This is a genomic window from Streptomyces cinerochromogenes (assembly GCF_014648635.1).
GTDB classification, from domain to species: Bacteria; Actinomycetota; Actinomycetes; order Streptomycetales; family Streptomycetaceae; genus Streptomyces; species Streptomyces cinerochromogenes.
This window is the reverse complement of record NZ_BMRM01000011.1, coordinates 111319-167537: the sequence shown is the minus strand read 5'-3', so window position 1 is coordinate 167537 and position 56219 is coordinate 111319. Positions and strand designations below refer to the sequence as shown.

The window sequence follows — 56219 nt, the reverse complement described above, 5'->3', positions numbered from 1 at the left end:
TCATCACATCACCTGCCGCAGGGGGTTCGCGTGGGGCATGAAGGGGAACGTTGCCCGTTCACCCCCCGTCCATCACGCCGCATGGCAAACATCACACTGCTGCCGAACGACGGGCCGCCGTGGATGCCACGGACGGCGGGACGGGGTGCACCCGCACGAGTGAGCGAGGCTCGCCGCGGTGACGGCCCCTTCGGGATCCGCTCCGGCATGAACACCGAGGGCTGCCGGGCCCGCTCCGCCCGGGTGAACACACAGGCCGTGCCTTCCAGCGCCTGGAGGGCCCGGCACCGGACCGCCGGCAAGCGGAGTTGGACGTCAGGCCGGCGGTCCGGGGCACCACGGGGCCGCCGTCGGCGCGAGCGGGAGGGGCGGCCTGAGCGGACGGCCGGCTTGGGTGGTCGGACGGCCTGGGGGACGGACGGCCTGGGCGGATGGGCGGATGGGCGGCCTGGGCGGTTGGGCGGCCTGGGCGGCCTGGCCGGATGGGCGGTCTGGGGGGACCGCCGGTCCGAGCAGGCCGACAGCCCGAGTAGATCGCCGGCCCGAGCAGGTCCAGGACTCGCGCGGACCGGCCGCCTGAGCAGCCGTCAGGCCGCGGTGCCCTGTCGGCCCAGCGCCTCGGCCAACTGCTCCCGGGTCATCTTCGAGCGGCCCGGCACGCCGGCGGCGCTCGCCCGCTCGTACAGCTCCGCCTTCGACAGGGCGGCCAGGTCCTCGGCCGGCTGCCTCCGCTCCGGGCGAGCGGTGCGCTCGCGGTCGGGGGTCTGTTTCCGGGCGGAGGACTGTTTCCGGCTGGTGGTCTGTTTCCGAGGGGCGGGCCGTTTCCGGTCGGTGGCCTGGCTGCTCCGTTTCGTGGGCTGTTTCCGGTCGGTGGCCTGGCTGCTCCGTTTCGTGGGCTGTTCCCGGTCGGCGGCCCGGCTGCTCCCCTCCGCGGCCCGGTGCGTGCCGCCGCCCTCGCGGTTCCGGGAGCGGCTCTGCTCGACGCTGCGGCTGAGCGCCTCCATCAGGTCGATGACGTTGGTCGCCTCCGGCGGCTCCGCCTCGCCGACGACCTCCTCGCCCTTGGCCTTCGCCGCGACGAGTTCCTTGACCCGTTCCTCGTAGGTGTCGCGGTAGTCCGCGGGGTCCCAGTCGATGGTGAGGGCGTCGATCAGCTGCTCGGCCGTCCGCAGCTCCTTGCTGTCGCCGCTGGTGCGCCGGTCCGGGAGTCCGGGCACCACGTCGGCGGGGTCGCGCACCTCGTCGGCCCAGTGCAGGGTGTGCAGCACCAGGACGTCCGGCTGGGCGCGCAGCGCGGTCAGGTACTCCTTGCCGCGCATGGTGAGCGTGGCGATGCCGGCCTTGTCCGAACGGTCCAGCGCCGCCCGCATCAGCTCGTAGACCTGCACGTACTCCTTGCCGCGCGGGCCGACGTAGTACGTGCGGTCGAAGTAGACCGGCTCCACCCGGCGGAGGTCCACGAACCCGGCCAGGTCGATCACCTTCGACCGCCCCGGCGCGATCTCCTCCAGCTCCTCCGGCTCCACGACGACGTACTCGCCCTCGTCGACCTCGTAGCCCTTGACGATCCGGTCGGTGTCCACCTCCTTGCCGGTGCGCTCGTTGACCCGCTTGTTGCGGATCCGGTCGGAGGTACCGCGCTGGAGCTGGTGGAAGTGCACGGTGTGGTCCTGGGTGGCGGTGTACAGCCCCACGGGCAGGGTGACCAGCCCGAAGGTCAGCACACCGGTCCAGATCGGTCTCGCCATGGCCGCGCCTCCTGTCCGGGACTCTCGCCGATCGGCCGCCGGCTCCGAACGCTTCGCTGTGTCCGCTCACCGTAGAGCGCCCGGCCCGCGGGCGCGCGCCCGGTCGTGTGGCGGCCGGAGCCGGCGCGGAGCACACCGCGTTCCTCCAGCAGATCCCGGAAGCCTTCGCCATCACCACCGGCCGGATCACCGAACCCGAAGAAGTGGCGGCCCTGGTCGCGTTCCTCCTCTCCGACGTCGCCGGCAACATCACCGGTGCCGACTACGTCATCGACGGTGGCACGGTCAAAACGCTCTGAGGTCGCGCAGCCCCCGGTGAGGTGAGCCCGAGCCTCATGGCGGCGGGTACCGAACCCGGACGCCGACCAGGCCGGGGGCCCGGCTGCCGCTTTCGCGGTCCGTCGCCCGTCGAGTAGTTTCTTGACCCTCACACCGTGTCAGGCGGTCCACTCGGAGACATCATGTTCACCATCGGAGACTTCGCCCGGCACGGCCGCGTCTCGGTCCGGATGCTGCGTCACTACGACGCCACCGGACTGCTGCGCCCGGCCCACGTCGACCCCGTCAGCGGCTATCGCCACTACACCGCCGCCCAACTCGCCCGCCTCAACCGGATCATCGCGCTGAAGGACCTCGGATTCACCCTCCAGCAGGTGGGCGACATCGTGGACGAGAAGGTCGGCGCCGAGGAGCTGCGCGGCATGCTGCGGCTGCGGCGCGCCGAGCTGGAGACGGCCGTGGCCGCCGCGGAAGCACGGCTGGTCCAGGTCGAGGCGAGGCTCCGAGCGATCGAGAGCGAGGGGCGCATGCCCACGAACGACGTCGTCATCAAGAACGTCGGCACCCTCCGGGTGGCCGAGCTGACCGCGACCGCCGCCGGCTTCGACCCCGAGGAGATCGGCCCGGTCATCACGCCGCTCTACGACCAGCTCTTCCGCCACCTGGACGCGGCGGGCATCACGCCCACCGGTCCCGGCGTCGCCTACTACGAGGACGCCCCGGAGGGCGGCGGCAGGATCAGCGTCCACGCCGCCGTCCAGGTCTCCGCCCCGCTCCAGGACGGCGCCTTCCGCGTCCACGACCTGCCGGCCCTCGACCAGGCGGCGACCATCGTCCACCGCGGCTCGATGGACGCCGTCGTGCCCACCGCCCAGGCTCTGGCCCACTGGATCGACGCCAACGGCTACCGGTCGACCGGGTACCCCCGCGAGATCAACCTGGAGTGCCCCGAGAACCGTGACGACTGGGTGACGGAACTCCAGGCACCGGTGATCCGGGCCTGACCGGACCGGGGGCCCGGCGGCGGTTCGCGCCTACGGCACCGGGGCCGCGTGCTCGTGGCGGGGCGCGCGGCCGCACCGCCGGGGACGCGCGTACGTCACCGGACTTCCGGGCCCGGAGGCCACGTCACCGGGGAGCGGGGTTCCGGGGCGATCCCGTGCCCGGAAGCCGCGCCACCGGGACCGGGGTTCTGGGGCGATCCCGTGCCTGCGATCCGCGTCATCGGTATCGCGGGTCCGGCACCCGCGTCAGCGGGTTCCCGGGTCGGGGTGCCGTGTCACCGGGGATCCCCCGTACTACGTCGGTGGGAGCGGGTCCCCGCGTCGGCGCCCAGCCGTTCCGCCTCGGCGGTGGCCGCTGCGGCCCGGCGGCGGGCCCCTCCGACGGCGCGGGCGGCCTCGCGCGCCCGTTCCCGCGCATTCCGCTCCTCCTCGCGGGCCCGCCGCTGTTCCTCCTCGGCGCGCCCCAGCCGTTCCCGCAGCTCCCGGATCCGCCCCTCGGCGTCGGTCAACCGGGCGCGGGCCTCCTCCACCGCCCGTTCGGCGGCCTCGGCCTCCGTCTCGCGGGCGTGGAGGTCGCGTTCGGCGTCGCGGACGGCCTTGCGGGCCTCGTTGAGGCGGCGGCGCCGTGCGAGTTCGTCCTCGCCACCCTCGCGGTCCCTGCCGCCCTTGCCGTCCTCGGTCTTGCCGCGCGGTCGCTTCGCCTCTCGCGTGTCGCTCTTCCCGTCGCGCGCGCTGCTCTTCCCGCCCTCGCCGCGCCGTGCGGTTCCGGTCGTCGCCGGGGGAGCGGGGCGGTGCGCGAGGACGCTCTCGTCGGCCTGGGGGAAACCGAACGTGGCGCTGAGCGGCTTGACCAACCGCCCTTCGGCCCAGGTACGACCGGCCTCCGGGTCGGCGAGTACGGCGTGCAGCGTCTCCTCGACCTCCCGCTGGACCCCGTCGCCCACCGGACGCCCGGCCTCCGCGGCCAGCAGCCGTGCCTGCCGCCCGAGGGAGCCGATCACCTCGCTCTGCCGGCGGGCCAGCCCGCGCAGCCGGCCGCCATCCAGCTCGCGGTGCGCCCGGCGCAGCTCCTCGCCGAGTTCCAGGAGCGGCTCGACCTCCTGCCGTTGCCGGCGTACCAGCAGGTTGCTGACCCAGGCGGCGAGGCTCGGCCGCCGCAACGCGCCGATCTCCTTGGCGAGGGCCTCGTCACCGGCCTTGCGGGCGTCCAGGGCACGGCGGTCACGGGCGGCCACGAACTCCTCCGGCCGTAGTCCGTACAGCTCGTCGGCGACGGCGTCCAGATCCACCGGCGTCCCTCTCGACGGCCTCTTGACGACAGAGTCCGAGTTTCTCATCCCCGACCCGGTCCGTGCCCTTTCTCCTCATGTGCGCGGTCCACAAGACCGGACCACAAGACCGGACCACAAGACCGGCCCTCAGGCGCACCGCGACTTTCGGGACCGGATCACCGCCCTTCGCCCCCGACCCCTGGCGCGTCGCCCCGGATCCCGCGGGCCGTCGTCCCGGATCCCGTGGGCCGTCGTCCCGGAACCTCTGGACCGTCGGCCCCGAACCCCTGGACCGTCGTTCCGCAACCTCTAGACCGTCGACCCCGCCCCCTAGACCGTCGGCCCCCATCCGTAGACCGTCGGCGGACGGCGCCGGGAGGGCCGGGCCCGGCAGGGTGGCCGTATGCAGAAGAGCAGGGGAGACAAAGCACCCAAGGGGATCAGGCGCGCCCAGTTCCTGGCCGGTATGGCGTCCGCGGGGCTCGCCGCGGCCGTGCTGCCGTCGGGACCGGCCCGGGCCGCGCGGCGCGGACTGCGCCACCACGGGGTCGTGTACACCGTGGGTCAGGGGGAGACGCCGGGCACCGCCTTCAGCGTGACCCGGATGCGGGAGGACATCCGGGTCATCCGCGACGAGCTGTACGCCGACACCGTGGACGTGACGGGGGACGGGGTGGCACGTCTCACGGCCACCGCCGCCGAGGCGGCCGAGCGGGGGCTGCGCGTCTGGCTCCAGCCGACCCTCGGTGACGTCCCTGAGCGGGACATCCTGGAACACCTCGCCGAGACCGGCCGGTTCGCGGAGCGGCTGCGCCGGCAGGGAGCGGCCGTGGACCTCAGCGTCGGCTGTGAGTTCTGGCTGTTCGTGCCGGGGATCGTGCCCGGCGCCACCGCCCTCGAACGCATCCGGAACCTGCTCGACGGCCGGGTGGACCCCGTCGCGATGCAGCGCCGGCTGGACAGCTTCACGGCGAAGGCCGCCGCGGTCGGCAGGTCCGTCTTCCACGGTCGGCTCAGTTACGCCGCCGCCCAGGACGACCGGGTCGACTGGCGGCTGTTCGACATCGTGGGCATCGACTACTACGCGTACTACCCCCGCAGGGCCGACCACGTACGGGAGTTGGGCCGCCATCTGCGCTGGGGGAAGCCGCTGGCCGTCACCGAGTTCGGCACCTGCGCCTACGTCGGGGCGCCCGAGGCCGGCGGCATGGGCTGGGACGTCGTGGACCACGACAAGAAGCCCGAGGAGATCAAGGGCGACCTGGTCCGCAGCGAGCGCACCCAGGCGGCGTACCTCACGCAGCTGCTCGACGTGTTCTCCTCGATGGACCTGTACGCGGCGATGGCCTTCGAGTTCGTGACCCCCGACGCCCCGCACCGCCCCGACGACCCCCGCCACGACCTCGACATGGCGAGCTACGCCATCACCAGGACCGTCAAGGACCGCCCCGACGACCCGCACTCCGACTGGCACTGGGAGCCGAAGCAGGCGTTCCACGCCCTGGCCCACCGGTACCGGGCGGCCCGCGGGGAGGGCGGCCGCGGGTAGGCAGGCGCCGAAAGGGGGCCATCGAGGGGAGGTTGGGGGAGCGGGGGCGGGCGAGGCCGGTTCGCCGCGCGCCCGGCCCCGGTCCGGGGCACCATGGTGCGGGCAGGGGCAGGACTCGGTCTCCGACCGCCCGCCGGACCACCAGCGGCCACCGGGCCGGGCGGGCCGGGCGGGTTCGGCCGGAAACGTGCGGCTGCAAAAGCGGGGGCATTTTCGGGCGGATGCCGTAACGGCCCGGAGGTGGACGCCGGGTGACACGACACGGCCAAAATTGCATGGTTAGTTTTCTTGAACCCCTCGTGTTTATGAGGGTAGGTTCGGCCGCATGACCGCCTCCCCGACCCCGACCACCGCCGAGGAGCTGCGCGGTGCCGGCCTGCGCGTGACGGCCGCCCGCGTCGCGCTGCTGGAGACCGTCCGGGACGGCGACCACCTCGGCGTCGAGGCGATCGCCTCCGGAGTCCGCGATCGCGTAGGCCATATCTCCCTGCAAGCCGTCTACGAGGCCCTTCACGCGCTGACCGCGGCGGGCCTCGTACGCCGTATCGAACCGGCCGGCCACCCGGCCCGGTACGAGGGGCGCGTGGGGGACAACCACCACCACATCGTGTGCCGGTCCTGCGGTGCCGTCGCCGACGTCGACTGTGCCGTCGGCGACGCGCCCTGCCTGACCGCCGCCGACGACCACGGTTTCGCCATCGACGAGGCCGAGGTCGTGTACTGGGGCCTGTGCCCCGAGTGTTCCACCGGCCGCAGTTCCTGAGCACCGAGTTCCGCACAGTTCGGAAGGATTGCCATGACTGAGAACCACGACGCGATCGTCACAGACGCGAAGTCGGAGGAGGGGAGCGGCGGCTGCCCCGTCGCGCACGACCGGGCCCTGCACCCGACCCAGGGTGGCGGCAACCGCCAGTGGTGGCCGGAGCGGCTCAACCTGAAGATCCTCGCCAAGAACCCGGCCGTGGCCAACCCCCTCGATGAGGACTTCGACTACGCGGAGGCCTTCAAGGCCCTCGACCTCGCGGCCGTGAAGCGGGACATCGCCGAGGTGCTGACCACGTCGCAGGACTGGTGGCCCGCCGACTTCGGCAACTACGGCCCCCTGATGATCCGTATGGCCTGGCACAGCGCGGGCACCTACCGCATCAGTGACGGCCGCGGCGGCGCCGGCGCCGGCCAGCAGCGCTTCGCCCCGCTCAACAGCTGGCCGGACAACGGCAACCTCGACAAGGCCCGCCGTCTGCTGTGGCCGGTCAAGAAGAAGTACGGCCAGAGCATCTCCTGGGCCGACCTGCTGGTTCTCACCGGCAACGTCGCCCTGGAGACGATGGGCTTCAAGACCTTCGGTTTCGGCGGCGGCCGCGCGGACGTCTGGGAGGCCGAGGAGGACGTCTACTGGGGCCCCGAGACCACCTGGCTGGACGACCGGCGCTACACCGGCGACCGCGAGCTGGAGAACCCGCTCGGCGCGGTCCAGATGGGTCTGATCTACGTCAACCCGGAGGGCCCCAACGGCAACCCGGACCCGATCGCCGCGGCCCGCGACATCCGTGAGACGTTCCGCCGCATGGCGATGAACGACGAGGAGACCGTCGCCCTGATCGCCGGCGGCCACACCTTCGGCAAGACCCACGGCGCGGGCCCGGCCGACCACGTCGGCCCCGACCCCGAGGCCGCCTCGCTGGAGGAGCAGGGCCTGGGCTGGAAGAGCACCTACGGCACCGGCAAGGGCGGGGACGCCATCACCTCCGGCCTGGAGGTCACCTGGACCGCCACGCCGACCCAGTGGAGCAACGGGTTCTTCAAGAACCTCTTCGAGTACGAGTACGAGCTGGAGCGGAGCCCGGCCGGCGCCCACCAGTGGGTCGCGAAGAACGCCCCGGAGATCATCCCGGACGCGCACGACCCGTCGAAGAAGCACCGTCCGCGCATGCTGACCACCGACCTCTCGCTGCGCTTCGACCCGATCTACGAGCCGATCTCCCGCCGGTTCTACGAGAACCCGGAGGAGTTCGCGGACGCCTTCGCCCGCGCCTGGTACAAGCTCACCCACCGTGACATGGGCCCGAAGTCGCTGTACCTCGGCCCGGAGGTCCCGGCGGAGACCCTGCTGTGGCAGGACCCGCTGCCGGAGCGCGAGGGCGAGCTGATCGACGACGCCGACATCGCCACCCTGAAGACCAAGCTGCTCGAATCGGGCCTGTCCGTCTCCCAGCTGGTCACCACCGCGTGGGCGTCCGCCTCCACCTTCCGCGCCAGCGACAAGCGCGGCGGCGCCAACGGCGCCCGTATCCGCCTCGCCCCGCAGCGCGGCTGGGAGGTCAACGACCCCGACCAGCTGGCCCAGGTGCTGCGCACCCTGGAGAACGTCCAGCAGGAGTTCAACGCCTCCTCCGGCGCGAAGAAGGTCTCCCTGGCCGACCTGATCGTCCTCGGCGGTGCCGCCGCCGTGGAGAAGGCCGCCAAGGAAGCCGGCTTCGAGATCCGGGTGCCCTTCACCCCGGGCCGTGTGGACGCGACCGAGGAGCACACCGACGTCGAGTCCTTCGAGGCGCTGGAGCCGACCGCGGACGGCTTCCGCAACTACCTCGGCAAGGGCAACCGCCTGCCGGCCGAGTACCTGCTGCTCGACAAGGCGAACCTGCTGGACCTGAGCGCCCCCGAGATGACGGTGCTCGTCGGCGGTCTGCGCGTCCTCGGCGCCAACCACCAGCAGTCGCAGCTCGGCGTCCTCACCACGACGCCCGGCGTCCTGACCAACGACTTCTTCGTCAACCTGCTCGACATGGGGACGACGTGGAAGGCGGTCTCCGAGGACCAGACCACGTTCGAGGGCCGCGACGCCGTGACCGGCGAGGTGAAGTGGGCCGGCAGCCGTGCCGACCTGGTCTTCGGCTCCAACTCCGAGCTGCGCGCGCTCGCCGAGGTCTACGCCAGCGACGACGCGAAGGAGAAGTTCGTCAAGGACTTCGTCGCCGCGTGGAACAAGGTCATGGACGCGGACCGCTTCGACCTCGCCTGACCGACCGGCACCGGGCGGACCGGCCGGCCGGACCTCTTCCGGCCGGCCGGTACGAAGCCGACCGGCGGCTTCCACCCCGCCGACCGGCCGGTACGGCCTCGCCTGACCGGTTGAAGCCGAACAGGACGTCCGGGTGCGCCCAGCCGGGAGCACCCGGACGTCCTGCTGTCCCGGCGGGACCGGATGCCGGTCCGTCAGCGACCCAGCACCGCCGCGCCCGCCTGCGCGTACCGCTCGTCCAGGTCGCCGGACGGTGCGCCGGCGACGCCGATGCCCGCGACCGGGGCGCCCTTGGCGGTCACCGGCGTGCCGCCCGCGAGGAACAGCGTGCCCGGGATGTCCTTCAGGGCCGGCGCCTGCGCCAGCCGCCCGGCCAGCTCGGAGGTCGGCGCGTTCCAGGACACCGCGGTGTACGCCTTGCGCTCCGCGGACGCGTACGACTGCGGGCCGGCGCCGTCGCCGCGCAGGGTGACCAGGGTGTTGCCGTTGCGGTCGACGACGGCCACCGACACGTGCCGGCCGTCCTTCTCGGCCGCCTCCACCGCGGCGCGCGCCGCCTTCGTGGCGGCCTCCAGGGTGAGGTGCGTGCTCTGGGTCAGCTCGCCGCCGCGGGCTGCGGCGGGGGCGGCGGGAGCTGCGTCCGTGGAGTCGGCGGCGTTGGCGGCGACCGTGCCGGCGGCACCGGCACCGAGGACGGCCAGGGCGGCGCCGCCCACGAGGACGCGGGTACGGCGGGACGGGTTCTTGCGGCTGGGCATGCTGGGGAACCTTCCAGGAGAACCGGGGGGAGCGTCACTGGCTCCCGGAACCGATCCTCGGCCCGGAACCGGCCGCGTCCCGTCGACGGACCGGATGCCCGGGGGGTCATCCGATCGGATGACCCCCCGCGTTGCGGGCCTGGGCACAATGGAGGGTGTTTGCCCAGTTCAGCGCGGAGCCGAGGGAGGTGCCGACGGTGGCCGTACCCGAGCGCGACGCCACCCGCGCCCTCACCGTCGTCATGCACACGGCGTTCTACGTGCTGCTGGCCGCGTCCGTCGCCCGCTATCTGGCCCGGCACGCCGACGGCCCCCACACGCCCGGGGTGATCGCCCTCTCCCTGCTGCTGGCCGTGCTCTACGCCCTCGGACCCGCCCTCGGCACCCGGCCCGCCCCGCGCCGCCTGACCTGGCTCGGCCTGGTCGTGGCGGCCTGGGCACTGCTCGTCGTCCTGGCCCCGAGCTTTGCCTGGTGCGCGGTCCCGCTCTTCTACACCGGCCTGCGCACGCTCCCGGCCCGCGCCGCGATCCCGCTCGTCGCCCTGCTGACGGCGCTCGCGGTCGCCGCCCAGCTCCGCCTGGCCGGCTGGGCGGACCCGAACGTGCTGCTGGCCCCGCCCGCGGTGGCCGCCGTGGCCACCACCGTCTTCGTCGTCATGCAACGCCAGGCGGCCCGCCGGGACGCCCTGATCGACGACCTGGTCCGCACCCGGCGCGAGCTGGCCGCCACCGAGCGCCGCGAGGGCACCCTCGCCGAACGCGAACGGCTCGCCCGGGAGATCCACGACACCCTCGCCCAGGGCCTGTCCAGCCAGCGCATGCTGCTCCAGGCGGCCGACCGGCTGTGGGACACCGCGCCCGGCACCGCCCGGGACCACGTCCGTACGGCGGCGGCGATCGCCGAGCGCAGCCTCGCCGAGGCCCGTCGCTTCGTCCACGACCTCACCCCCGCCGACCTGGCCGAGGGCGGCGGCCTGCTCCAGGCACTGCGCGCCGTCGCCGAACGAGAGACGACACCCGCGCTCGCCGTCCGCGTCCACACCGAGGGCAGCCCGCCCGACCCCCTGCCCGCCCCGGTGGAGTCGGCCCTGCTCCGCATCGCCCAGGGCGCCCTCGCCAACGTCCGGGAACACGCGGAGGCCACGACCGCCACCCTCACCCTGACCTGCCTGGACGACCAGATCGTCCTGGACGTCACGGACGACGGCCACGGCTTCGACCCGCAGACCCCGTTCGCTCTCGCGGCGGACTCCCGCGGCCACGGCCTGCCCGCCATCCGCGCCCGCCTGCGCCAGCTGGGCGGCACCCTCACCATCGAGTCGGCACCGGGCGAGGGCACGGCCCTGTCGGCCGCGATCCCGCTGGAGCCAAGATGACCCGCGCCCCCGACACGGCCGCACGCCCACCGGTACGCATCCTCGTCTGCGACGACCACGCCGTCGTACGCGCCGGCCTGCTGGCCCTCCTGCACAGCGCACCGGACATCGAGGTCGTCGGCGAGGCCGGCAGCGGCGAGGAGGCCCTCGCCCTCGCCCGCAAGACCGACCCGGACGTCGTCCTGATGGACCTGCAGCTCGGCGAAGGCATCGACGGCGTGGAGACCACCCGGCGTCTGCGCGCCGCGCCGTCCGCCCCGCACGTCCTGGTCCTGACGACGTACGACACCGACGCCGATGTCACCCGCGCCGTCGAGGCGGGCGCCACCGGCTATCTCCTGAAGGCCGAGCGCGCCGAGGACCTCTTCACGGCGATCCACGCCGCCGCCCAGGGCCGCCCGGCCCTCTCACCCCCGGTCGCCGACCGCGTCATGTCCCGTCTGCGCAACCCACGCCCCTCCCTCACTCCCCGCGAACGCGACATCCTCTCCCACCTCTCCCAGGGCCTCCCCAACCACGCCATCGCCCGCGCCCTCTACATCAGCGAGGCCACCGTCAAGACCCACCTCCGCCGTATCTACGACAAACTCGGTGTGGACACGAGGGCGGGCGCGGTAGCGGTGGCGAAGGAACAGCGGCTGCTTCCGTAGCGCAGGGGAACAGACGCCGATGAGACGGCTGCCGGCACGTCCCGCTCGACGCGAAGCCGGGCTACGGGCGCTCGGTCACCGTCCGCAGGCCGGCGACGTCCACGTCAGAGGAGCGTCTCCGCCGCCGGGGCGGGCATTTCCGCCCAGATGATCTTTCCGTTCGCGGTGTGGCGGGTGCCCCAGCGCGCGGCGAACTGTGCCACCAGGAAGAGGCCGCGGCCTCCTTCCTCGCCGAGTCTCGCCCGTCGCATGTGGGGGGAGGTGCTGCTGCTGTCCGAGACCGCGCAGATGAGGCGGTTCTCGGTGCGGATCAGGTCCAGGGAGATGGGGCCGCGGGCATGGCGGATCGCGTTGGTGACCAGTTCGCTGACGATCAGTTCCGCGGAGAAGGACAGATCCTCGAGCCGCCACTGGGCGAGGCGCTCGCCGACCAGTGACCGGGCGTACCCGGCCGCTTCCGGTTCGAAGGCCAGTTCCCAGGAGGCGACGCGGTCGGCAGGCAGGGGGCAGGGCCGGGCGACCAGGAAGGCGACGTCGTCGGCGGGATGATCGGGCAGCAGGATGCGCTCCATGGTGCCGGTGATCTCCTCCAGGGGGCGCTCCGGATGAGCGAGGGCGAAGCACAGCCGCGCCAGACCGATGTCCGCATCGCGCTCGGAGGCCATGATCAGACCGTCGGTGTACAGGGCCAGGACGCAGTCGTCCGGGATGTCCACCTCCACCGACTCGAAGGGCATGCCCCCCACACCGAGCGGCGGGCCGGGCGGGACGTCGCAGAACTCCACCGGCTTGTTCCGGTGGGCGAGGGCGGGTGGCGGGTGCCCGGCGCTGGCGAACGTCGCACGGCGCGTGACCGAGTCGTAGACACCGTACAGACAGGTGGCGCCGACCACCCCCTCCGCGGCGAAGGGGTGCGCGGTCTCGGCCTCCTCGGCCAGACGCTGGACCAGGTCGTCGAGGTGGGCCAGCAGTTCGTCGGGCGGCAGATCCAGGTCGGCCAGCGTGTGCACGGCGGTGCGAAGCCGGCCCATGGTGGCCGCGGCACGCAGGCCGTGGCCGATGACGTCGCCGACCACCAGCCCCACCCGGGCGCACGCGAGAGGCAGCACGTCGCACCAGTCGCCGCCCACCCCGGCCTCCGTGTCGGCGGGCAGATAGCGGTAGGCGGCTTCCACGGCCGTGTGCGCGGGCATGTCGTGCGGCAGCAGGCTGCGCTGCAGCATGAGCGCGGAGTGGTGCTCTCTGGTGAACCGGCGTGCGTTGTCGATGCAGACGGCGGCGCGGGCAGCGAGCTCTTCGACGAGCAGCAGGTCATCGGGGAGGAAGGACTCGGGATTGCGCCACCGCATCAGCGTCGCCGCCCCCATGGTCACGCCGCGCGCGCGGAGCGGAACCACCATGTGGGAATGGATGCCCAGCTCCCGCATGCGCGAGCTGCGCTCGGCGTCCCTCACCAGCCAGGGGCTGGACAGAGCCAGCACGGCGTTCAGTACGGGATACCCACTGGACAGACACTGCCACTGCGGGGATCCCTCCGGATATCCGACGGTGCAGCCCGCCGGGACGACGACTTCGGGCAGGTCCTCGCGGACGGACCGGTGGGCGGCCCGGCGCACGTCGCCCGTCCGGCCGACGGAGCGGACATCGGGTTCCCGCCCGTCGAGAACGGCACCGAGCAGGTCGACGGCGACGAAGTCGGCGACCTCGGGCACCAGGACCTCGGCGAATTCCTCCACCGTGCGGTCGAGGTCCAGGGTGCTGCCGATCAGGGCAGCGGCCTCGTTCAGCAGCGCCAGTCTGTTCTGGGCCCGGTACAGGTCCGTGACGTCGACCGATTCCTCGCACACCCCCAGCGTCTGTCCCGCCGCGTCCTGCAGCCGGTAGTAGGACAGCGACCACACGTGTTCACGGTCCGGATCCGCGAGGGTCCGTCCCTGGTACCGAAGATCCACGACCGTCCGCCCGGTGACGAGCACCTCTCTCATCAGCTGCGTCACCGAGGACGGGTGGCCGGGGGACAGCACCCGGCTGCCGGGGTACAGCTCACTCTCGCTGCGTCCCAGATACTGCGTGAACTCCCCCGGCAGCTCGCTCCGCGCCGCGGCATTGGCCCATGCCACCCGCAGGTCGGGGCCGTAGATCGTCAGCGCCACCGGGGATTCGGCGGCAAGGCCCTGCAGCATGGCCTGCCCCAGCTGCCACTCCGCGTGTTCCCGGGCGTCCGCCAGCAGCAGGAGAAAGGCGGTGCCCGCCACTCCGGCCGGAAGCTGGTACAGCGACGTCACCGCGCGCAGGAAGCGGCCCGACCGGTGACGGAGAACCGTGTGCACAGGCGCCGCGCCGTCCCGCCGCGGGCCGAGCCAGTCCTCGTCGGCTCCCTCGGCCTGCACCGACAGCGCGCGGATCGGTTGGCCGAGCATGTCCTTCGCGTGGTAACCGAGCAGCTGCTCGGCCTGCGGGCTCCAGCCGGTCACCCACTTCCGGCCGTCCAGCGTGACGACGGCTGCGCGCGTGACACTCAGCGGGTCGCCCCGATCGTCCGACCCAGGGGCAATCGTCGATGTGGTCACGACACATCCGTCCTCGCTGTCACCACGGAGCCACAGCAGGCGACGCAGCCCGCGTGCTTCCCTTCAAGGATCTGCTCGCGGGAGCGGAGGCACAACGCCTGGGCGGAAGGGCGGCGCCGTCCGCCCGGCGACCCCGTCGGCGCACGCACCGCAGGGCGCTCCGTGGCGAACGGCCGGCCGTTCGCCCACGGCGGCTCCGGTCGCTGAGCGGCCGGGTGCAACGCCGCACGGCACAGGGCGCCACCTCGTGTGACCGGTGTGCTGCATGTCACTTTTGGCCTAATGTATGAATTAGGTCATTTGGCCGGAACATTCTGATCTGGGTTGATCACGGTCGGGTCAGGAGACCGTGGGCACACAGACCGCGAGAGTGGCCGTACGAGGGGCTCCCACTTCCCGCTGAACCGCACCGGTACAGCCATCGCCGAAGCGGGCATGGCGGTCCGTCGCACCGCGACGTCGGCTCGTTCGGGCATCCGAACCCGGACAAGAAGGGCGCCAAGCTGTTGCTCCAGGTCCTCACCGACCCCCGGCCGCGCGCGGGGGCCGTCCACCGGCTCGCCTTCGACGGCACACCGACCCCCGCAGGCACGGACCTCTGCCCGCGGAAGGCGGCCGAGCCCGGGTACCGGTCCGCCAGGCGGTCGTGATGGCGGGCGGCAAGGAGGGCGCGGCGGCGGAGCATCCGCGACGTCCTGAGCTGCTGGCACGTCTGGACGCCGAACTGGGCCGGATCGACGATCAGCTGCATGCCCTGTCCGCCGCCAAGAACCGGCTCCAGGGCCTGCTGGACGCGGTGGTGACCATCACCCGGGAGGTGGAGCTGCCCGCGGTGCTGCATCGCATCGTGACCACCGCCATGGACCTGGTCGGCGCCCGCTACGGGGCACTGGGAGTTCTGGACGAGGCCGGTGAGTATCTTAAGCAGTTCATCGTCGCGGGCCTGTCCGAGCAGGAACGTGCGGCCCTGGCCGGGGTGGGGTTTCCTCGCGGCCTGGGCGTCCTCGGACACCTCATCTGCCACCCCGAACCTCTGCGGGTGGACGACATCCCCTCGCACCCGGCCTCTGTCGGGTTTCCGGCCGGCCACCCGCGCATGGGCACCCTGCTCGGCGTCGCCATCAGCGTCCGCGGCGAGATCTACGGCGACCTCTACCTCTCCGAACGACGCGACGGACGACCCTTCGACGTGCACGACGAGAACGTCGTCGTCGCGCTCTCCAGCGCCGCCGGCATCGCGATCGAGAACGTCCGCCTGCTCGAACAGGTGCGTACCGGGTCCGAACAGTTCCAACGGCTCCTGCTGCCGACGCTGCCCGACATGCGGCCTTTCGACGCCGCCGCCGTCTACCAGCCCGCCGCCGAACCCCACCATGTCGGCGGTGACTGGTACGACGCCATCCTGCTGCCCGACGGCGCGGTGGCGGTCGTCATCGGCGACGTCGTCGGCCACGACCTGCACGCCGCCGCCGCCATGGCCTCCACCCGCAACATGCTGCGCGCACTGCTGTTCGCCCTGCGCACTCCGCCCAGCGCGGTCCTCGCCCAGCTCGATCTGACCCTGGAGGCCATCACCGACAGCCCCGTCACCACCACCAGCCTGGCGCGGGTCGAACCCGCCGGCTCCGCCTGGCGGCTGCACTGGAGCACGGCGGGCCACGTCCCGCCTCTGCTGATCCTCCCCGGCGGCCGGGCGGAATACCTGTTCGCCGAGCCCGGACTGCCGCTGAACGTCAACAGCGCGCAGTCCCGTCCCGACCACACCCACCCCCTGCCCCGGGACACCACCGTGGTCTTCTTCACCGACGGCCTCATCGAGCACCCCGACCACCCCATCGACGAGAGCCTGGACCACCTCGCCGAACTAGCCACCACGCACGCCGCCCTGCCCCTGCGGGACCTGGTGCAGGCCCTCGCCGACCACCATCCCAGCGACGGGCACGACGACATGGCCATCCTCGCCCTGCGCACCCCGCGCTGAGGCGCCGGACAGCCCTCCGCGACACGGCTGAAGCAGGGACCGGCAGAGCGCACCGGCAGAGCGCACCACTCCCTCCCGGGCGGTCGCCCGAAGCAGCCCCGGCCGGCAGAGCAGACGTCGAAAGGTCACACAGATGAGCAGCGGTGCGGTGGACCCGGCACGAGCAGCGGGCGGGGACCGGCCGGCCAGGGCCGGCCGGGGGACTTCCACGACGACTCGCGGAGCCCGCCGCGGCGGGCTCCGCGGCGCCGGCAGGACGGCCCTGCAGATCGTCGCCGTCGCCGCGCTGTACTACGCCTCGGGGAAACTGGGACTGTTCCAGCAGCTCGTGCGCGGCCAGGTCACCCCGTTGTGGCCGCCGACCGGCATCTCCCTGGCCGGCCTGCTCGTGTTCGGTCCGCGGATCTGGCCCGGCATCGCGCTCGGCGCCTTCCTGATCAACCTCTCCCTCGGGCCGTCCTTCCCCGCCGTACTGGCGATCACGACGGGCAACACACTCGCCCCCCTGTGCTCCTGCGCGCTCCTTCGCCGCGTGGGGTTCCGTCCCAGCCTCAACCGGTTCCGGGACGCGCTCGCGCTGGTCTTCCTCGGGGGATTCGCCGGCATGCTCATCAGTGCGACCGTGGGCAGCGGCACCCTGCGCCTGGCTCACGAGCTGCCCGCCGGCGGGTTCTGGCCCACGTGGTGGGTCTGGTGGACCGGCGACGCGATGGGCGTCCTGGTGGTCACGCCGGTGCTGCTCGTGCTCCGCTCGGCACACCTGCCGAAGCACGCGCCTCCCTCCCGGTGGCACGAGGCGATGCTGCTCGCCGCGGCCACCATCGGCGTCGGCCTCCTGGAGAACGCACCCCCACCGCTGGCCTTCCTCGCCTTCCCGTTGCTGACCTGCGCCGCCTTCCGCTTCCAGCTCGCGGGAACCGCGCCCTGCGCGCTGGCCGTATCCACCAGCGCGATCCTCGCGGCCACCCGGGGGACAGGTCCGTTCGCCGGTCACACCCTGGTCACCAACATGATCGCGCTGCAGGCGTTCAACGGCGCCGCCGCGATGACCGCGCTGCTGCTCGCCGCGGTCGTCACCGAACGGAACGAGGCCCAGCAGAAGATCGAAGAGACGTGCAGGCGGCTCGCCGACATGGCGGCGCGGATCGCACCGGACACCGGGGGCCCGCCGGTTCTTCCCCGCGACCGGAGCGACGAGGAGGAGAGCGGCGGTCCGACCCGGCGGCCGTGACGGCCGACGCGACGACCGGCAGCGCCGCCGCACCGGCCCCGCGCACCGGCCCGAGGGCTCGGAGCCGACCGCACCACGAACGCCGACTCCCTGTTCGCCGAGGTGCTCATACGACGCCGAGGTGCTCATACGACGCCGAGGTGCTCGGACGACGCCGAGGGGCTCATACGACGAAGGGCCGAGAGGCAGCATCCACCACTGCGGACCGCCATCCGCGTACGGTCTGTCCGCATCCGGCCGACGCCCTCGCCGGCGAAGGTGCCCGCACAGGGCCGCCGGGTCTCGGCCGCCGAGTTCAGCGGCAGCGCAGCGCCTCGAACGCCTCCCGTCCCGCCACCCCGATCGCCAGGTCGATGTCCGCGGCCACCCCCGCGATGCGGTCCGCGCGGGTCAGTGCCGCCATCGCCACCCGGTCTCCGGAGTCCGCCTCCAGCACCCCGATCTCGTGCCGGAGGTGCAGGAAGGTGCCCGTCTTGCCGAACCAGCGGAGCGTGTCCGCCCGCAGTTCGCTCGACAGGCGCTGGGTGAAGACCTGGAGTCCCATCAGACGCCGCAGCTCCGCCGTCGCCGGGGGACTGGCGATCTCGTCGCACCATACGCGGCGCAGCAGGTCGACGAGCGCCGCGGCCGTGCCGGTGTTGGCCTGCGCGGGGTCGAGTGTCCCGATGGTGTGGCGGCCCGCCCGCTCGTCCCGGACGGCCAGTTCCAGGGCCAGGGAGAAGTCGTTGCCGGCGGCACCGGCGGCGCACTCGTAGAGGTGGTTCATCCGGTGCCGCATCCGGATCCCGTCGCACCCCCACGCCCGCAGCCGTGCCTCGACGTCCGCCACCGGCACCAGGTCGAGCAGCGCGTCCGCGGCGGCGTTGTCGCTCACCGACAGCATCAGCTGGAGCAGGTCGGCGACGGCCACGGTGGCCGGGTACCGGAAGGCGGCGAGTCCGGTCGGACCGACGCTGCTCGTGCCCGGGTCCACCGTGACCGGGAGCGCGGGGTCGAGTTCCCCGGCCGCGATCAGGTCCAGGACGACCAGGGCGAGCGGCACCTTCACCACCGACGCCAGGGGGGTCGGTACGTCGATTCCGAAGCCGAGTTGCTCGCCGGTGCCGAGGTTGCGGGCGAGGAAGGAACCGCGCACCCCCAGCGCCGCCCACTCCGTGGCGACGGTCTCGGCGACGTCCAGGAGGGCACCGTCGTCACCGGTGTACACGGGGTGGTACGCCGCCGCCCCGCTCATCCGCGTGCCGCCAGCCGCGCGGGGACGTCCTGGCCGCCGGTCGCGGATTCCGGCCGACCGTCCCCGTCCTGCCCGCCGTACCCACCAGGCCCGCCGTACCCACCAGGCCCGCCGTGCCCGTCGTGCCCGTCGGCTACGGCGCCCACGGCCGACGCGAGCAGCGCGGCCAGCCAGCCCGGCACCCCGCTCGCGTCGGTCCGGACCTGGGCGGCACGCACGTCGTACCCCCGGTGCAGTGCGCGGTCGGCAAGGGGGCGCCAGTGGGCGCCGTGCCGGCGGGCGAACGGTTCTGCGCACAGCAGCAGGGCGCTCCCGGCCAGCGTCTCGGCGAGCGCGGTGGCCGCCGGGCCGGCCGGCCGTATCCGTCCCCGGGGCAGCCCGGCGCGTGCGGCGGACCGCAGCAGCCGGTCCTCGACAGAGGGCAACTCGTCCTCCGTCAGGAGCAGCAGGGGTGGCGGGGCGGCGGTCGCCGCGCCGCGTCCGCGGCGCGGTCGCAGCTCTTCGAGGTGGAGCGGACGCCCCGCGGTCCCGGGTCGTCCGGTCCCGGGTCGTCCGGTTCCGGTGCCGTCCTGGCCCGGCGCCGACGCCAGTCCGAGCGGGACCCGCAGCGCCCCCTGCTCCGGAGCGGTCCGCACCAGTGCGTACTGGAGCGAACCGTCTGCCAGTCCGGACGTCCGCTCCGCCGGCGGCAGTTCCCGCATGCCGAGAGTGATGCCGCGCTCGGTGCCGGCGCGGATGGCGCGGGCCAGCGCGGCCGGGGCGCAGTCCGCCGGGACTCCGACGGCGCGCACCCGCGAGCGGCGGGCCGACCGGGCGGCCCGCCGCAGCCGCTGGGTCCGGTCCAGTACGTCCCGGGCGTACGGGAGCAGCAGCAGCCCCAGCTCGGTGGTCGTGATCTGCCGCCGGGACCGGTCGAACAGCGAGCCGCCGAAGTGCTCCTCCAGTGTCTTGATACGGCGGCTGAGCAGCGGCTGGGCGATGCCGAGCCGGTCGGCCGCCCGGGAGAAGCTCGCCTCGTCGGCCGTCGCCACATAGGCCTCTAGGTGCGCCAGGAGATCCACCCTGCACTCATATCAATTGAGCATGGGAGCTTCAAAGTTTCCTCTTGGACATGGGTGTGTTCCTCCTGTTTCCCTGTCCCCGTCGAGCGAGGAACGCCGACGACGGACGACCTGGGAGGCCCGCATGACCCACAGCAGTACCGGTGCCCGTACCGACCGCCCCGACCCCCTGCCGCGCCGCCGCCTCATCCGCGCCGGCCTCGCGGCCACCGGCGCCGCCATGACCGCCACGGCGCTCTCCACCTCCGCCTCCGCGGCGCCGGATGTCCGGTCCCGCGCCGCCCGGGCCGAGTTGGCCGAGCTGGAACGCCGCTACCGAGCCCGGCTCGGTGTGTACGCGCGCAACGTGCGCACCGGGCGGGCCGTGGCCCACCGGGCGGGGGAGCGGTTCGCGATGTGCTCGACGTTCAAGGCGTTCGCCGCGGCGGCGGTCCTGCGCGACCGGGCCGGATGTGCGCCGATGGACCGCGTGGTGCACTATCCGCCGCACGACCTCCTCCCCAACTCGCCGCGGACGGAGGAGAATCTCGCGACCGGCATGACCGTGGCCGACCTGTGCGCGGCGGCGATCCAGTACAGCGACAACGCGGCCGGCAACCTGCTGCTCCGGGAACTCGGCGGCCCGGCCGGTCTGACCCGTTTCCACCGGTCGCTCGGCGACGAGGTGAGCCGGCTCGACCGGTGGGAGCCGGAGCTGAACGCCGCGGTCCCGGGGGACGCGCGCGACACGACGACCCCGGAGGCGATCGCCACGAGCCTGGAGCGCCTCGCGCTGGGCCGGGCGCTGGCCCCCGCCGACCGCGAGCGGTTCGTCACCTGGCTCAAGGGCAACCGGACCAGTGCGGAGCGGTTCCGCAAGGGGCTGCCGCAGGACTGGGTCGTGGCGGACAAGACCGGTACCGGTGACTATGCCTCCGCCCACGACATCGGCGTGGCCTGGACGACCCGGGGGACCCCCGTCGTGCTGGCCGTCCTGTCGAGCAAGAGCACCCCGGACGCCCCGGTGGACCAGGCGCTGATCGCCGACGCGGCGGCCGTCGTGGCCCGCGCCCTCGCCCCCGGCGAGTAGTCCGGGGCTCACCCGGAACCCCGCCCGCGATCCCACCGTACAAGTTCCCTAGAGATTCACACATCTGAATATGAATCATGTACGCGATGGTTGACGTGTGCATGACGTCTCTCTACCGTCGGGAAGGTCCAGGGGAAAGCGCTTTCCGTGCACCCTTCACCATGCCATGACCGGCCGTCGGGTTCACCCCCCTGGACCACTCGCATCCGCACAGCCGAGCCAACCCGCAGGGAGACAAGCCGATGCAACTGAGACCAGCCATCGCGTGCGCCGGTCTGCTCGCCGGCGCGCTCGTCGCGCTGTCCGGCACCACGGCCGAGGCCGCCGCCACCTTCCCCCACGATCCACTCGGTTCGAGCGGCACGGCGGCCACCGGCGCCGTGCTCTACGTGTCACCGACCGGCACCGACGGCGCGGCCGGCACCGAGTCGGCCCCGACCACGCTCACCTCGGCCATCAGCCGGATCACCCCGGGCGGCACGATCTACCTGCGGGGCGGGACGTACGCCTACTCCTCCACGGTCACCGTCCCGGCCGGCCGTGACGGCACCTCCAGCGCCCGCACCACCCTCTCCGCCTACCCGGGTGAGAAGCCGGTGCTCAACTTCTCGGGGCAGAGCGAGAGTTCCTCCAACCGGGGCATCCAGCTGTTCGCCAACTACTGGCGGCTGTACGGCCTCACGGTCGAGCACGCCGGGGACAACGGCATCTACGTCGGCGGCAGCAACAACGTCGTCGAGCGGGTGGTGACGGCCTACAACCGGGACACGGGGCTGCAACTGGGCCGGATCGCCTCCAGCACTCCCAGCTCGCAGTGGCCGTCGAACAACCTGATCGTCAGCTCCGAGTCGCACGACAACGCCGACTCCGACGGCGAGGACGCCGACGGCTTCGCCGCGAAGCTCACCACCGGCACCGGGAACGTCTTCCGCTACGACGTCTCCCACCACAACATCGACGACGGCTGGGACCTCTACACCAAGACGGACACCGGCGCGATCGGCCCGGTGACCATCGAGTACTCCCTGTCCTACGGCAACGGCACCCTGAGCGACGGCACCGTCAACTCCAACGGCGACCGCAACGGCTACAAGCTCGGCGGTGACGACATCGCGGTGAACCACGTGGTCCGGCACAGCATCGCCTACAAGAACGGGCACCACGGGTTCACCTACAACAGCAACCCCGGCACGATGACGATCTCCGACAACGTCGGCATCGACAACGCCCAGCGCAACTTCTCCTTCGACGCGGGCACCTCGGTGTTCCGCAACGACACCTCCTGCCGTTTCGCCGTCAGCGGCTCGAACGACAAGACCGTCGGGAACACCGACGGCTCCGACCAGTTCTGGACCGGCACCAACGGCTCGCGCTGCTCCTCGTACGCGGGCGCCCTCGGCTGGTCCTTCGCCTCCGACGGCCGCCTCGCGGTCACCTTCGGGGGCAGCGTCGTGAACCCCTAGACGGGGGCGGCGGGGCGTGGGAACACGGGACGCCGCTCCGGGCGGCGTCCCGCTTCCGTCCGTCCCGGCAGGCGGAGCCGGTCCGGGTGAGCGGACCGAGCCGCCACGGCAGGCTGTGGTGGTCGCCGCTCGCGTTCGGGTTCAAGAGCCGCGCTCAGCCGACCGGGTCCTCCGGGTGGACGGGATGGGCCTCCAGGTCCGCCGTGGTCAGCAGGTCGGCGATCAGGGCCGGGGATCCGCCGACGTAGGTGCTGACCAGGTCCACGTCTCCGCCCAGACACCAGGCGCGGTCCTGCGGCCACCACAGGTCGCACAGCTCGGCGAACTCCTCCGCATCCGCGGGGGAGACGGCGTCGGCCAGCCGGCCGGCCAGCAGGACCTCGTCCCGGCCCGGGGCCTCGAAGGCCGGGAAGCGGTCCCAGTCCCAGCGGCCGTACCCGGACCACAGTCCGAACCAGCACCGGTCCGCGGTCGCGGTGTGCCGGGCCAGGACGGGCAGCAGGGCCCGTGCGACATCCGGCGGGGTCGGGCCCTCGTCGGGGTGTTCGTCCCACACGCCGGGCAGGCCGTGGTCGGAGCGGTCCACGTACTCCTGGTCCGCTCCGATGACCTCGTACCAGCGGGTGACCGGTGTCAGCCGGGTTCCGTGGGCGGCGGCCACCGTGGACCAGCGCACCGGCCGCTCGTCGAGCCGGGCGGGGTGCAGGATCCGGGCGTACGCGGCGAAGCCCGGCGCGGCGATCGCCGCCACCGTCCCGAAGGCGCCCTGCCCCGGGCCGTGCGCGGTGAGCCAGTCGGCGGGGGAGAGGTCGTCGGCCTGCGCCCTCAGGCGTCCGTACCACTCGGGGGCGGGATCCCGGTGGACCGGGCGGAAGTCGTTCACCGGCTCAGTGTGCCGTGTGCCGGCCGGGGGCGGCCGACCGGGCGGGCCGGGGTCCACGCCCCCGGCCCGCCCGGCACTTCAGGACCCCGCCGACGGCTCGGGGCTGCCGTAGGGGCGGGTGATGATCTCCATCGCGTGTCCGGCCGGATCCATGAAGTACAGGCCCCGGCCGCCGAAGTGACGGTTGATCTCGCCCGGCTGCTTTCCCTGCGGATCGGCGTAGTACGTGATCCCGGACTCGCGTATGCGGGCGAAGGCCGCGTCGAACTCCTCCTCGGAGATGAGGAAGGCGTAGTGCTGCATGACGATCGACTCCGCCGGGATCGTGGCGAAGTCCAGGGTCACCCCGTTGCTGGTGTCGACGGGGACGAACGGGCCCCACTCGGACCCGACCTCCAGGCCCAGGATGTGGGCCAGGAACTCGGCGGACTCCCGCTTGTCCCGGGCGTGGACGATGGTGTGGTTCAACTCGACTGACATGAGTGGAATGCCTCCGAGGGCAAACTCACGGGCACCTCCATGCCTCACCCGGCCGGTGACCGACACGCGATGCCGTAGGACGATCTTACCAAACCGGACCCGGCTCCCGGTGTGCCACGTGCCTGCCGGTGACCGTCAACACCACCACGGCGTAGGCGAGTTCGTCGTTCGGCGCCCGCACGGGATCCACCGACGGCGCGGTGAGACCGGCACGGAAGCCGGGCGCGATGCGGCCCGCGGTGGCGGCCTCCCCGGCGGCCGCCGCGTGGCTGGCGCACCCCTCCAGCGCCGGCAGCGGTGTGTGCCCGTCCCGGTGCGCCGCAGCGCCCCCTGGGCCGGCGGGCCGTCGCAGGCGTGTGCGGCGGCTGGAGCGACGCGGCGACGCCCAACTCGGCGAAGCGGGACAGGAAGTCGTCGTCCCCAGGCGGTTAGCCGCGTGACGGTACGGCCCCGCACCCTTCGGCTCGCTCGGCGGGCCGGGGTCCGGCCGCCCGTCAGGGGTGCCTCCGGTAGTCCTCGCAGCCCTCCCGGGCGGCGGGCGGTATTCGGGTGCCGGCCATGGTCGGCGCGATGCGTCCGCCGGCGCGGGCCTCGCTCGCGCGCCGCCCGCGACGGCGGGTGGGGTGGGCTGCTCCGGGTGCTCGGGGAGGGCGCCGACAGTACGAGTTTCCCAGTACCGGCAGTAACATGATCACCTTGTTCCGGGTGTACCAGTCAGTCAACTCGGCGCCGTCCTGGGACGCGCCCTGCCCGGAGAAGTCCATGTCTTCTGTCAACGACGCGTTGGAAAACGCGCGCCTCACCTACGAGCAGCACATGCGGACCTGCCGCCAGTGCCATGCCGACGCCGTGCCCTGTGCCGTGGCGAAGCACCTCCTGCGGATCTACAACCTCGCCCGCAGGGACCGGCTGCGTGCCACCGGCGGCCACGACATGCCCACCGCCTGACCTGCGCGGGGCGCTTTTCACCCGTCCCGGACGGGGAACCCGGTCGCCTGACCTGTCCACCCTGAGACGCAGGAGGCCACCGTGACGGACCAGCAGGGTGACCGGCCGAACCCGGTCACGCAGCACGCCCGCCCCGACTTCCCCTCCCAGGACCAGCCGCACCCGGGCTGGACCGGCCCGATGGACCCGCCGCCCGACCACGGTGAGGAGTCGTACCGCGGCGCCGGCCGTCTGGAGGGCCGCAAGACCGTGATCACGGGAGGGGACTCCGGCATCGGACGTGCGGTGGCGATCGCCTTCGCCCGCGAGGGTGCCGACGTGCTCTTCACCCACCTCGACGAGGAGGAGGACGACGCCCGCGAGACGGCCCGGCTGGTGGAGGACGCGGGCCGCAAGGCGGTCGCGGTGTCCTGCGACATCCGTGACGAGGACAACTGCCGGTCGCTGATCGAGCGGGCGGTCGCCGAGTTCGGCGGGATCGACGTCCTCGTGAACAACGCCGCCTACCAGATGCCCCAGCCCGACGGCATCGAGGCGATCAGCACCGAGCAGTTCGACCGCGTGATGCGGACGAACCTGTACGGGATGTTCTGGCTGACCAAGTTCGCCCTGCCGCACATCCCCGCCGGGGGCTGCGTCATCAACTCCACGTCGGTGCAGGCGTACCAGCCCAGCCCGCACCTGCTGGACTACGCGATGACCAAGGGCGCGATCGTCACCTTCACCCACGGGCTGGCCCAGATGGTCGCCGAGCGCGGCATCCGGGTCAACGCGGTGGCGCCGGGGCCGGTGTGGACCCCGCTCATCCCCTCGACCATGCCCGACACGGCGGAGTTCGGTAAGCAGAGCCCGCTCGGACGCCCGGCCCAGCCCGCCGAACTGGCCCCCGCCTACGTCTTCCTCGCCTCGCCCCAGGCGAGCTTCATCACCGGGGAGATCCTCAACGCGACCGGCGGCACACCGCTGCCCTGACCCGCGCGCCGCTGGGGGGAGCCGTCAGGCGGACCGGAAGGGCGGCTCGCCCAGCAGTTCCAGCAGCCAGGCGGCGCCCTCCGCGGCTCCCGGTTCGGCGCCGGAGGCGTCGGGGAACATCCGGCCCCACGAGGCCGCCCGGCCGAGCGCGCTCAGCCGCCAGGCGAGTTCCGCGGCGCGCCGCAGCTCCGCCGCCGTGCGGCCGGGACCCGTCCACGGCTCCAGGTAGGCGTCGAGCAGCCGGGGCAGCACCTGCGGCCCGTAGCGGTCGCAGGCTCGTTCGACAGGGACGCGCAGGCTGCAGAACGGGTGGGAGACGGTGGCGTCGCCCCAGTCGAAGAAGGTGAACCGGCCCGGTGCCGGCCGGAACAGCTGGCCGTCGTGCAGATCGGCGTGGTCGAGCGTGTCGGGGATGCCGGCCGAGGCGAGTTCCGCGCACCAGTCCGCGAGCCGGGGCCGCAGGCCCTCCAGCCGGGTGTGCTGGTCCGGGGTCAGCGCGCGGTTCGCGGCGAGCAGCTTGTCGAACACCTGGGGCAGGTCGCGGGTCCGGGCGGCGGGCACGCCCAGCCGCTCGATCTCGGCGGCGTGCGCGACGAGGTCGTTCTGCATGCTTCCGTACTGGCGCAGCAACGCCTCCCAGTCCCGCGGCTCGACCTGTTCCCGGCCGAGCACGGCCCGGAACAGGTCGCCGCCGTCGGGCAGCAGCGTCCAGCCGTGCTCGGCCTCGACGGCCAGCGGCCGCAGCACGTGCTCCGGCACCCAGCGGGCCAGCGCGGCGGTCAACGGCCCCTCGAACGCGCTGGCCGGAGGGTTCGCCTTGAACCAGACGACAGCCCGCCCCACGCCGGCCCCCCGCCCCGCACCGTCCCCGTGCTCTGCGCCGCCTCCGTGCTCTGCTCCCACGCCGGTCCCCGGTCCCGAGACCGGTATCCGGACCAGAACCGACCACGGTCGCAGTCGTACCCGCAGGGCGCCGTCCGGACGGAGGCCGTGCGCGCTGAGGCGGTCGGCCACCCAGCCGAAGGCCTCCGCACGCCAGGACTTCCGCTGCCACGGGGTCGCCGCGTCCGGATAGCGGCCCCGGTCCACGGTGGTGGTGTCATCGATGCGCATCACCGCATCCCAGCAGCAGGGCCGACGGCCCGGCCAGCGGTTTTTCCAGGGGTGCCTTGGGGGCGGCGAGCAGACGTGCCCCGGCCGTCCGCCGGAACCGGGTCAGTACTCCCGCGTCCGGCGGACCTCGCCCGTGCCGAGGCTGATCACCGCCCGGGGCCGCATCGGCTCCTCGTCGCGCCGGGAGAGCAGCACCACCTCCTCGACCTCCGCCGTCAGCGTGCCGAGCCGGGTGGCGCACTCGGCGGCCAGGGGCCGGGGATCCTGGGTGCGGCCGAGGGAGAGGTGCGGGGTGAAGTGCCCCCTGCGGCCGTGACAGAGCGGGAACCGCACACTCAGCTCCCGCTGGAGCCGGGCCCACGGCGCCGGGTCGGCCGCGGCCGGGTCGAGCCACACCGTCGCGTAGTGCCGGTGCCGGAAGCTGCGCACTCCGGACAGGCGCGCCGTGAACGCCGTACTGCGTGCCGCCCCGGCGGAGAGCAGCGGCAGCGCCCGCTCGAACGCCTCCTCCGGTACGAACCCGAACAGCAGGTTCACATGCGGCGGCCACCGCCGTACCTGTGGGTCGTGCTCCCAGCGGATGTCCTGGATCGGCGCCCACAGCTCCGACGGCGGCAGCCACGCCACCGCCGTCCGGGGCGTCGGCGCCACATCGAGGGCGTCCAACGGCTCGGCCCCGCCGGAGGCCGGATACCCGTCCACACGGCCATGCTCGCAGACCGGTCCCGGAACCCCCACCTCCGGCGGCCCGTTCCGGGCGCCGGCCCACGCGGTCCTCGTACCGGGTGACGCGCACCTCTCCAGGACACGGACACGGCAGCGGCCGGGTCCTCGACGGCCGAGGGTCAGTCCTTCACCGCTCCGCCCAGTCCGGAGACCAGCCGGCGCTGGACGAGGACGAAGAACACCAGGACCGGGACCGTCATCACGGTGGACGCCGCCATGACCCCGCCCCAGTCCGGCTCGTCCGGCTTGTAGAAGACCAGCAGGGCCATCGGCAGCGTCGACTGCGAGGTGTCGCTGATGATGAACGACCTGGCGAACAGGAAGTCGTTCCAGGCGGAGATGAACGAGAACACGCTGGTGGCGACCAGGCCCGGCAGGACCAGCGGGAGCAGGATCCGCCACAGGAAGCGTGCCCGGCTCGCCCCGTCGAGGTACGCGGCCTCCTCCAGGGACTCCGGGACGGCGCGCACGAACCCCCGCAGCATCCAGATCGCGAACGGCAGCGAGAAGGCGAGGTGCGGCAGGATCAGCGAGCCCAGCGTGTTCAGCTGGCCCAGGTCCCGCATGAGGAAGAACAGGGGGATGGTGAGCGCCTCCACGGGCACCATCTGGGCCACCAGGAACATGATCAGCAGGGTGGTCCGGAAGCGGAACCGGAAGCGGGTCACGGCGGTCGCGGCGAGGAAGGCGATCAGCGCGGAGGCGATCACCACACTCACCGCGACGACGAGGCTGTTGACGAAGTACCGGCCGAAGTCGTGCTGCTGGAACACGCGCCGGAAGGAGTCCAGCGAGGGAGAGGAGGTCCAGGGCCTCGGCTCGGTGGACTCGATCTCCCCGGCCGGTTTCACGGCGCTCAGCAGCATCCAGTACAGGGGGAAGGCGACGACCGCGGCGACCAGCAGCGCCGTCGCCTCGGCCGCCGGCCGCCAGGGGAGCCGTGGCGGACGACGGGGTACGGGACGTCGTACGAGACTCACAGTTCCTCCCCCTGGCGGCGCAGCAGCCGCAGGTAGCCGAGCGTGACGGCGAGCAGGATCAGCAGCATCACGACGCCGATCGCCGAGCCCAGGCTGTACTGCGAGGACGCGAAGGCCTTCTGGTAGGCGTAGACGTTCAGGACCAGGTTCTGGCCGGCGATGCCGCCGCCGCCCGTCATGACGTAGATCTGGGTGAAGACCTTGAAGTCCCAGATCACCGACTGGACGGTGACGACGACCAGGATCGGCCGGAGCATCGGCGCCAGCACCGAGCGCCAGATCCGCCACTGCGAGGCACCGTCCAGCGCGGCGGCCTCCAGCACCTCGCCCGGCACTGCGCGGATGCCGGCGTAGACGGTGACCATCACGAACGGGAAGGAGCACCACACCACCTCCAGCAGCACCAGGAGGAAGGCGCTGTACCGGCCGTAGGTCCACGAGAAGTCGCCGAGCCCCAGCAGGCGGTCGACCGGACCGAAGTCGGGGTCGAAGAGGAACAGCCAGACCGTCGAGCCGGTGATCGTCGGTGTCGCCCACGCGCCCAGCGCGGCCAGCATCAGTGCGAGGCGGGGAAGGGCGCGGACGCGGGTGAGCAGGACGGCGAGCGCGCAGCCCACCGCCAGGGTGGAGACCACACAGGCCGCCGCGAAGCCCACCGTGGCCAAGAGCACCTGCCGGAACTGGTCGTCCGCGAACAGTTCGGTGTAGTTGGCGAGGCCCCGGAAACGGGTGGGCTCCCCACCGCTGACCTGCGCCTGGGTGTACTCCAGGACGGACATCAGCCCGAGTTGGCAGACGGGGTAGACCAGCAGCCCGCCCAGCACGAGCAGGGCGGGAGCCACATAGAACCAGGGCGTCCATCCGGCCCGGCGGCCCTTCGCGGACGTCCGCCCGGACGGCACCGCCGCCCGGCTCATCCGGCGGAGCCGAACGCGTCGTCCATCTTCCGCGCCGCGTCCTCGGACGCCGCCGCCACGTCCTTCCTGCCGCTGACGATCTCCTGGAACATGGTCGGCAGCACCAGCGAGGAGTCGATCCGCGCCCAGGCGGGCGAGGCCGGCACGAACTCGGTGCCGGCGGCGAGGGTCCGCACGAACGGCTTCACGAACGGCTCCGTCGCCGCGGCCTGCCGCCGTACATCCGTGAAGGTCGGCAGGAAGCCCATGGCGTCGAAGAGGTCGCGCTGCGTCCTCTTCGAGGCGAGCCGTTTCATCAGGTCAACGGCGAGCGTGCGGTGCGCGGTGTTCTTCAGGACACCGATGTTGTTGCCGCCCGCGAAGGCCGGTGCGATCGAGCCGGGCTCCACCCCGGGCAGCGGCACCACCGCGTACTTCCCCCTGACCTTCCCGGCCTCCACGGCGGCGTGGCTGAAGTCGCCGCCGATCGCCATGGCCGCCTTTCCGGAGGCGAACGCGGTCACCGTGTCGTTGCCGGTCATGCCCGCGCAGGTGGCGGCGGGGCAGTTGTCGTCGCCGAAGAGCGAGGTGTAGGCCTCGATCCCCTTCCGGGCGGCGGGGCGGTCGAGGGCGGAGGCGTACGACCCCTCCTCGCCGGTGGCCAGGTCGCCGCCGTGGGCCCAGATGAACGGCAGCGCGCCGTAGGTGTAGGCGCCGCCGACGGCGAGGCCGTACAGGCCGGGTTTCTCGGCGCGGATCCGCCTGGCCGTCGAGATCAGCTCGGCCTGTGACCTCGGTACGGAGAGGCCGAGTTCGCGGAAGATGTCGGTCCGGTAGTACAGCGCGCGGACGCCGACGAAGTACGGCGCCCCGTAGACCCGGCCGTCCACGGTGACCGACCGCCGGGCGGTCGGGTCGGTGTCCTTGGTCTCGCCCCAGGCGTCGAACTCCCGGGTGACGTCCAGGAGTCCGCCGTCCCGCACATAGCCGGCGGTGTCGGTGTTGCCGTACTCGATGACGTCCGGCGCGGACTTCGGGTCGTTGAAGGCGGCTTTGATGCGCTGGGCGCGGGTCTCGACGGGGATGTACTCGACGCTGACCTCGGTGTCCTCGTGCGCCTTCTCGAAGCCGGCGAGGACGGCGTCGACCACGTGCTGCTTGGGCCGGTTGTCGACCTCCTGGAAGAGCCACACCCGCAGGGTGCCGCTCTTCTCGTCCGTGCCGGCGGAGGAGGTGCCGGCGGTCCGGGGTGCGCAGGCGGTGACCAGGGCGGCGGCGAGCGCGGTGAACGCCGCGAGACGGACGGACAGGTTCATGGAGTCTTCCTCCGATGAGGCGTTGCAACATGCGCAATGACTATTTCGCTGTGCACAACGCCTCGGAGGCTAATTGCTGCATGAACACGCCCACAAGAGGGGCGGGCGGAACCCGGGGCCGGTTTCTCAGCGCACGGGGAAACCGAAGTCGTACCCCTGCTGCTTCAGCCAGGGCAGCAGGGTGCGCAGCGCCGCCACCGTCTGGGAGCGGTCGCCGCCCGCGTCGTGGAAGAGGATCGTGGGCCCGTTGGTCACCTCGCTCCTGACCGTGGAGATGATCGCGTCGCTGCCCGGCCGCTCGAAGTCCTTCGAGTCGACGTTCCAGCCCAGCGGACGCATGCCGTGCGAGGCCGCCAGCTTCCGGCTGTACGGCGTGAAGGCGCCGCCCGGCGCCCGGTAGTACATCGGGCGGACGCCCCCCGACGCCTTGGTGATCTGCCGTTCCGCGTCCACGATCTGCTGCGCCTGGTACGCCTCGGACTTGGTGTCCATGGTGGTGTCGTGCGACACGGTGTGGTCGCACAGCCGGTGCCCGGCGGCCACGACCTGCCGGACGAGATCCGGGTGCGCCTGGGCCTGGGTGCCGACCATGCAGAACGTCGCCTTCACGCCGTTGTCGCGCAGTACTTGGAGGACCTGCGGGGTCCAGACCGGGTCCGGGCCGTCGTCGATGGTGATGTTGACGGCGTGCTCGCCCCGGTCGGAGGCGTGCGCGATGGCCGCGGACACGGCCGCCTTCGGCTTGGCGGGCCTGGCCGGCGCGGCCGGGTGGCCGCTCTGGCCGGCCTGCGCGGTCCACACCGAGGTGGCGGCTGCCACCGCCGTGACCCCGACCGCCGCCGCGATCACCCGGCCGTACCATCCCCGTCCGCCATGCCGCGCCATGTCCGTCCCGCCCCCTGCGTCTGTTGTCCGTGCCGTGCCGATGCTTCGCACCTGGCAGGACGGCGGGGAACGGGCGGGGGATCCCTCTGTTACCGATCACGGACAATTCCGCGGCGCTGCCGCGACAGTCGCCCGCGGTCCGGCGGGCCGCAACCCGGCGGACAGCCCGGCGCGTTGCGCGCTACGGTGCCCGGATGCCTCTCTACCCGCAGACCGAACCGTACGCGCACGGCATGCTCGCCGTGGGGGACGGCAACCTCGCCGCGGCCTACGGCCGCCCGCCCGAATCCCCCGGCCCTGAGGTGCGGCAGCGGGCCGCGCGGGCCCGGACCGACGGGGAGACGGCCACCGTCCCCGCGCCCCCGCGCTCCGTCGAGCGCTTCGAGGACCCGCTGTTCCGCCAGGGCTTCGCCCGCACCGTCACCCACTACCGGGGCAACGGCCACTTCCTGCGCGACGGCGACGGAAGCGGCGGAGACAGGGGAGACGGGGACGCCGGGCGGGCCCGCCGGTGGCCGGCCATCGTTCAGGAGAGCGGCCGATGACGACACCGCCCCGCCTGCGTCCGCTGCTGGACCAGTTCGACTTCGCGTGCGAGCGGCTCCTCGGCCGGCTGCGCGGACCGGTCATGGACAGCGGTGACGGCACGGACACGCGGGTCGAGCCCCTGACCGACGAGGAGTACCTGTGGGAGCCGGTGCCCGGCTGCTGGTCGGTCCGCCCGCGGGCGGCAGGGCCGGGACCGCGGGCGACCTTCCTGGCCGGTGCCGGTGACTGGGGCCGCGACGCCGCCGCCTACCCGCACCCCTGGCCGCCGCCGGTCACCACGATCGCCTGGCGCCTGAGCCATCTCACCGAGATGCTGGTGCTGCGCGCCGACCACACCACCGGCAGCCGCTCGGCGACCCGCGAGGAGCACCCGGTCGGCGGGGACGCCGCCGGAGCCGTCGAGGCCCTCGCCTCAGGAGCCGCCGCCTGGCGCGCCGTGCTGCTGGGCGCGGACGACGCCGCGCTGGACACGGTCGGGTACTGCGCGTACCCCTACGGCAGCGACGTCGAGGAGCCCTTCCGGGACATCGTGTGGTGGGTCAACCAGGAGGTGCTGCACCACGGCGCCGAGATCGCCCTGCTCCGTGACCTCCACCGGGCGGCCGGGCCGGCCTGACGCCCCCGCGCACACGCCGCCCGGCGAGCGCCGGAAGCGCCCGCCGGGACGGATCACATGGTGCCGTTCACCAATAGTGGCGGCGGCCGGCGACCGCGTGTCCCATGGACCCCATGATCCACAGGATGGCTCCCACCACCAGCAGGATCACGCCGATGGTCCACAGGATCGAAATACCGGTGACGAAGCCGATGATGAGCAGGATGATGCCGAGGGCGATCATGACGTGCCTCCAGCTGCTGACGGTGGTCCTGCCCTCCGGGTGCCCCGGATCCGCGAGTCCTATCAGTGCGGTCCGTAATTCAAAGAAGTTCTGTCGCCGCTGTTGACTCCGCATGTCGGCGGCCTCACATTACCTAGCGGTAGTACCCCGCGGTAACCCCCCGACGTTCTCCCGGCCGCCACCTCGTGGCCCGCACGCCGTTCCGCACGCCGTTCCGCTCGATCGAGCCACGCCGTCCCCGCGCTCCCGCACGCCCGTCCTACGGCACCCCCATGCCCGAGAAGCACGCCCGCCCCACGGCACCCCCATGCCCGAGAAGGGAGAGCACCCCATGCCCCTGCCCGCCCTGCGCCGAGCCCTCACCGCCGCCTCCGCGGCCGTCGGCGCACTGGCCCTCGGCCTCACCGCGGTCCCCGCCCAGGCCACGGCCCCCCTCGACTACGCGGCCCTCGGCGACAGTTACAGCGCCGCCTCGGGCGTCCTCCCCGTCGACGTCACCAGCCCGCTCTGCCTGCGCTCCACGGCGAACTACCCCCACGTCATCGCCGCCCGGACCGCCGCACGGCTGACGGACGTCACCTGCGGGGCCGCCCAGACCAAGGACTTCACCGAGGCCCAGTACCCCGGCGTCGCCCCCCAGACCGACGCCCTCACCGACGACACCGACCTGGTGACCCTCACCATCGGCGGCAACGACAACGGCACCTTCATCAACGCCGTGACCGCCTGCGGCACCGCGGGCGTCCTCAGCGGCGGCAAGGGCAGCCCCTGCAAGGACCGGTACGGCACGTCCTTCGACGACGAGATCGACGCCAAGACCTACCCCGCGCTGAAGTCCGCGCTCCGCAGCGTGCGCGCCAAGGCCCCGCACGCCCGGGTCGCGGTGCTCGGCTACCCGTGGATCACACCCGCCACGGCCGACCCCTCCTGCTTCGTCAGACTCCCGGTCGCCACCGGCGACGTGCCCTACCTGCACGCCCTGCAGGCACACCTCAACGCGGTGGTGCAACGGGCCGCCGCGGAGACGGGGGCGACCTACGTGGACCTCGCCGAGGCCTCCACCGGGCACGACGCCTGCCGGCCCGTCGGCACCCGGTGGATCGAGCCGCTCCTGTTCGGGCAGAACATCGTCCCCGTCCACCCCAACGCCCTGGGCGAGCAGCGCATGGCCGAACACACCCTGGGCGTCCTCGGCCTCGGCTGACCGCGCGACCCGCGCGGAGCCCCCCGGTCAGGCGTCGGCGAGCAGCGGGTCGTAGGGGGACGAGCGTTCCCGGCCCGCCATGAAGGCCAGGAAGTCCCGCACGAACGCACCCCGCGCGTACGTGTCGTCCGAACCGGCCCTGTCCCGCCGGAAGCCCCTGCGGAACAGGGCCCGGTACTCCGCCGCGTCGATGCGCTGGTCGCCGTCGGCGTCGGTGACGTCGAAGAGCACCTCCGCCACCCGGATCAGGGCGGGACCGGCGAGCGACGGCACGGCCGCCGCGTACTCCGGGCCGCTGACGCGGCCGTCGCCGTCGGTGTCGAGGGCAGCCTGCAGCTCCCGCCACCAGCCGGCGAAGGCGTCGTAGAGCCGGGTCTCCTCCGGCTCGTCCAGATCGAGCCGGCCCGCGATCTCCCGGGCCATGGCGGCGAGGTCGGGCCAGTCCAGGTACCCGTCCCCGGTCTGGTCCAGCACCGCCGCGAACAACTCCTCCGCACTGCGCCGCGCGGTGTCGCCCGCATCGGGGTCCGGCTCCGGCGGAAGGGGGGCGAGCAGCCGTACCAGGGCCCCGGCCCGCTTCATCCGGTCCCGCAGCGCGCCGATCGTCCGGGCCCGGGGGTCGTCGCCGTCGGGGGAGAGGGCGAGCAGCTCGGTGAGGACCTCGGTGCGCAGCCAGCCGCTCGGCAGGAACCGGGCGAGGCCGACGCCGAGGTACGCGCCCTGCATCAGGGCCTGGGCGCCGGGCAGCTCCGGCAGCCCCGCCCGGCGGCGGAACGGCTCCGGAAGGGACGCCACGGTGACCACGCCGAGCAGGGGCCCGGCGAGCGCCCGGCCGGCCGCCCACAGGGTGGGCAGCCCCTGCAGCAGCGGTGGCGCGGGCAGATGGTCGAAGAGCCGGTAGAGGATGACGCGCATCGCCTCCGTGTTCTCCAGCTCCTCCTCCACCACCCGGTCGTAGTACGGCCAGAACTCCCGCACGGTGGCGGGCAGCTGACGGGCGTCCCCGTCCAGGGCGGCGAGATACGCCCGGAACTCGGCGTACAGCCGCTCCATGTCCGTCTGCTCCAGCGGCTGTCCGCTGAGACGGCACATCGTGACGCTGCTCTCGAAGAGTGTCGCCACCACCCAGGCACGCACCGCGGGATCCATCGCGTCGTAGGGCCTCTCCCGCGTGTCCGTGCCCCTGAGCCGCGCGTGCAGCCGGTTCAGCCGCGCCGCCTCCCTGCGCCGTACCTCGTCGTCGGCCCCGAACATCCGCTGCAGGCTCACGACCGTGTTGCGCAGCCGCCGCCACGGGTGGGCCACGAACACCGAGTTGTCGACCAGGGCCGCGCCGACCTGGGGGTGCGCGGCCTCCAGCACCGTCGCCCGGACGACGGCCAGCGCCCAGCGCGGATCGTTGAAGAACGCCTCGAACCGGCTGCCCGGGCCGAAGAGTCGATCGCCCCCGGCGCCGGAGGTGTCGCCGGTGCTGCCGGGTTCGTTGCGGGCCGTTTCCGTCACGGGCGTCGTTCTCCGTTCGTGTACGGCGTGACGCCGCCGAAGCGGCGGTCGCGCTGCCGATAGGTGTGCAGGCACTCCAGGAAGTGCGTCGCGCGGAAGTCCGGCCAGAGCACCGGCGGGAACAGCCACTCCGCGTAGGCGACCTGCCAGAGCATGAAGTTGGAGATGCGCTGCTCCCCGGAGGTGCGGATGACGAGGTCCACGTCGGGTGTGTCGGGAAACGGCAGATGAGCGGCGAAGCTCCGCTCGTCCACGGCCTCGGCCGGCACCCCGCTGCGGATCAGGGACCGGGCCGCCGCCACGATGTCCCGGCGCCCGCCGTGGTCGAACGCGACGGTCAGCGTCATGCCCCGGTTCTCGCCGGTCAGCGTCATCAGATCGGCGAAGTCCCGGGCCAGCGCCGGGGGAATACGCGGATCCGCCACGCCGAGGAACCTGCAGCGGATCCCGCGCGCGTGCAGCAGCGCGGCGTGCTTGCGCACCACCCGGCGGACCAGCCGCATCAGGAAGTCGACCTCGGTGCTCGGGCGCCGCCAGTTCTCGGTGGAGAACGCGTACAGGCTCAGCCACTCCACGCCGGCCGTCCGCGCCGCCTCGATGACGTCGATCACCGTCGTCTCCGCGGCACGGTGGCCCGACGTACGCGGCAGCGACCGCCGTGCCGCCCAGCGGCCGTTGCCGTCCATCACGCACGCCACATGCCGCGGCACCCTCCGGACGGAACCGCGGGTGTCCTCCCCAACCGTCACGCCTGCCCCCCAGCGGCACCGAACGGAACCTCGTCCCGCCCAGCGTGGCAGTTCCTTGATCCGGGAAACCGCGGGAGCGCCCCAGGTTCACCCTTGGTACTGCTGTCCGACCGTGCGACCGACGGCCGGCCGGCACGGCGGGCGCGGGGGCTCTCCCCCGGTCGTGCGCGGGGGATGTCCCCCGCACCGATCCGCCTGCCTGCCGGAGTGAGCGCGGCCCCGGCGGTGCCTAGCGTGCTGTCACATGGCGAACCCGTTACCGACTTCCGCGTTCCGCCGGCGTACCGGCCTGACGGCCGTGGCCCTGGCCTGCCTGCTGACCGCCGCTCCGGCCGCCGCCGCACAGCCGCCTCCTGCCACCTCCCGCCCGTGCGGCCCCGACACGGCGCTGAGCCGGTCCGTGCACCACCTGGTGACGAAGGACCGGATCGCCGGCGCCGCCGTCCTGGTCACCGGCGGCGGCCCGGACGCCCCCTGCGCCCGCCGGACCGTGACCGACGGGGTGGCCGATCTGCGCACCGGCCGCCCCATGAACAGCACCGACCGGCTGCGCGTCGGCAGCGTCACCAAGACGTTCACCGCGACGGTCGTCCTCCAGCTCGCCGCCGAGCGACGGCTCTCCCTGGACGCGCCCGTCGAGCGCTACCTGCCGGGCCTGATCCGCGCGGGCGGTCACGACGGCCGCCGGATCACCGTACGGCAGCTCCTCCAGCACACCAGCGGTCTGCCCGACTACCTCGAAGCCCCCGAGTGGGAGCACCCCGAACGCGTGCGGTACCGCCACTTCGAGCCGCGCCGGCTCATCGCCCGCGCCCTGCGGCTGCCACGCCCGGAACACCCCTGGCACTACGCCACCACGAACTACCTCGTCGCCGGCCTGATCGTGCGCGCGGTCACCGGCCACAGCCCGGAGACCGAGATCACCCGCCGCATCATCGCGCCGCTGGGCCTGCACGACACGTACTGGCCGGGCGACGAGAGCCGTATCCGGGGCCCGCACTCGCACAGCTACTTCACCGCGGAGGACGGCCGCCGGACCGACGGCACCGCCTGGAACACCACCTTCGGCGGCGTCGGCGGCGCCCTGGTGTCCACGCCCGCCGACCTGACCCGGTTCGCCACCGCGCTGTTCGGCGGCCGGCTCCTGCCCGCCCCCCGACTCGCCGAGATGCGGCGCACGGTGGCCGCCGACCCCGACCGGCTCTGGCCCGGCGCCCGCTACGGCCTCGGCCTGATCTCCTCACCCCTGTCCTGCGGCGGCAGCTGGTGGGGCCACGCCGGGACCGTGCCCGGCGGCCACCGCGCGCTGGTCGCCACCGGACCCGACGGCCGCACCGTCGCCGTCGCCCTGACCGAGGTGCCCGCCACCCTCCAGGCCGAACGCGACTTCCTCGACGTCGTCGACACGGCCCTCTGCGAGGCCCCGTCCACCGAAAGGACCCCCGCATGACCCAGGCCACCTCCCCGCGACGGCTCGCCCCCCGGGCCGCGGCAGCCGTCGCCCTGTCCCTGGCGGGCGCCCTGACCCTGGGCGCCGCCCCCGCCTCACCGGCCGCGGCCCGGCCGGCCGCCGACCCCCTCGCCCGCTACCACCACCAGCACCTCCGCTGGAAGAGCTGCCTGCTCGGCCCCGACGACACCACCGGCAAGGAACTCCAGCAGGCCGGCGCCCAATGCGCCGACGTCACCGTCCCGCTGGACTACAGCCGCCCCGACGGCCGGACCCTCACCGTCGCCGTGTCCCGGATCCGGGCCACCGACACCGCCCACCGCGCCGGCGCGCTGCTGCTCAACAGCGGCGGCCCCGGCGGACAGACGATCGGTGACCCGCCGTGGGTGCGCAAGGCCATGAAGGACGTCGGCGCACGCTACGACGTCGTCGGCGTGGACCCCCGTTTCGTCGGCCGCAGCACCCCGCTGGACTGCCACTGGCCCACCGGCAGCATGATCCGCGGCGCCGGCACCGGCCGCGCCGGCTTCGACCGCATGGCCGCCTTCTCCGCGGACCTCGCCGCACGCTGCCGCACCCACGCCGGTGACCTGCTGCCGTACGCCACCACCCGGAACACCGCCCGCGACATGGACGTGATCCGCGCGGCGCTGGGCGAGCGCAGGATCTCCTACCTCGGCTGCTCCTACGGCAGTTACCTCGGCCAGGTCTACGCGACGATGTTCCCCCGGCACACCGGCCGGGTCGTCCTGGACGGCGTGGCCGACCCCGCCCGCTACAGCCCCCGGCTGCTGCGCGGCTCGGAGGAGGCCAACCGGCACGCCCTGCGCGGCTGGGCCGGCTGGGCCGCCGCGCACGACGCGACGTACCGGCTGGGACGCACCCGCGACGCCGTGCTGAAAACGGTCGACTCGGTCCGCGCGGCCGCCGCCCGCACACCCCTGCGCCTGGGCGGCCACCGGGTGGACGACCACGTCCTGCCCGTCATCGTCTTCAACGGCCTCTCCCAGGACAATCCCACGGCCTACGGCGACTTCGCCCAGGGCGTGCGGGAGCTGCGGCGCGCCGCCGCGGGCCGCGAGGTCACCCCGTCCCCGTGGCTGGCCTCGACGCTGGACTTCCTGCTGACCGGCCGGGAATCCGCCTACGGCAGCGCGCAGACGGCCATCCTGTGCGGGGACGTGGCCGCGCCCCGCGATCCGGAGACGTACTGGCGCGACCTGCGGCGCGCCGGAACGGCAGACCCGCTGTTCGCGCCCGTCACGCACGACATCAACGCGTGCGCCTTCTGGGACCCGCCGCGCGAACGCCCGACGACGATCCGCGACGACCTGCCGGCCCTGCTCGTCAACGCCACCGGCGACCCCCGCACCATCTACCAGGGCGCGCGGGCGGTGCGCCGCAACTGGCCCAGCTCCCGCCTGGTCACGCTGCGCGGAGCGGACCAGCACGCGGTCTACGGCGTGTACGGCAGCACGTGCGTGGACACCACCGTCAACACCTACCTCGCGACCGGCCGCCTGCCGGACCGGGACCTGACCTGCCCCCGCCCCACCACGGCCGGGGTCCGGGGCGGCGGTCCGGCGTCTACCTGAGACGCTGCGCGAGCGCCTTGACGAGGTCGGTCTTCGCGACCTTGAGGGCGAAACGGTCGCGGGAACCGGGGAGGGGACGGGCGTACCAGGGCAGGGCCAGGCGCCGCCACTTGGCGGGGGCGAGGTCCGCGGGAAGCGCGGGCAGGGGCAGGGTCCACGGTCCGAGCCGCAGCTCCCCGGTCCAGACACCGGCCGGGAGGGCGCCGACCGGCACGGCGACGCGGAAGGCGCCGCCGGGGGAGGCGGGGCGGACCGGGAAGGAGACGGTGCTGCCCGCGCCGTCCTCCAGGGCGAGGACGAGGGTGCCCTCCGGGTGCTCGGCCGCATCGAACCGGCCGCTGACGAGCAGCTCCGTGGGGGCGCCGTCGGCCCAGCGGACGTCCTTGTCGACGTGCAGGAGCCGCAGCACCTTGTGCTTCTTCTCGCCGAGGTCGAGCGTGAAGTTGCCGTACGGCTTGGTGGTGTACAGGGTGACGGCGCGCAGCCCTTCGCCGGCGGCGACGATCCGCGTGTCGGCGGCACCGGAGACGTCGTCGGCGCGCTTGCTGCCGATGCGCACCTCCTTGGTGAGCCCCTGGGCGCCGACCGCCAGCGAGATGTCCCACAGCCCGTCGGCGAGCGGCTTGCCGTCGGCGGCGGTCGCGATGTCGACGGTCGCCTCGAACCCGGCGAGGTCGTACGCGTACCGCCCCTCGTCCTGGTCCGCCCCCAGCCCCGGGGTCACGGTGTGCGTGACCGGCAGCCGGTACTCGGTCCCGCTGTCGCGCTCGCGCAGGACCAGTTCGGTGCCGACGTCGCGGGTCTCCACGCGGTGCAGGTACGCGTGCCCGGCCAGGCGGAGCACACCGCCCGTCATCTCGGCGCGGCTGACGTGGTGGCGGACGCCGAGCTGGGCGGTGACGTCGTAGCAGAGGTCGGGGATCGCGCGCTCGGGGTCGCGCAGGAACGGGTAGCGGGCGAGCGCCCGGCCGCCGTCCACGAGGACGGGCGTGGCGACCTTCGTCCGGGCCAGCTGCTTCTCGAACTCCACGAGTTCCAGCAGCTCGTCCAGCATGCGGTGGCGTACGAGGTGCAGCCGCAGCCGGGCCATGGCCGAGAGCCGCTCGTTCATCCCCTCGTGCCACAGCGGCTCGATGATCTCGGCCAGCCGGTCCAGCGTCTTGTGCTGGCTCTCGCGGGGCTCGTGGACCAGGTGGTACGCCAGCAGCTGCTGGACCTCCACGGTCAGGTGCCGGTGCGCCAGGTGGTCGCGGCCCGGGCCCGGCGGCACGTTCTCCAGGATCAGCTGGACCATGCGGGGCAGGAACCGCAGCCGCCGCTCGGAGCCCTTGAGCCGGCGGGTGATGTTGCCCTCGTCCTCGCGCTGCACCCAGTACAGGCAGTCGTAGTCGGCGACCACGGAGATGCCCGAGGCGTGCAGGTAGGCGGCGCCGACGAACAGCTGGTCCTCGCCGATGGCGAGGTCGGTGGGGAAACGCAGCCCGTGCCGCTCCAGCAGCTCCCGGCGGAACAGCTTCATCGGGTTGAGCGTCCAGTACACACGGGACGAGAACACGTCCGTGCGCGGCTGGTTGCGCTGGAACATCGACGTCGGCGCGCCACGGCCGCCGACCCCGACCATCTTGCCGAGCACGACGTCGGTGCCGTTCTCCTCGGCCATCGTCACCATGCGTTCCAGCGCCTCGGGACCGAGGCTGTCGTCGGCGTCCAGGAAGAACACGAACGTGCCGGTGGCGTGGTCGAGGCCCGCGTTGCGGGGGGCCGACGGGCCGCCCGAGTTCTCCTGCCGGAAGACGCGCAGCATGGTGGGGTAGAGGCCCTGGAGGCGCTCCAGCTCGGCGGCCGTACCGTCCGTCGAACCGTCGTCGACGACGATGACCTCGATGCGGTCACGGCCGATGCTCTGCTCGGCGACGGAGGTGATGCACTGGGTCAGGTACGGCATCGCGTTGTACGCGGCTATGACGACCGAGACGGTGGCACCGGGCATGAATGTGCGCTCCCCATTACCGGGCGGTCCCGGGGCGGCTTCGAGTTTTCTGTGAACCTACCATGGACAAAAGGTGTCGGCGTGGCGGGTGGCCGGTGACGTGCTGCTTCCCGCCGGGCATCGGCGGCGCGCCGGTCCCGGGGATAGGGTCGGCGTCGTGAGCGGGACACGAAGGCGCGCGCGGCGGGTGGCCGACGCGGAGAAGGCGGCTGCCGCGGCGGCGTTCCTGGAGGGCCAGGAAATCACGCGGACCCAGTGCGTGCAGTGCTATTCGGAGATCGCCGGCGTCAACGGCCGCTACGCCTGCGGGAACTGCGGATGGGTGAACCCGTGGACGGAGGGCCACAAGCCGCTGCCGACGGCGGAGGACGACGTGCAGGCGCGGGAGTGCGCCCAGGGCTGACCGCCGGACGGTGCGGTGCCTCGCCGGGTGTCCCGGGGGTGCCACCGGGCCTCCGTCACGTCTGACAGGGGCGGTGGGTGTGCGCGCCGGCCGGCAGCCGCCCCCGTTCGGCCGTCGTGTACGGGCGGTCGGCCGCCCGGCAGAGGCCGGCCCACCAGTGGGCGGGGTCGAGGTCCAGGCCCTGGAGCTGGCCGCTGGTGGTCAGGCGGAGGCGGCTGCCGGAGGCGGCCGCGGCGAAGGGGTACGGGCCCACCGTCTCCGGGCCTTCCCCGAGCGCGCCGCCGTCCGGGACACGGTGCAGCCGTAGGCCCCGGTCGTAGGTCATCGAGACGAGGGTGTCGTCGCCGACGAAGGCGAGTGCGTGCGTCCCGGTGGGACAGGGCACGACGCCACCGGTCCGGCGGCCGGCCGCCGCGTCCCAGAAGCGCAGCTTGCCGTCGCTGTGGCCCACGGCCACCAGGCTGCCGTCCGGACTGAACAGCACTCTGGGCTGCCCCGGGTCCAGGGATCCGGCCACGCCGGTCGGCGAGGTCCAGCTGGAGATCCGGTTGTTCTTCACCAGGTCCCAGACCGCCAGTTGTCCACGGGCATGGCCGGACCTGGTGACGATCAGGGCTTGGTGGGGGTGGCCGGGGCGGGGGACGAGCTGGCCGTGCGGGGTGAAGGCCGGGGGCGGGCTGGGCTCGGGCTCTGCCACGCGCAGCGGAGCGGAGACGACCTGTCCGGTCGCGGGGTCGACCCGGAGTACGTCGTTGGTGGTCAGGAGCACGGCCAGTGAGCCGTCGCCCAGCTGGGCCACGGACTCGATGCGGGACTTTTCGGCCGTACCGTGCAGGCGCCGAGCCAGATCGACGTCCTGGTGGCTGGCGAGATCGTCGGCCGCGTACAGCGACAGCGTGAGCGTGTTGGCGTCCCACACGGCCACCGAGTCGCCGTCCTCCGAACTCACCCAGAACGCCACCCACGTGCGGGCGGCAGGGTTCCCCGGCAGGGCCACGCTGCGGGTCGGGGACCCCGCGCTGCTCAGATACAGCCGGCCCTCGTCCACGGTCGCGAAGCGGTCGTGGTGCCGATCGAGCGCCACGGACTGTTCGCCGGAGGAGTCGAACGGCAGTGGCTCGACGTCCTCGCGCAGACGCAGCCGTACCAGCCGGTCGCCGACCGCCGCCACCGCCCGGGGACGGCCGGCCGAGCCGTGTGGCCAGATGGCCAGCCGCACGTCCTCGTCCGAGGTGCCGTCGGTGGGCACCACCGCCGTCCAGGTGTCACCTCCGAGAGCGTCGACCGCTGAGACGACGCCGTACTCCGGGCCGTCGTCGCTGGGTTCCGCCGGGCGGAAGTACGTGCGGTAACGCGTCGTCGCGTCGAGAACGGAGAACCGGCTCGGCGTGGCCCGGGCAGCCCTGCCACCGTCGGCGCGCAGGAACCGGGTGTCCGAGCCGAGGCGGGCCCCGGCCAGGGAGAGCACCTTGCCCCCGGCCATGAAGCCGTCGCTCGTGTCGACATCCGTGGCCAGCCGCCGCCGTTCCTTTCCCCGCGCCAGGGAGAAGACGCCCGCCGAGTACCGATAGCGGCCGGCGATCGGGCCGCGGACCCAGTGGAGGGTCACGTGGTCGGTCCCGTCCGCGAACGCGGCGCTCTCCACCACCCGGCCGGCGATCACCCGCCCCGCTCCCCGGACCGGAGCCGCCGAGGGCACCTGCCAGACGTCCAGAGCGGCCCGCTGGTCGGTGCCGCCGCCGGCGCGCGGCCTGCCGTAGGAGTGCAGGCGCAGCAGGCGGGAGGAGTCGTCGGAGAAGTCCAGCGAGGGGGCGTACGCCTTCTCCGGCCCCGGGCGCGCCCCGGTGAGCAGACGCGGTCCGGGATCCCCGCCGACCTCCCAGAGCCGGACCGAACCGTCCGCCGAGGCGACGGCGTACCAGCGCCCGTCGTCGCTGATCGTGTCCCGCGTGTCCTGCGCGGGCACGCCCTGGAGGCGGTGCATCCGGGGGTGGTCCGAGGCGGCGTCCGTGACGACGGTGACCGTCCTCCTGCCCTGCTCCGGTGCGGAGGTCACCGCCAGCACATCCCTCCCCGACGCGGCGGTCACCCGGTCGATGCTCCCCGACCACAGCCCCGCGTGCACCCGCTCCGCGTCCCGCATCCGCAGGTACTGCCGGAACAGCTGGGCGTGGGCCTTGTCCGTACGGGAGGTGGCCCACGCGCCCATCGCCATCTGCACGGACAGCCCGAAGTCGGTCGCGGACCGCTCCTGCGCGAGGTCGGCCAGCTGCTCGGAGGCCGCCGTGCGCAGCTGCGTGGCGATCCGGTCGCGGCTGCGGCCCGCGTCCCAGGCCAGCCAGCCCGCCACCAGCGTCAGGACGGTGACGACAGCGAAGAACCCGCGCAGCACATACGCGCCGCGGCGCGCGTGGCGCCGTCCCGCTGTCAGGTACGCCCGCTGGAGGTCGGTGACGTCCCGGCCGCGTTCCAGCACCCACCGGTCCGCGGCGCCGAGCAGGTTCCCCGTGACGGCGACGAACGCGGGACGGCCGGCGGCGTCCCAGGCCACGGCCTGGGACGCGACCTGGGACTGCCAGGCACGGAACTCCTCGCCCTCCCGCAGACAGGTGCGCAGCCACTCCCACTCGCGCAGCAGAGCCTCATGGGCCATGCGCAGGGACTCGCCCCGCGCGTCGCCCGGTGGCACTGTGAAGGCGAGCAGCTTGTGCCGTGCCAGGTGCCGGGCCAACCGCCGCTGCGCCTCGTCGAGTTCGCCCACCGGCACGGTGTCCGGCAGGAACCGGCCGAGCCCGTCCGGCCGGGCCAGGCGCTGGAAAAGACGCCGCGCGGTCTGCTCGTCGGCGACGTCGTCCTGGACGGCCTCGTCGAGGGTGCGCTTCGCGTGCTGCGCCAACGCCCCGGACAGGCCGCCCAGTTCCTGGTAGGCGGCCAGGGTCAGACGTCCCCCGGAGCGCTTCTTCCAGAGTTCGGCCAGCGTGAACTCCAGCAGCGGCAGGGCGTTGCCCTCACCCCGGACGTCCTGGGCGTCCCGGGCGTCGCGCAGCAGCAGTTCCTTCAGCCCGTCCTGGAGTCCGGCCCCGGGGATCGGGGCCAGCCGTGCCGAGATCACCTCGCTCAGTGCCTCGTGGGTGAGCGGGTCCAGGGGGACGACGGCCCGGGCCCGCTCGGCGGCCGGCAGCACGGCGGACAGCACGTCCAGCGTGGCGTGCCGGGCGGACACCACCGCCCGGAGCCCCCGGCCGGGCTCGGTCCCGCCGGTCAGCTCGCGCCACCACCTCACCACCTGGCGGGCGGCGGAGGGTTCGGCGGCGGCGTACTCCTCGAACTGGTCGAGGACGAGCACACCCATCCGGTCCCGGAAGACGGTCCGCAGCTCCTCCCGCAGCGCGGCGAACGCGATCTCGTCCCCGTTCAGCGCCTCCCGTACGGCCTCCAGCCGGGTCCCGCCCTCCCTCTCCGGTACGGCCTCCCGCCACAGGGCCAGCAGTGCCCCGCCGAGGGTCGCGGCCGGGCCTTCCGCCTTGTACAGGGTACGCACCACGGTGACGGCCTCGGCCGCCCGCAGCCGTGGCAGCAGGCCGGCGTGCAGCAGTGACGACTTGCCCGTGCCCGACTGCCCGGTGAGCAGGGTCAGCGGCTGCTCGTGGACCGCCGCGGCGAGAGCCTCCGTCTCCGCGGCTCGCCCGAGGAACAGATGCGCGTCCTTCTCCTCGAAGCGCAGGAGTCCCTTGAACGGGCCGGCGGCGTCGGGGGCGTCCGGCGCGCGGGCGGCCAGCCGCGGGGCGGGGATCAGGTAGGCGGTGCCGTCGAGGCCGTCCCGGCCCCGGGTGGCGAGCATGCCGACGACATGGCGGGCCTCGACGTCCCAGACCGGACTGCCGCTGAATCCCGGCTCGACGGCCACGCTGCCGTGGCCGGCGTCCAGTTGGATGAGCCCCGCGCCCTGGCCGCCGCGCAGCACGCCGTGCGCGTTCACCCCCGTGTCGGTGGACTCGGGGAAGCCGTACAGGCGGGCCGCCCGGCCGTAGAGCGGGGCGTCGGGGCCGGCCAGGGGGAGCGGCTCGGTCCCGGCGACCGGGAGGTCGAGCCGGAGGACCGCGATGTCGTCTGCCGGATGCCAGGCGGCCACGGTCGCGGTCACGCGCTCCCGGGACTCGTCGGGCACCAGGGGGAAGTCCACCAGGAGCCGTTCTCCTGGGTGGTGCGGGCCGTCCTCCCCGTCCTCGGCGATCGCGTGCGCGCACGTGCACACCAGGTCGCGGGCCAGCAGGAACCCGGCGCCCAGCAACTCCCCGTGCCGGTCGAAGAGCCGGGCGAGCCCCTGCTCGAACGCCGTGCCTCCCGACGGGGCGGCGGGAGGCCGGGCCTCAGTCGCCGCCAACGGCGGGCTCCGCGACCGGGGCCGGCTCGCCGGCCGAACCGTCCGAGCGGGCCGCGCCGCCGTCCGCGCGGGCCGAGCCGCTGTCGGCGCCGGCCGAGGTGTCCGCGTCATCCGAGCCGGGCAGGGCGTCCGCGTCATCTGCGTCGTCCGCGTCGTCCGCGTCCGCCCGGCCGGTGCCGTGGGGCTGCCGCTCCCACTCCAGGGCCACCTTGAAGTGGGCCTCGGTGGCGGCGCGGGCCAGGACCACACCGGCGTCCGCGCTGAGCTTCACCCCGAACTCCAGGCAGACCCGGTCGGGGGCCTGAGGCATGGCCCGCAGCGAGGCCAGTACGTCCTGGACGGCCGGCCGGACCCGGTCGACGGCCTGCCGGAGGCTGTCCGCAGCGGCCCCCGCGGCATCACCGCGCCGCCTGCGCACGGGTTCGTACGGGTCGCCGGCCGGCGGCGCGGGACCGTCGACCTCCACGCGCAACACCGAACCGTCGCTCGCCCGGAACTCCCTTGTCGCCATGAGTGCGCCGCCCCGTCGCTTCCCTCAGTGCGTCTGCTGTGGAGGCGGCCAGCCTAATCGGACGTCGTCCCCCCTGTCCCGGTGTTCTGTGAGTGCACCGACATGATGCCGAGAGTGCACAGCTGCCCGGGTGCCGACAGCCGCGCCGAGGCAAGAGAACAGACCACTTCGTGCACTCGGGGACGCATACCCGTGCACGGACAGGCGATTGCGGGGCGTTTCCGGCCCCCGCGTGCCGCCGGCGCGGTCATCGGCCTCCTCACCGCCGCGACCTGGTGTGTTTCGCGCAGGTGACGCGGCCGTCCGCGCCTTGTCGAAGAAGTGGACCGTGTCTTTCACGCCTTGTAGAAAGGCCGGGTTCGAAGGAGGGAATCACCATGGTCGAGCGGCGCCGGCGGATCCGGGTGGGCAGCGACGCACTGCAGCAACTGATCGAGGAGCTCGCGGCGCGACTGAAGCGGTCCGTGGTCGTCGACGACCCCCTGGTGCGGCTGATCTGCTCCAGCCAGCACTTCGGGGACGCGGACCCGGTCCGTATCCGCAGCCTGCTCCAGGGCCGGGCCGACGACGAGATCATCCGGTACGTCCTCGACCAGGGCGTGGCCCGCTGGCCGAAACCGGACTTCGTGCAGGGCCGCGACGACCTCGGACTGCTCACCCGCTACTGCGTGCCGCTGCGCGAGCGCGGGGAACTGCTCGGCTTGCTCATGGTCGTCGCGCCGGACGGCACCCTGACGCACGAGGAGGCCGACACCGTCGCCCAGGCCGTGCCGGCGATCACCGCCCAGCTCCGCGCGGACCAACTGGCCGCCGACACCGGCGAGCTGGACCTGCCGGCGACACTGGACGCCCTGTTCGGCACCAGTGAGGCGGCCCGTACCGGGGCCCGCCGGCAGCTCATCGACGGCGGCCTGCTGCCCGACGCCCCGCACGCCGTGGTGAGCGCGGTCCAGGTGGCGCGCTCGGTGGAGCCGCCCGGCCAGGTGGAGCTGGCGCTGCGCGCCGCCCTGGAGCGTTTCCTGCGCACCCGCTCGTCGGACGGCGTCATGGGGGTCACACCGGACGGTGCGGTCCTCGTGCAGGTCTCGGCCCGGCCCCTGACGGCGCAGGAGCTGGCGGACCAGGCCACGACCGTCCGGGAGGCGCTCGCCGCCTACCTGGACGCCTCGGCCGCCCCCGTCGTCGGCATCGGCGGCGGCCAGGACGGCCTGGCCGACGCCTGGACCTCGCACACGCAGGCGCTGGTCGCGGCTCGCGCGGCCCGCCGGCTGCCCCACCTCAAGGGCATCGGCGCGTGGGAGTCGCTCGGCGAACTCGCCGTACTCCTCCAGCTTCCCGACGACGCCCTGAACCCGTCGCTGCTGCCCGGACCGCTGCGCCTGCTGCTGGACAGCCCCGTCGGACAGCGCCTGGAGGACACCCTGCGGTGCTTCCTCGAAAACGCCGGATCGGTCCCGCGCACGGCGGAGGCCCTCCAGATCCACCGGACCTCGCTCTACTACCGGCTGCGCCAGATACAGGAGATCACCGGCCTCGACCTGGACAGCGGTGACGACCGCCTGGTCCTGCACCTGGGCCTGCGCACGCGTGCACTGCTCCAGGCACAGGCCGACCCGTCCGCCGTGTGACCCGCGTCATGCCGCCCCGGGAGCCGGGACCGGCCCGCGCTACAGACTGACGAAACGCGCGGCGGCTGTTTGCTACGCGATGCCGGGGCGCGGAACCGGCCCCGACAGATTGACGAAGATTTCCCCGGCCGATCCCTACGGAGCGCGGTGGTGCGCGAAGAGCCGGGCGACACAGAATTCCGTTATGCAGGAGTCGCCCATGACGTCGGCTCCGCACAGTGCGAGGAGAAAGCGGAGTGGGGGCCGTGGGCGAACTGACGACCGGTGACGGTGCGCGTCTGGTGTACCGGGACAGTGGGGGAGAGGGATTCCCTCTGGTCATGCTGCACGGCTGGGGGCAGACACAGGAGATGTTCCGCCACCAGCTGCGCGGGCTGGCGCCCGAACACCGCGTCATCACCCTGGACTTCCGGGGGCACGGGCTGTCCGACAAGCCGCACCACGGCTATCGCATCGCCCGCTTGGCCGCCGACGTCCTGGACCTCGTCGACCATCTGGGCCTCGAACGGTTCGACGCGCTCGGCTGGTCGATGGGGACCTCCGTGTGGTGGAGCTTCCTCGACCAGTACGGCTCCGGCCGCATCCGCCGCTTCGTCGCCGTGGACCAGCCCGCCGCCGTCGCCGCCGTGCCGTGGATGTCGGTCGACCAACAACAGCAGTCGGGTGCCATCTTCGATGTGGCGGGCCTTGTCGCGCTCGGCGCGGAACTCGCCGGTCCGCGCGGTGAGCAGGCGCGGTACGAGTTCGTCCGCGGCATGTTCTCCGGCGAACCCGACCCCGCGCTCCTCGCCTTCGTCGCCGAGCAGATCGCGTTCACCCCGGCCCACGCCGGTGTGCCCCTGCTCTTCGACCACTGCGCCCAGGACTGGCGGGACGTGCTGCCCCGCGTCGATGTGCCGACGCTGGTCATCGGATGCGAAGGCAGCCATGTGGACCCGCGGTCGCAGCAGTACATCGCCGACCGCATCCCCGGCGCGCGGCTGCACGTCTTCCCGGCCACGGTGGCCAACTCGCACTTCCCCTTCCTGGAGAATCCGCCGGCCTTCAACGAGGTGGTCGGCACCTTCCTCGGTTCGACGACGAACTGAACCTCGAGATCCGACAGACCACAGCTGAACAAGCACAAAAGAAACGACGGGAGTTCGACGTGACCCGGTCGACCACCTTCCCCATGCCCGAAACACTCCGGAAGACACCGTCCGGTACGGCCACGGGAAATGATTCAGGCCCTTTCATCATTCTGCCGTGGCCGGCCTCCGGCGACGACGACCACCTTTATCTCGCCGTCAACGTCTCCGACGGACCGGTGCTTTTCAACCACGACTCCGCCCTGCGCATGGAGCCCGGAGATCTCGTCATCGGCGGCACCTCCCGCGCCGGTTTCCTCTCCCACGGCGAGGAACTGGCCCGCTTCCGGATCCCCCTCGGCCTGCTGGACGCGTCGGCCGCCGACCTGCGCGAGGTGCCGCACACGTGCCTCAGCGGCCGCAGCGGCCTGGCCTCGCTGGTGTCCCAGTTCCTGACCGCCCTGGCCCGGACGCCGGGCCGGCAACGCCTCACCGGCGGCCGCCGCCTCGCCCTGAACACGGCCGACCTCGTGGCACTGCTGGTCGGCGAGGTCCTCCAGGAACACGGCACACGGTCCGCCCCCGCGGGCAACGAGATGCTGGCGCGCATCCAGCGCCACATCCAGGACAACCTCATGGACCCGGACCTGTCGCCCGAGTCGATCGCCCGCGCCCACCACATATCGGTGCGCTACCTGCACAAGCTCTTCCAGGCCGCCGGCACCACCGTCGGCGCCTGGACACGGCAGCGCAGACTCGACGCCTGCCGTGCCGAACTGCGCGGCAGGCGCCGTACGGTGGCCTCCGTCGCGCACAGCTGGGGCTTCGCCAGCCCGTCCCACTTCAGCCGCCTCTTCAGGCAGACCTACGGCCTCTCGCCCAGCGAGTGGCAGGCCACCGCGACCACCGACTCCTGAGCCGACCTCCGGGCGGACCACCGACTCCTGGGCCGACCGCCGGTCGGACCACCGCAGTCGCAGCAACCATCGAAGGCACCGGCCCCGGCCCCGGCCCCGGCACCGGCTTCGGTTCCGGGACCGACTCCGGCTCCGGCACCGCGCCCGTCCCCGCGCCGGCACCGGCGGGCGGGCCGCCTTCGGACCCGCCGGCCGAGCCCCCGCCCGGCGCCGGCCCGCGTACCGGGAAGGAAACCCGCCATGCCCACCCCCACCGTCGTCCTGGTCCACGGAGCCTTCGCCGACACCGCGCTCTGGTTCGGTGTCGTGGCCGAGTTGCACAGCCACGGCATCCCTGTTCTCGCCCCGCCCAACCCGCTGCGCGGCCTCGCCTCCGACGCCGCGCACATCGCCTCGGTGGCCGCCCGGATCGACGGCCCCGTCGTCCTGGTCGGGCACGCCTACGGCGGCGCCGTGATCACCGTGGCCGGTACCGCCGACAACGTCGTCGGCCTGGTCTACGTCGCCGCCTACGTGCCGGAGGTGGGCGAGAGCCTGAGCGAGCTGCAAGGGCGCTTCCCGGCCACCGAGCTGGTGGGCAACCTCCGGCGGTGGACGTACCGGGATCCCGCAGGCGGCGAGGTCGTCGAGGTCGGCCTCACCGAGGACGCGTACCCGGCGGTGTTCGCCGCCGATGTCTCCGCGCCGGTCGCCAGGGTGCTGGCCTGCTGCCAACACCCGCTGGCCGAGGCCGCGTTCGAGGAGAAGGCTACCGCGGCCGCCTGGCGGGCCAGGCCCTCCTGGGCGCTGGTGGCGGGCGCGGACCGGACGATCGCACCGGACGTCGAGCGCTTCGGCGCCGCGCGGGCCGGGGCGTGCGTCGTGGAGATCGACGGCGCCTCGCACGCCGTCGCCCTCTCCCAGCCCACGGCCGTCGCGCGGCTCATCCGCGACGCCGTCCACGCGGTCGGCTGACCGTCACCGCACGACCACCACGAACCGAGAGGAACGGACAGACCGATGACGACCCGGCTCACACCGCTGCTGCGCGCCTGGGAATGGCAGACCGAGGCCGCCTGCCGGGGTATGGACAGCTCGGTGTTCTTCTCACCGCCCGGTGAGCGGGGCAAGGCCCGTCGGCGGCGCGAGCACCGAGCGCAGGAGATCTGCCGGCGCTGCCCGGTACGCGTCCCGTGCGGCAGCTTCGCCGCCGCGTCCGACCAGCGGTACGGCGTGTGGGGCGGCCACACCGAGGCCGAACGCCGGACCACCTCGGCCGCCCCCGCCGCCGACCGCGTGTAGTCCGTCGGGTCAGGCGTGGGTCGTGAGGACCATGTACGGCGCGGTCCTGGTCTCCGCCGGCGCCTCGTGGGCGGAGCCTTCGGCAGGGAGGGTGGGCAGGTCCACCTGGGGGGAGGGGAAGCCGGCCCCGGTGAGCAGGGACCGGTACCGCTCGAGGGAGCGGTAGTACGTGGTGCTGGTCATCGTGGAGCCGTCGCGCAGCCGCAGCCGCGTGGCCACGGTGTCGCCGTCGCCGTACACGGTGTCCGGCTCGCCGTGGCGCAGCGTGGAGAACGCCACGCCGGTCGCCGCCGGGTTGAGGTCCGCCAGGACGTACGGGGCGCCGGGGCGCAGCACCCGGTGGATCTCGGCGGTGAGGCCGGCCAGCCGGTCGTCGTCCGGGTCCGTGCAGTACACCAGGCAGCACACGGCGGCATCGACACTGGCGTCGGCGAGCCAGTCGAGTCCGCGGCCGTCGAAGAGGCGGTACGACACGCGGGGGTGCGGCCGGTCGGCCCGGGCGATGTCCAGCATGTCCGCCGAAGGGTCGAGCCCCTGGACCGTCCACGCGCCGGTCCCCGCGAGCAGCGCCGCGACCGCGCCGGTGCCGCACCCGATGTCCAGAGCCAGCCGGTCGGGGCCCGAGCGGCCGGCGAGCCGTTCCAGCACGGCCGGGAAGATCAGTGCCTCGGCCAGCGTCATGTCGCGGCCCCGGTAGGCGTCGGCCGCGGCGGTGCTGTCCCAGCCGAGGGCGTCTTCGTCGGCGATCAAGTTCGCTGCCTCCTGCGGTGAAGCCGAGTCCGGACGAGGGAAGCGGGACGCTCCCCCGGCAGCCTGGCACACGGCGACGCGCGGCTGCCCGCGGAACGGCAGGATTCGGCCGACCGTGCCTGCGGCGTGCACGCCCGGGGCCTTCGCCGCCCGGATGCAGGACACCGCCCGCGGCGGAAGGATCGGAACGGAGGGCGCCCCACCACGCCGCGGGGACGGCCCGTGACCGGTCGCTCGGTGTCCGGCCGAGCTGGGGGTCCCGCCCGTTCCGGCGTTCCGACCGGAGCAAGACCATGATGATGAAGCGCATCCTGAACCGTTCCACGCGTCCGGAGCCACCGGCGGCGCAGCCCGGCGCCGCCGAGCCCCGCGTGACCGCCGCCGACTGCGGTCTGCTGATCCTCCGGCTGACCGTCGGCCTGATCATGGCCGCGCACGGGGCTCAGAAAGTCTTCGGCCTCTTCGGAGGGAGCGGCCTGACGGCGACCGGCAAGGCCTTCGCGTCCCTGGGCTTCCGCCCGGGAAAGCTCTTCGCCCTGATCGGAGGCCTGTCCGAGCTGCTCGGCGGCCTCGGACTGGCCCTCGGGCTGCTGACCCCGCTGGCCGCCGCCGCCCTGATCGGCGTCATGATCAACGCGATGGCCACGGTCACCGCCGCCCACGGACTGTGGGACGTGGACGGCGGTGTGGAGTACAACCTGTCCATCGCGGCCGTGGCCCTGGCCGTCGCCGCCGTAGGTCCGGGCCGGCTGGCCGTCGACCGCCTCTTCCCGTGGGGCAGGGGCGGCTGGGGAGCGGCTGCCGTGGCCCTCGTGCTGGGCGGTGCCGGGGCCGCGCTCACGCTCGCTCTCTAGACCCTGAACGCTCGGGGGAGAGGTCCCCGGACAAAGACCGACGCTCCTTGGACGAAAGCCGTCGGCCGAGGCCCTGCCGAGTTCACACGGCCGTTGGGATTACGTATGTTCGCGCAGCGGTGGGCGTCACCTACGGCGGGTGAAGTGGGCCTCCGGAGCCACGGTGTGCTTTCCGGGCCGCTGAAGGGTGTGCCCGGCCGGCCGCCCCCGACCGATCGTGAGGTGCATGGAGATGCGTCGTCCCCTCGTCCGGGACGCCGAACGGCGGTCCGCTCGCGTCCGCACGAGGCTCGCGACGACCGTCGTACTCGCCCTGACGGTCCCGGCCCTGCTGCCCGGCCCGGCGGAGGCGCGCCCCGCCCCCACCGCGGTGACGGGTCAGCGGACGACGGCGACCGGGCAGCGGACGACGGCGACCGAGCACTGGACGACACAGACCCTCGCCCCCGGCGTCACCGTCCGCACCGGTGTCCTCCGGCACCCCGGCGCCGAGCACGCCTGGACGGTCACCGTGCAGGCCCCGGCCGACACCCGGTGGTCCACGAACGATCCGGACGCGCCCGTGACCTGGGCCGAGGTCGCCCCCCGCGCCTGGGCCGAGGACACGGCACGGGCGCTGACCCGGGCCGGCCTCACGCCCCGCGTGGAGAGCGTGCGCTGGCCGGACTACGCCGACACACCGCACGGGCCGATGGGATTCCGGGTGCGCGTCGGCCGCTTCGCCACACAGCAGGAGGCGAAGGCCACCGCGTCGGCGGTCACCACGGCCGGGTTCCACCCCACTGTGTCCTGGACCGGATACGACGTCCAGGAACCGGCCGACCAGGAGAACGTCCAGGTGGCGGTGGTCGACCCGAAGACCTTCGACGGACGGGTCGAGGTCACCCACGACGGCAACGTGGCGCAGCGGGAGACGACCTCCGCGGTGGCGCGGAAGCTGAACTCGCTGGTCGGGGTCAACGGCGGCTTCTTCGTGCTGTCACCGGGCGACGGCGTGCCGGGCACCATGTCCGGGATCGGCGCCTACGAGGGCGAGTTGGAGTCGATGGCGGTCGGTTCCCGTTCCGCCCTGCTCGTCGAGGACGGCGGCCACACCATCCGGATCGCCGGCCTGACCAGCTCCGTCACCGCCCGGGCGGGCAAGGCCGCATACGGCGTTCAGGGCATCAACCGGGTGCCCGGCACGGTCCGGGACTGCGGCCGTCCCGGCAGCACGCCCAGCGAACTGCCCTGGCAGGACGTGACCTGCCGGCTGGCCGACGACATGGTCCGCTTCACCGACGCCTTCCGGACCGACCTGCCGACCGGTCCCGGAGCGCAGGTCGTGCTGAACGCGTCCGGCCGGGTCGTCTCCGTCGGCGCGCGCGGCGGTCGCGTACCCGACGGCGGCTACGTGCTGCAGGGCATCGGCCGGGCGGCCGACTGGCTGACGGCGCACGCCGAGCCGTACGGCCGTATCAGGCTCAGTGAGGTCATCCGTACGGCGGAGGGCCGGCGTGTCGTGCTCGACGCCGGTGACTCCCTCGTCAGTGCGGCCCCGACGCTGGTCGAGGACGGCCGCATCGACATCGACGCCGCCGCCGAAGGCGTGGTCGACCCCGAGTACACCTCCTTCGGGTACGCCTGGGCCAACGTCCGTCAGCCGCGTACCCTCGCGGGCATCGACAAGCGGGGCCGGCTGATCCTCGCGACGGTGGACGGACGGCTGAAGAACGGCAGCGAGGGCTTCACCCTCCACGAGGCCGCCGTGTTCATGAAGTCGCTCGGTGCCGTGCAGGCGATGAACCTCGACGGCGGCGGCTCCACCGCGATGGCCGTCAACGGCACACTCGTCAACCACCCGTCCGACGCCGCCGGCGAACGCGCGGTCGGCGACACCGTCCAGATCCTGCCCGCGGTTCACTGACGAGGACACCCGCGCGCTGGATGTCGCCCGGACCGAACAGGTCGTCGATCCCGGAACGCGGCGGGGGAACGGTGGGGGAAGTCCGGGTACGTCACCTACGCGGGATCCGTCGTCCGAGAGGTGCCCGGGAACGTCGTCCTCCCGGCGGTGTCCGGAGGGTTACGGGGCGAGCGGTGCGGGGCGGGGGGCCTGGGTCTGGGTGCCGGGGGCGCAGATGGCCACGGCCCAGAACTCGATGGTGTTCGTGGAGCTGGTGTTCCGGGCCACCGCGTGCCACCCGTCCGAGGTGGGCGAGTTCGTCCGCACCATGAGGTCGATGACGCCTCCGTCGAAGGCGTTGTAGCCGCCGCCCGTCGGCACCTGCCCGGGTGGGCAGACGGCTTCGGAACTGCCGGTCCGGCCGGGTGGGATCACGACGTGTGCGCCGTCGGCCCACGTGTAGTCCTCGGCCCGTGGGACCGTTCCCCTCCCGCCCGGCTGGTCGGCTGCGCCCCGGGCGGCGGCCGTTCCGCCCGAGGCGAGCACCGCGACGGCGACCAGGGCGGGGATGGCGAACCTTCTCATCGGGAACCCTTCCTCTCGTACGAGGGATGACAACCCGGATATGCCCCCCGCGTGAACGGGGCTTTCTCCCCCTCACACGTCCGGAGCAGGCCCGTACGAGCCGGCCACCTGATCGCGGTGCCCGGGGCGTTCCTCCTTGCCGCCCTCCTGGTCGGGTCGGGGCGCAGGTGACCGCACGACGCCACGCCCCCGGCGCCGCCCGGCCGTCGGTTTGACATGGAGCGCGCTCCAGCACCTAGCGTCGCGGGAAACGGTTCGACCAGCCCAGGAGGCAGCGACATGACCGACGTCCCCACCCGGTACCTCGGCGAACTGGCGGTTTCCGCCCAGGGACTGGGCTGCATGGGCATGAGCCACGGCTACGGTGCCGCGGACGACGCGCAGTCGATCGCCACGCTGAACCGCGCCCTCGACCTCGGCGTGACCCTCCTCGACACCGCCGACTTCTACGGCTCGGGACACAACGAGGAACTGGTCGGACGGGCCGTCGCCGGGCGGCGCGACGAGGTGGTGCTGGCCACGAAGTTCGGCTTCGCCAACCGGCTGGGGGAGCCCACCCTGATCCGCGGCGACGCCGCCTACGTCCGGCAGGCCTGCGACGCCTCGCTGC

Annotated in this window: 48 protein-coding genes and 3 pseudogenes (2 of these 51 only partly in view); 27 read left to right on the top strand and 24 right to left on the bottom strand. The window is 73.3% G+C overall.

Translation table 11 applies throughout. The features are described 5' to 3' along the window. Positions 1-4 carry the start of an acyltransferase family protein gene (locus IEZ20_RS22280; protein WP_189301473.1) on the bottom strand. Its footprint begins 1172 nt before the window's first position, so only the first 4 of its 1176 coding nucleotides appear in the window; its start codon is at positions 2-4; its stop codon lies off the left edge, out of view. A gap of 583 nt (positions 5-587) precedes the next feature. After that, positions 588-1748, bottom strand: coding sequence for a non-homologous end joining protein Ku (gene ku, locus IEZ20_RS22275; protein WP_189301472.1), 1161 nt, complete (start codon positions 1746-1748; stop codon positions 588-590). Between the two features lie 101 nt (positions 1749-1849). Here ku and IEZ20_RS22270 point away from each other — a divergent pair. After that, positions 1850-2047, top strand: a pseudogene (locus IEZ20_RS22270) (SDR family oxidoreductase); the annotation flags it as partial. Between the two features lie 162 nt (positions 2048-2209). Further along, complete coding sequence (locus tag IEZ20_RS22265) at positions 2210-3031, top strand: MerR family transcriptional regulator (protein WP_189301469.1); 822 nt, start codon at positions 2210-2212, stop codon at positions 3029-3031. Positions 3032-3306: 275 nt separating this feature from the next. On the opposite strand, the gene IEZ20_RS22260 is transcribed toward IEZ20_RS22265, so the two are convergent. Next, positions 3307-4320 carry a hypothetical protein gene (locus IEZ20_RS22260; RefSeq protein WP_189301467.1) on the bottom strand — a complete coding sequence of 338 codons (1014 nt, stop codon included), beginning with the start codon at positions 4318-4320 and terminating at the stop codon, positions 3307-3309. A 385-nt stretch (positions 4321-4705) separates the two neighbouring features. Between IEZ20_RS22260 and IEZ20_RS22255 the strand changes: the two genes are divergently transcribed. The 3 genes from IEZ20_RS22255 (at position 4706) to katG (ending at position 8873) form a co-directional block, all read left to right on the top strand. Next, on the top strand, positions 4706-5851 hold the full coding sequence (locus IEZ20_RS22255; RefSeq protein WP_189301465.1) for a glycoside hydrolase family 113 protein: 1146 nt from the start codon (positions 4706-4708) through the stop codon (positions 5849-5851). Positions 5852-6176: 325 nt separating this feature from the next. After that, entirely contained in the window at positions 6177-6614 is a 438-nt protein-coding gene (locus IEZ20_RS22250) for a Fur family transcriptional regulator (protein WP_189301463.1), read from the top strand. A 33-nt stretch (positions 6615-6647) separates the two neighbouring features. Continuing rightward, complete coding sequence (gene katG, locus IEZ20_RS22245) at positions 6648-8873, top strand: catalase/peroxidase HPI (protein WP_189301461.1); 2226 nt, start codon at positions 6648-6650, stop codon at positions 8871-8873. A 194-nt stretch (positions 8874-9067) separates the two neighbouring features. On the opposite strand, the gene IEZ20_RS22240 is transcribed toward katG, so the two are convergent. Further along, the gene (locus IEZ20_RS22240; RefSeq protein ID WP_189301459.1) at positions 9068-9631 is read right to left on the bottom strand and encodes a GlcG/HbpS family heme-binding protein; all 564 of its coding nucleotides are present in this window, start codon (positions 9629-9631) and stop codon (positions 9068-9070) included. A gap of 188 nt (positions 9632-9819) precedes the next feature. On the opposite strand from IEZ20_RS22240, the gene IEZ20_RS22235 reads away from it, so the two are divergent. Both IEZ20_RS22235 and IEZ20_RS22230 read left to right on the top strand, forming a co-directional pair. Beyond that, the gene (locus tag IEZ20_RS22235) at positions 9820-11007 is read left to right on the top strand and encodes a sensor histidine kinase (RefSeq protein ID WP_189301707.1); all 1188 of its coding nucleotides are present in this window, start codon (positions 9820-9822) and stop codon (positions 11005-11007) included. Then, positions 11004-11657, top strand: coding sequence for a response regulator (locus IEZ20_RS22230; protein ID WP_189301457.1), 654 nt, complete (start codon positions 11004-11006; stop codon positions 11655-11657). The genes IEZ20_RS22235 and IEZ20_RS22230 overlap by 4 nt, the downstream gene beginning before the upstream one ends. A 104-nt stretch (positions 11658-11761) precedes the next feature. Here IEZ20_RS22230 and IEZ20_RS22225 read toward each other — a convergent pair whose 3' ends face one another. Further along, on the bottom strand, positions 11762-14227 hold the full coding sequence (locus IEZ20_RS22225; RefSeq protein WP_189301455.1) for a SpoIIE family protein phosphatase: 2466 nt from the start codon (positions 14225-14227) through the stop codon (positions 11762-11764). 649 nt (positions 14228-14876) lie between these two features. Here IEZ20_RS22225 and IEZ20_RS22220 point away from each other — a divergent pair. Together IEZ20_RS22220 and IEZ20_RS22215 are read left to right on the top strand one after the other, a co-directional pair. Next, on the top strand, positions 14877-16208 hold the full coding sequence (locus tag IEZ20_RS22220) for a PP2C family protein-serine/threonine phosphatase (RefSeq protein ID WP_189301452.1): 1332 nt from the start codon (positions 14877-14879) through the stop codon (positions 16206-16208). A 133-nt stretch (positions 16209-16341) separates the two neighbouring features. Next, on the top strand, positions 16342-17439 hold the full coding sequence (locus IEZ20_RS22215; RefSeq protein WP_189301450.1) for an MASE1 domain-containing protein: 1098 nt from the start codon (positions 16342-16344) through the stop codon (positions 17437-17439). A 295-nt stretch (positions 17440-17734) separates the two neighbouring features. Here IEZ20_RS22215 and IEZ20_RS22210 read toward each other — a convergent pair whose 3' ends face one another. Further along, entirely contained in the window at positions 17735-18673 is a 939-nt protein-coding gene (locus IEZ20_RS22210; RefSeq protein WP_189301448.1) for a serine hydrolase, read from the bottom strand. Beyond that, positions 18670-19734, bottom strand: a complete 1065-nt coding sequence (locus IEZ20_RS22205; RefSeq protein WP_189301446.1) for a LysR family transcriptional regulator — start codon at positions 19732-19734, stop codon at positions 18670-18672. Before IEZ20_RS22205 ends, IEZ20_RS22210 begins: the two co-directional genes overlap by 4 nt. A gap of 124 nt (positions 19735-19858) precedes the next feature. Here IEZ20_RS22205 and bla point away from each other — a divergent pair, with 124 nt between their 5' ends. After that, entirely contained in the window at positions 19859-20803 is a 945-nt protein-coding gene (bla, locus tag IEZ20_RS22200; protein ID WP_189301444.1) for a class A beta-lactamase, read from the top strand. A gap of 242 nt (positions 20804-21045) precedes the next feature. Continuing rightward, positions 21046-22266, top strand: coding sequence for a right-handed parallel beta-helix repeat-containing protein (locus tag IEZ20_RS22195; RefSeq protein WP_189301442.1), 1221 nt, complete (start codon positions 21046-21048; stop codon positions 22264-22266). A gap of 154 nt (positions 22267-22420) precedes the next feature. On the opposite strand, the gene IEZ20_RS22190 is transcribed toward IEZ20_RS22195, so the two are convergent. The 3 genes and pseudogenes from IEZ20_RS22190 to IEZ20_RS39805 all read right to left on the bottom strand — a co-directional run. Next, positions 22421-23149, bottom strand: coding sequence for a hypothetical protein (locus IEZ20_RS22190; protein WP_189301439.1), 729 nt, complete (start codon positions 23147-23149; stop codon positions 22421-22423). 78 nt (positions 23150-23227) lie between these two features. Next, the gene (locus tag IEZ20_RS22185; protein WP_189301437.1) at positions 23228-23629 is read right to left on the bottom strand and encodes a VOC family protein; all 402 of its coding nucleotides are present in this window, start codon (positions 23627-23629) and stop codon (positions 23228-23230) included. 85 nt (positions 23630-23714) lie between these two features. Then, positions 23715-24045 (bottom strand): annotated as a pseudogene (locus IEZ20_RS39805) (amidohydrolase); the annotation flags it as partial. Positions 24046-24391: 346 nt separating this feature from the next. On the opposite strand from IEZ20_RS39805, the gene IEZ20_RS22180 reads away from it, so the two are divergent. After that, positions 24392-24577 (top strand): hypothetical protein, encoded by a 186-nt coding sequence (locus tag IEZ20_RS22180; protein WP_189301434.1) that lies wholly within the window; start codon positions 24392-24394, stop codon positions 24575-24577. Between the two features lie 81 nt (positions 24578-24658). After that, complete coding sequence (locus IEZ20_RS22175) at positions 24659-25549, top strand: SDR family oxidoreductase (RefSeq protein ID WP_189301432.1); 891 nt, start codon at positions 24659-24661, stop codon at positions 25547-25549. 24 nt (positions 25550-25573) lie between these two features. Here IEZ20_RS22175 and IEZ20_RS22170 read toward each other — a convergent pair whose 3' ends face one another. The 6 genes from IEZ20_RS22170 to IEZ20_RS22145 all read right to left on the bottom strand — a co-directional run bounded on the left by IEZ20_RS22170 (position 25574) and on the right by IEZ20_RS22145 (position 31465). Further along, the gene (locus IEZ20_RS22170) at positions 25574-26662 is read right to left on the bottom strand and encodes an aminoglycoside phosphotransferase family protein (RefSeq protein WP_189301429.1); all 1089 of its coding nucleotides are present in this window, start codon (positions 26660-26662) and stop codon (positions 25574-25576) included. 102 nt (positions 26663-26764) lie between these two features. After that, on the bottom strand, positions 26765-27364 hold the full coding sequence (locus IEZ20_RS22165; protein ID WP_189301427.1) for a 2'-5' RNA ligase family protein: 600 nt from the start codon (positions 27362-27364) through the stop codon (positions 26765-26767). A gap of 143 nt (positions 27365-27507) precedes the next feature. Then, positions 27508-28368 (bottom strand): carbohydrate ABC transporter permease, encoded by an 861-nt coding sequence (locus IEZ20_RS22160; protein ID WP_189301425.1) that lies wholly within the window; start codon positions 28366-28368, stop codon positions 27508-27510. Beyond that, positions 28365-29285 (bottom strand): carbohydrate ABC transporter permease, encoded by a 921-nt coding sequence (locus IEZ20_RS22155; RefSeq protein ID WP_189301423.1) that lies wholly within the window; start codon positions 29283-29285, stop codon positions 28365-28367. The genes IEZ20_RS22160 and IEZ20_RS22155 overlap by 4 nt, the downstream gene beginning before the upstream one ends. After that, positions 29282-30580, bottom strand: coding sequence for an extracellular solute-binding protein (locus tag IEZ20_RS22150; RefSeq protein WP_189301420.1), 1299 nt, complete (start codon positions 30578-30580; stop codon positions 29282-29284). The genes IEZ20_RS22155 and IEZ20_RS22150 overlap by 4 nt, the downstream gene beginning before the upstream one ends. Positions 30581-30706: 126 nt before the next feature. Continuing rightward, positions 30707-31465, bottom strand: coding sequence for a polysaccharide deacetylase family protein (locus IEZ20_RS22145; protein WP_189301417.1), 759 nt, complete (start codon positions 31463-31465; stop codon positions 30707-30709). A 248-nt stretch (positions 31466-31713) separates the two neighbouring features. Between IEZ20_RS22145 and IEZ20_RS22140 the strand changes: the two are divergent. Both IEZ20_RS22140 and IEZ20_RS22135 read left to right on the top strand, forming a co-directional pair. Further along, positions 31714-31938, top strand: a pseudogene (locus IEZ20_RS22140) (prolyl aminopeptidase); the annotation flags it as partial. Positions 31939-32006: 68 nt separating this feature from the next. Continuing rightward, positions 32007-32630, top strand: coding sequence for a DinB family protein (locus tag IEZ20_RS22135; RefSeq protein ID WP_189301415.1), 624 nt, complete (start codon positions 32007-32009; stop codon positions 32628-32630). 67 nt (positions 32631-32697) lie between these two features. Here the strand turns inward: IEZ20_RS22135 and IEZ20_RS22130 are convergent, their stop codons facing one another. Beyond that, positions 32698-32853, bottom strand: coding sequence for a DUF6131 family protein (locus tag IEZ20_RS22130; protein ID WP_189301413.1), 156 nt, complete (start codon positions 32851-32853; stop codon positions 32698-32700). 331 nt (positions 32854-33184) lie between these two features. Between IEZ20_RS22130 and IEZ20_RS22125 the strand changes: the two genes are divergently transcribed. Further along, positions 33185-34057 (top strand): SGNH/GDSL hydrolase family protein, encoded by an 873-nt coding sequence (locus tag IEZ20_RS22125; RefSeq protein ID WP_189301705.1) that lies wholly within the window; start codon positions 33185-33187, stop codon positions 34055-34057. Positions 34058-34084: 27 nt separating this feature from the next. Here the strand turns inward: IEZ20_RS22125 and IEZ20_RS22120 are convergent, their stop codons facing one another. Together IEZ20_RS22120 and uppS are read right to left on the bottom strand one after the other, a co-directional pair. After that, positions 34085-35560, bottom strand: coding sequence for an oxygenase MpaB family protein (locus IEZ20_RS22120; protein ID WP_189301411.1), 1476 nt, complete (start codon positions 35558-35560; stop codon positions 34085-34087). Next, the gene (gene uppS, locus IEZ20_RS22115) at positions 35557-36246 is read right to left on the bottom strand and encodes a polyprenyl diphosphate synthase (RefSeq protein ID WP_229896211.1); all 690 of its coding nucleotides are present in this window, start codon (positions 36244-36246) and stop codon (positions 35557-35559) included. Before uppS ends, IEZ20_RS22120 begins: the two co-directional genes overlap by 4 nt. 307 nt (positions 36247-36553) lie before the next feature. Here uppS and IEZ20_RS22110 point away from each other — a divergent pair, with 307 nt between their 5' ends. Then, entirely contained in the window at positions 36554-37759 is a 1206-nt protein-coding gene (locus tag IEZ20_RS22110) for a serine hydrolase domain-containing protein (protein WP_189301409.1), read from the top strand. Then, positions 37756-39354 carry an alpha/beta hydrolase gene (locus tag IEZ20_RS22105; protein WP_189301406.1) on the top strand — a complete coding sequence of 533 codons (1599 nt, stop codon included), beginning with the start codon at positions 37756-37758 and terminating at the stop codon, positions 39352-39354. The genes IEZ20_RS22110 and IEZ20_RS22105 overlap by 4 nt, the downstream gene beginning before the upstream one ends. Here IEZ20_RS22105 and IEZ20_RS22100 read toward each other — a convergent pair. Continuing rightward, positions 39347-41344 carry a glycosyltransferase family 2 protein gene (locus tag IEZ20_RS22100; RefSeq protein WP_189301404.1) on the bottom strand — a complete coding sequence of 666 codons (1998 nt, stop codon included), beginning with the start codon at positions 41342-41344 and terminating at the stop codon, positions 39347-39349. The two genes, IEZ20_RS22105 and IEZ20_RS22100, sit on opposite strands and share 8 nt — an antisense overlap. A 157-nt stretch (positions 41345-41501) precedes the next feature. Here IEZ20_RS22100 and IEZ20_RS22095 point away from each other — a divergent pair, with 157 nt between their 5' ends. Continuing rightward, positions 41502-41747 (top strand): hypothetical protein, encoded by a 246-nt coding sequence (locus IEZ20_RS22095; RefSeq protein ID WP_189301741.1) that lies wholly within the window; start codon positions 41502-41504, stop codon positions 41745-41747. 55 nt (positions 41748-41802) lie between these two features. On the opposite strand, the gene IEZ20_RS40425 is transcribed toward IEZ20_RS22095, so the two are convergent. Continuing rightward, positions 41803-46131: an nSTAND1 domain-containing NTPase gene (locus IEZ20_RS40425; protein WP_189301401.1), complete on the bottom strand. Its 4329-nt coding sequence runs from the start codon at positions 46129-46131 to the stop codon at positions 41803-41805. Then, positions 46118-46642: a CU044_2847 family protein gene (locus tag IEZ20_RS22085; RefSeq protein WP_189301399.1), complete on the bottom strand. Its 525-nt coding sequence runs from the start codon at positions 46640-46642 to the stop codon at positions 46118-46120. The genes IEZ20_RS40425 and IEZ20_RS22085 overlap by 14 nt, the downstream gene beginning before the upstream one ends. A gap of 377 nt (positions 46643-47019) precedes the next feature. Here IEZ20_RS22085 and IEZ20_RS22080 point away from each other — a divergent pair, with 377 nt between their 5' ends. The 5 genes from IEZ20_RS22080 (at position 47020) to IEZ20_RS22060 (ending at position 51535) form a co-directional block, all read left to right on the top strand. Next, complete coding sequence (locus IEZ20_RS22080) at positions 47020-48270, top strand: PucR family transcriptional regulator (RefSeq protein ID WP_189301396.1); 1251 nt, start codon at positions 47020-47022, stop codon at positions 48268-48270. 245 nt (positions 48271-48515) lie between these two features. Continuing rightward, positions 48516-49358: an alpha/beta fold hydrolase gene (locus IEZ20_RS22075; protein WP_189301394.1), complete on the top strand. Its 843-nt coding sequence runs from the start codon at positions 48516-48518 to the stop codon at positions 49356-49358. Between the two features lie 83 nt (positions 49359-49441). Then, positions 49442-50254, top strand: coding sequence for a helix-turn-helix domain-containing protein (locus IEZ20_RS22070; protein WP_229896192.1), 813 nt, complete (start codon positions 49442-49444; stop codon positions 50252-50254). Between the two features lie 240 nt (positions 50255-50494). Then, positions 50495-51208 carry an alpha/beta fold hydrolase gene (locus IEZ20_RS22065; RefSeq protein ID WP_189301390.1) on the top strand — a complete coding sequence of 238 codons (714 nt, stop codon included), beginning with the start codon at positions 50495-50497 and terminating at the stop codon, positions 51206-51208. A 45-nt stretch (positions 51209-51253) separates the two neighbouring features. Further along, positions 51254-51535, top strand: a complete 282-nt coding sequence (locus IEZ20_RS22060) for a WhiB family transcriptional regulator (RefSeq protein WP_189301388.1) — start codon at positions 51254-51256, stop codon at positions 51533-51535. A gap of 9 nt (positions 51536-51544) precedes the next feature. On the opposite strand, the gene IEZ20_RS22055 is transcribed toward IEZ20_RS22060, so the two are convergent. Then, on the bottom strand, positions 51545-52285 hold the full coding sequence (locus IEZ20_RS22055; protein ID WP_189301386.1) for a class I SAM-dependent methyltransferase: 741 nt from the start codon (positions 52283-52285) through the stop codon (positions 51545-51547). A 293-nt stretch (positions 52286-52578) separates the two neighbouring features. Between IEZ20_RS22055 and IEZ20_RS22050 the strand changes: the two genes are divergently transcribed. Together IEZ20_RS22050 and IEZ20_RS22045 are read left to right on the top strand one after the other, a co-directional pair. Next, complete coding sequence (locus tag IEZ20_RS22050; RefSeq protein WP_189301384.1) at positions 52579-53139, top strand: DoxX family protein; 561 nt, start codon at positions 52579-52581, stop codon at positions 53137-53139. Between the two features lie 226 nt (positions 53140-53365). Further along, positions 53366-55045, top strand: a complete 1680-nt coding sequence (locus IEZ20_RS22045; protein WP_229896191.1) for a phosphodiester glycosidase family protein — start codon at positions 53366-53368, stop codon at positions 55043-55045. A gap of 159 nt (positions 55046-55204) precedes the next feature. Here the strand turns inward: IEZ20_RS22045 and IEZ20_RS22040 are convergent, their stop codons facing one another. Then, entirely contained in the window at positions 55205-55609 is a 405-nt protein-coding gene (locus IEZ20_RS22040; RefSeq protein ID WP_189301382.1) for a hypothetical protein, read from the bottom strand. 279 nt (positions 55610-55888) lie between these two features. Here IEZ20_RS22040 and IEZ20_RS22035 point away from each other — a divergent pair, with 279 nt between their 5' ends. Then, on the top strand, positions 55889-56219 hold the 5' end (the start) of the coding sequence (locus tag IEZ20_RS22035; protein WP_189301380.1) for an aldo/keto reductase. Its footprint extends 656 nt past the window's final position; 331 of the gene's 987 nt are visible here — the first part of the coding sequence; it begins with the start codon at positions 55889-55891; the stop codon falls past the right edge of the window.

Excerpts from the sequence above, each read along its gene's own strand:
- ku (WP_189301472.1), bottom strand. The coding sequence starts at position 1,748 with ATGGCGAGACCGATCTGGACCGGTGTGCTGACCTTCGGGCTGGTCACC.
- IEZ20_RS22265 (WP_189301469.1), top strand. The coding sequence starts at position 2,210 with ATGTTCACCATCGGAGACTTCGCCCGGCACGGCCGCGTCTCGGTCCGG.
- IEZ20_RS22255 (WP_189301465.1), top strand. The coding sequence starts at position 4,706 with ATGCAGAAGAGCAGGGGAGACAAAGCACCCAAGGGGATCAGGCGCGCC.
- IEZ20_RS22250 (WP_189301463.1), top strand. The coding sequence starts at position 6,177 with ATGACCGCCTCCCCGACCCCGACCACCGCCGAGGAGCTGCGCGGTGCC.
- katG (WP_189301461.1), top strand. The coding sequence starts at position 6,648 with ATGACTGAGAACCACGACGCGATCGTCACAGACGCGAAGTCGGAGGAG.
- IEZ20_RS22240 (WP_189301459.1), bottom strand. The coding sequence starts at position 9,631 with ATGCCCAGCCGCAAGAACCCGTCCCGCCGTACCCGCGTCCTCGTGGGC.
- IEZ20_RS22230 (WP_189301457.1), top strand. The coding sequence starts at position 11,004 with ATGACCCGCGCCCCCGACACGGCCGCACGCCCACCGGTACGCATCCTC.
- IEZ20_RS22220 (WP_189301452.1), top strand. The coding sequence starts at position 14,877 with ATGGCGGGCGGCAAGGAGGGCGCGGCGGCGGAGCATCCGCGACGTCCT.
- IEZ20_RS22215 (WP_189301450.1), top strand. The coding sequence starts at position 16,342 with ATGAGCAGCGGTGCGGTGGACCCGGCACGAGCAGCGGGCGGGGACCGG.
- IEZ20_RS22210 (WP_189301448.1), bottom strand. The coding sequence starts at position 18,673 with ATGAGCGGGGCGGCGGCGTACCACCCCGTGTACACCGGTGACGACGGT.
- bla (WP_189301444.1), top strand. The coding sequence starts at position 19,859 with ATGACCCACAGCAGTACCGGTGCCCGTACCGACCGCCCCGACCCCCTG.
- IEZ20_RS22195 (WP_189301442.1), top strand. The coding sequence starts at position 21,046 with ATGCAACTGAGACCAGCCATCGCGTGCGCCGGTCTGCTCGCCGGCGCG.
- IEZ20_RS22185 (WP_189301437.1), bottom strand. The coding sequence starts at position 23,629 with ATGTCAGTCGAGTTGAACCACACCATCGTCCACGCCCGGGACAAGCGG.
- IEZ20_RS22180 (WP_189301434.1), top strand. The coding sequence starts at position 24,392 with ATGTCTTCTGTCAACGACGCGTTGGAAAACGCGCGCCTCACCTACGAG.
- IEZ20_RS22170 (WP_189301429.1), bottom strand. The coding sequence starts at position 26,662 with ATGCGCATCGATGACACCACCACCGTGGACCGGGGCCGCTATCCGGAC.
- IEZ20_RS22155 (WP_189301423.1), bottom strand. The coding sequence starts at position 29,285 with ATGAGCCGGGCGGCGGTGCCGTCCGGGCGGACGTCCGCGAAGGGCCGC.
- IEZ20_RS22150 (WP_189301420.1), bottom strand. The coding sequence starts at position 30,580 with ATGAACCTGTCCGTCCGTCTCGCGGCGTTCACCGCGCTCGCCGCCGCC.
- IEZ20_RS22145 (WP_189301417.1), bottom strand. The coding sequence starts at position 31,465 with ATGGCGCGGCATGGCGGACGGGGATGGTACGGCCGGGTGATCGCGGCG.
- IEZ20_RS22135 (WP_189301415.1), top strand. The coding sequence starts at position 32,007 with ATGACGACACCGCCCCGCCTGCGTCCGCTGCTGGACCAGTTCGACTTC.
- IEZ20_RS22130 (WP_189301413.1), bottom strand. The coding sequence starts at position 32,853 with ATGATCGCCCTCGGCATCATCCTGCTCATCATCGGCTTCGTCACCGGT.
- IEZ20_RS22125 (WP_189301705.1), top strand. The coding sequence starts at position 33,185 with ATGCCCCTGCCCGCCCTGCGCCGAGCCCTCACCGCCGCCTCCGCGGCC.
- uppS (WP_229896211.1), bottom strand. The coding sequence starts at position 36,246 with ATGGACGGCAACGGCCGCTGGGCGGCACGGCGGTCGCTGCCGCGTACG.
- IEZ20_RS22110 (WP_189301409.1), top strand. The coding sequence starts at position 36,554 with ATGGCGAACCCGTTACCGACTTCCGCGTTCCGCCGGCGTACCGGCCTG.
- IEZ20_RS22105 (WP_189301406.1), top strand. The coding sequence starts at position 37,756 with ATGACCCAGGCCACCTCCCCGCGACGGCTCGCCCCCCGGGCCGCGGCA.
- IEZ20_RS22100 (WP_189301404.1), bottom strand. The coding sequence starts at position 41,344 with ATGCCCGGTGCCACCGTCTCGGTCGTCATAGCCGCGTACAACGCGATG.
- IEZ20_RS22085 (WP_189301399.1), bottom strand. The coding sequence starts at position 46,642 with ATGGCGACAAGGGAGTTCCGGGCGAGCGACGGTTCGGTGTTGCGCGTG.
- IEZ20_RS22080 (WP_189301396.1), top strand. The coding sequence starts at position 47,020 with ATGGTCGAGCGGCGCCGGCGGATCCGGGTGGGCAGCGACGCACTGCAG.
- IEZ20_RS22070 (WP_229896192.1), top strand. The coding sequence starts at position 49,442 with ATGCCCGAAACACTCCGGAAGACACCGTCCGGTACGGCCACGGGAAAT.
- IEZ20_RS22065 (WP_189301390.1), top strand. The coding sequence starts at position 50,495 with ATGCCCACCCCCACCGTCGTCCTGGTCCACGGAGCCTTCGCCGACACC.
- IEZ20_RS22060 (WP_189301388.1), top strand. The coding sequence starts at position 51,254 with ATGACGACCCGGCTCACACCGCTGCTGCGCGCCTGGGAATGGCAGACC.
- IEZ20_RS22050 (WP_189301384.1), top strand. The coding sequence starts at position 52,579 with ATGATGATGAAGCGCATCCTGAACCGTTCCACGCGTCCGGAGCCACCG.
- IEZ20_RS22045 (WP_229896191.1), top strand. The coding sequence starts at position 53,366 with ATGGAGATGCGTCGTCCCCTCGTCCGGGACGCCGAACGGCGGTCCGCT.
- IEZ20_RS22040 (WP_189301382.1), bottom strand. The coding sequence starts at position 55,609 with ATGAGAAGGTTCGCCATCCCCGCCCTGGTCGCCGTCGCGGTGCTCGCC.